Raw genomic sequence first — 55,745 nt, 5'->3', positions numbered from 1 at the left:
TTTACCGCAGGCGCGGGGGGCGCTTGTGCGAGCGCGTTGCACAGCAGGCGAGCAGTGGCGCCCTGCGTCACTCCTGTTCGTCGCCGCATTCGTCCTGGGCGTCTTGCAGGGCTCGCCGCAACGCCCGGACCACGCCCATCAGCGTCCGGTTGTGAGTGGCCGGCAGGTCGCAGGCAACCCCTTTTCCTCCACGGCCCTTGGCCATTACCGCGTGCATGACCTCGGTTGGCATTACCCGCTTGTGCGCCGCAACCGCCGCAACCGCTGCAGCCGGTCAGCGCGGGGCAGGCGCCGCCGGTGCCTGGCGGTCGTCGGCATCGCGCTGCGCACAGGCCTGCGGATCGTTGCCGGGGCTGCAGGCCAGCTGCAGTGCCGCGCGCGCCGCCGGCAGCCGCCCGGCGGTGCGCAGCGCCAGCGCCACGGCGGTGCAGAAGGTGCCGCTGGGCTGCTGGCGGCACAGCGCCTCCACCTCGTCCAGCTGCGCAGCGGGCAGGAGCGGTTCCTTCGGCATCTCCCGGGTGATCGAAAACGCCTTGCCGACCGCCTGCACCCGGTCCTTGTCGTCAGCCGCGCGGCAGGCGTCGGCATCGAAGGCGGCGTTGTCCTGCTGGCATACCGGAGGAACGCTGGACGGTATCGTGGGGTCGGCCATCACCTTGGCGATCACCCAGGCGCTGCGTGCGTCGCTGCGGTAGTCCTCGATCAACCGGTTGCAGGCGACCGGGATGCCCTGTGCGCACCATTGCCGCCAGCTGTCCGCGCCGGCCCAGACCATCTGGCCCATGCAGGTGGTGATATCGGCCCGGCAGCTGCCGGGCGCGAACGTCGGCGGCGGCTGGCAGGCGGCCTCGTCCTCGAGCGCGTAGTGCGCGTCGTCGTCGTTGAGGTAACGGCCGTCGGCGCTGACCGACAGCGTCGAGGTCCTGCCGCTGGCCAGGTTGGCGGCCAGCAGCTGGTCGCCATCGTGCTGCAGGTGGTACGGCTCGGCGGCCTGGCCGGCCAGCTCGAGCCGGGCCTGCGCGCTGCTTTCCACCCGCAGCACGGCGCCGCTGTCGGCGTCCTTGAAGGTGCCGCAGCGCAGCGACTGGGCAGCGGCCGGCAGGCTCAGGGTGGCCAGCACGGCCAAGGCAACGCAGCGCCAGCGGCGCAGGCGGCGGGGGAAAACAGCAGGCGTCACGGGGGTCAGTCCTTGCATACAGCGGAAAACAGGGGTCAGCGGCCGAACCAGGCCTGCACATCGGCGCGCAGCAGGCGCACCACCAGCCAGCCATGCAGGCCGGCAAAGGTCAGCGCGGTCAGGACCGACATGCCGGTGTACAGGATGCGGTGCATCAGCAGTTCGTGCTTGAGCCGGCGCAGCTCGGTGCCATCCATGTACGCCGTCAGGTCGGGGTCGTCGAGATGGGCGGTCAGGTAGGCGATGCCGTGCGCGAAGGCCTCATCGACCAGCCAGGCGCCGGCGAAGTTGAGCAGGGCGGTCACCACCAGCACCACGATGAACAGCCACAGCGCCCAGCGTTGGCGGTACAGCATGCCCCAGCTGGCGGCGACGCCGGCCACGCAGATGGCCAGCATCCACAGGCTGGTGGCCACCACGTGGTGGCCCAGCCAGCGCAGCGAGGGCGACAGCCATTCCAGCGGTGCATCACCCAGCAGGTCCTGCAGCCAGACGGCCTGGCGCAGCGGTACCGCCAGCGCGGCCAGCAATGCCCAGGACAAGGCCGAAACGATGCAGACCACCAGCACCGACAGCAGCATCGGCGAGAGGAATCTGGGCGCCACCTGCGCTGCGGTCGAGGCGGCGGCCGTGGGCAGTTGCGGGGGAAGTGATGACATCCGGTGTCCTGGTTGGGGTGGGCGCCAGGCGTCAGCCTGCCGCCACCGCGAGCGCGGCCGCCGGCAGGATATGGTCTGCGCTCAAGGCTGCCAAGCGCCGCCCGTGCGGCGGCTGCAGCGGTACCCAGGCCAGCTCGGCGATTTCGGCCTGTGGCCGTGGCGTGCCGTGCACCCGCACCAGCCAGGCGTGGGCGTGTACCCGGCGGCCGGGTTCGTGCACCGCCCAGGCCTGGAAACGCCCGAGCGGCAACGCACTGGCGGTATCCAGCCGTACCCCCAGCTCCTCCTGCAGCTCACGGGCCAGGGCCTGCAGGGGCGCCTCGCCCGGTTCGGGCTTGCCGCCGGGCTGGATGAAGTGGTCCGTGCCCTGTTTGCGCACCACCAGCACCCGGCCGGTGCTGTCGCAGATGACCGCGGCGACGATCTCGATCGGCGCCGCGGCCGGACTCACTTCAGGTTCTCTTCGAACAGCTTGAGGATGCGCTTGTACTGGTCCAGCCAGGAATCGGGGCGCACATAGCCATGGCGTTCCAGCGGGTAGGGCGCGATGGTCCAGTTGTCCTTGTGCAGTTCGATCAGCTTCTGGGTCAGGTTGACCGAGTCCTGGAAGAACACGTTGTCGTCCATCATGCCGTGCGCGATCAGCAGGTGGTCCTGCAGGCCGTCGGCGTACTCGATCGGCGAGGATTTGCGGTAGGCCTCCGGGTCGATATCCGGGGTGTTGAGGATGTTGGCGGTGTAGCCGTGGTTGTACTGGTGCCAGTCCACCACCGGGCGCAGCGCGGCACCGGCCTTGAACGTGCCCGGTGAACGGAACAGCGCCATGAAGGTCATGAAGCCGCCGTAGGAACCGCCATAGATGCCGGCGTGGTCGCGGTCGCCCTGCTGGTTCTGGACCAGCCAGTCCAGGCCGTCCTTGTAGTCTTCCAGTTCCGGGTGGCCCATGTTGCGGTAGATCGCCGTGCGCCAGTTGCGGCCATAGCCCTCGCTGCCGCGGTAATCCATGTCCAGCACGATGTAGCCCTTCTGCACCAGCAGGTTGTGGAACATTTGCTCGCGGAAGTAGGCCGGGTAACGCTGGTGCACGTTCTGCAGGTAGCCGGCGCCGTGCACGAACATGGCGATCGGGTACTGCTTGCCCGGTTCGGGGTTTTCCGGGCCGTAGTACTTGGCCCAGACCACGCCGGCCCCGTGCCTGGACGGCACCTGCACCAGCTTGGGCTGGATCCACTGGCGCGCCTTGAACGCGGCGCTGCGGGTGTCGGTGAGGACCTTGGCCTGGCCACCGCCGGTGGGCACCACCGCCAGCTGCGCCGGCAGGTAGGCGCCGGAATAGCGCACCAGCAGCTGCTGGCCGTCCGGCGACAGCGAGAAGTCTTCCACGCCGTTGAGCGCGGTCAGCTCACGCACCTGCTTGCTGGCGTTGTCGACCGCGCAGACTTCGTAGTCGCCCGGGCTCTGCTGGTTGCACAGGAAGTAGAAGCCGCGGCCGTCGGCGCTGGGTACCGGCATCGAGGTTTCCCAGTTGCCGCCGGTCAGTGCCTGCGGCTTGGCCGTGCCCTGCTGGGTGTACAGGTGCGAATAGCCCGATTCTTCGGACAGCAGCCACAGCGTGCGGTTGTCGCTGGACCAGCCGAAATCGTTGAAGCTCCAGTTGATCCACGCGTTGTCGGTGAGGCGGTGGCGGTTTTCCAGCTTGCCGCCGGCCGCGCTGACGCTGGCGATCCAGCGGTCCTTGTTGTCGTTGGCGCGCAGCATGACCGCCGCGTGCTGGCCATCGGCGCTCCAGCGGATGCCCGGCGCGCCGGGGCCGCCGAGGACCTCCAGCGGACGGTTGCCCTTCAGCGCGTCCTTGCCGGCCGCCTTGCGCAGCGCGGCCAGCGGATCGCTGCCGATACCCGGCAGGCCGTCCAGCGACAGCGGCTTGACCGTGCCGGCCTGCGCATCGACCAGCCACAGCGCGTGCGGCTCGGGGTCGTTGCGGCCCACGCGGGTGCGGGTGTCCTCGAATTCCTCGTAACCCGATTCGGTCACGTACTTGGGCATCTTGCCGCCGCGGCCTTCATCGAAGCTCTTCGGCTTGGTGACCACGATCAGGGTGCGGGCATCCGGCGACAGCACGCTGTCGACGATCTCCACCTCGGCGCCCAGGTACACCGGGCCCGGCGCGCGGGTGCCGTCGGCGCGGCGCCAGCTGGCTTCCTGCGCCTTGAGCGCCTCGCGCTGGGCGCGGTCGTTGCGCAGCGTGGCCAGGGTGCGCAGCTGCTGGTCGCGCAGCACGTCCGGCTTGGGCGCATCGTCGGGGTTCTTCTCGGCCTTCAGGCTGGCCACCTGCCGCACGCCGGCGGCCGCGGTCCAATGGAACCAGTTCTGTCCGGTGCGCCAGATCACCCCGCCATCGCGGGCGAAATTGACCGCGCCGGACTTTTCGGTGCTGCGGGTGAGCTGGGTCAGCGCGCCGCTGCGCAGGTCGCGCAGGAATACATCGCCATTGCGCACGAACACGCTGCGCTGGCGCGCGCTGTCATACACCGGGCTGTCCACGTCCAGGCTGCCGCGCTGGTCGTCGGCGACCTGGGCCGCCACGCCACCGTTGACCGGCTGGCGGAAGGTGTCGCGGATCGGGCTGCCGGCGCGCTTGAGCTGGTACTCCACCTGCTGGCTGTTCCACGACCACCAGGCGCTCTCGACCGGCGGGCCGATCCAGTCCGGGTCGGCCATGGCCTGCTCGATGGTGATCGGCGTCGGTGCCGCATGGGCGGCGCCGCCGAGGGTGGCGAGCAACAGCAGGGACAAGGGCAGCGTTCTGGGCATTGCGGGCGGTACCGTAGTGGAAAACCCGGCAAGCGTAGCAGCCGCAAGGGCTGCGGGAAGGGGCCACAGGTCATGGGCGTGGCCCCTTCCTGCGCAAGGCAAGCGGGGGTCGGTGGGTCGGGCGCTGGGGTCCCATACCCTTTCCGGCGACGCCTCCGGCGTCGGCCTGCGGCCGCCCCCTCACCCTTTACTTCGCCTCCAAGGGTATGGGACCCCAGCGCCCGACCCACCGACCAGCGCCAAAAAGCCTTGGCTTCCCCCTGCTTACCGCAAGTCGAGCCCCGTAGCGGCCGGTAGGCTCCTGGGCAAAGTAAAGGAGGAGGCCGCAACGCGGCCGGGGGACATTTGCACCAGGGGCCTACCGGCCGCTGCGGGGCCCTCACGCTCGCGGTAGCCCTGGGCGAAGGCCCACGCCCACTGAATCACCCACCAACTCAGGACCGGCCATACCTGCGACAAAGTGAAGCAGCGCGTCACCGGGTCGCATGTGCCTTTAACCAATACAAGCCCAAACTGGTGCGGATTCCAGAAACCTGCCGGAGGCGTCACGTGGACGCGTTGTTGTTGTCGCGGATCCAGTTCGGGTTCGTCATCAGTTTCCATGTGCTGTTCCCGGCCTTCACCATCGGCACGGCCAGCTGGCTGGCCTTCGTGGAGTCGCGCTGGCTGCGTACCGGCAACCCGATCTGGCGCGAGCTGTATTTCTTCTGGCAGAAGATCTTCGCGGTGTCCTTCGGCATGGGCGTGGTCAGCGGCATCGTCATGGCCTTCCAGTTCGGCACCAACTGGCCGCGCCTGAGCGAGGTGGCCGGCAGCGTGATCGGCCCGCTGCTCACCTACGAGGTGCTGACCGCGTTCTTCCTGGAAGCCAGTTTCCTGGGGGTGATGATGTTCGGCTGGGGCCGGGTGTCGCCGCGCCTGCATTTCTTCTCCACCTGCATGGTGGCGCTGGGCACGCTGTTCTCCACGTTCTGGATCCTGTCCTCCAACAGCTGGCTGCACACCCCGGCCGGCTACGCCATGGTCGACGGCATCGTGCACCCGCAGGACTGGTGGCAGGTGGTGTTCAACCCGTCCTTCCCCTATCGCCTGGCGCATATGGCGCTGGGCTCGTTCATCACTACGTGTTTCGTGATCGGCGGCGTGGGTGCCTGGTACCTGCGCCGGGGCACGCATGTGGAAGCCGGGCGCACCATGCTGCTGGCGGCGGTGGCGTTTGCCGCACTGACGGTACCGGTGCAGATCTTCGTGGGCGACATGCACGGGCTGAACACGCTCAAGCACCAGCCGATGAAGATCGCGGCGATGGAAGCGCACTGGCATTCGGCTGCGGAAGGCGAGGGCGTGCCGCTGGTGGTGTTCGCGCTGCCCAATGAAAAGGCCGAGCGCAACGACTATGAAATCGCCATCCCGCGCCTGGGCAGCCTGATCCTGACCCATTCGCTGGATGGCACGTTCGCGCCGCTGACCTCGGTGGCGGCCAGCGAACGGCCGCCGGTGGTGCCGGTGTTCTTCGCGTTCCGGATCATGGTCGGGCTGGGCACGCTGATGCTGTTGCTGGCCTGGGTGTCGGCCTTCCAGTGGTGGCGCGGCCGGCTGCTGCAGTCGCGCTGGCTGGTCACCGGCTGGAACTGGATGCTGCCCAGCGGCTTCATCGCGCTGCTGTCGGGCTGGTTCGTCACCGAAATGGGGCGCCAGCCGTGGGTGGTCTACGGCGTACTGCGCACCGCCGATGCGGTGGGCCCGCAGAGCGCCTGGATGACGGCGTTGTCGCTGGCGGTCTATGTGGTCGGCTACGCCTTCGTGTTCGGCTGGGGCGTCTGGTACCTGGTCAAGATCATCCGCAGCGGGCCCAGGCCGCATGAACCGGCGCCGGCGCTGGAGGCTGGCAGCCACACCCCGGCGCGGCCGCTGTCGGCGGCCGACGAACCGCTGGAGGAGCGCTGAGATGGAGATGACGACCTGGCTGCCGGTGGCATGGTTTGCGGTGATCGGCTTTGGCGTGCTGATGTACGTGGTGCTCGATGGGTTCGTGCTGGGCATCGGCATCCTGGCGCCGATGGCCGAGGACGAGCAACAGCTGGACATCATGATGAACACCGCCGCGCCGATCTGGGATGGCAACGAAACCTGGCTGGTGCTCGGCGGTGCGGGCCTGATGGCGGCCTTCCCCAAGGCCTATGCGGCCCTGTTGTCGGCGCTGTACCTGCCGGTGCTGCTGCTGGTGGTGGCGCTGGTGTTCCGCGGGGTGGCGTTCGAGTTCCGCTTCAAGGCGCACCGTTCGCGCCGGCTGTGGAGCGTGGCCTTCGGGCTGGGGTCGCTGTTGGCCGCCTTTGCCCAGGGGGTGATCCTGGGCGCGCTGGTGGAGGGGCTGCAGGTGGTCGACGGCCGCTATGTGGGCGGTGCGTTCAGCTGGTTCAGCCCGTTCTCGATGCTGACCGGTGCGGCGGTGGTGTTCGGCTATGCGCTGCTGGGCAGCACCTGGCTGATCCTCAAGACCGAGGGCCGCGAGCAGGTGATGGCGCGCACGCTGACCCGGCCGCTGGTGGTGGCGGTGATCGTGTTCATGGGCCTGGTCAGCACCTGGCTGCCGTTCCTGGATTCGCGGTTGATGGCGCGCTGGTTCAGCGATGGCAACTTCTGGTGGCTGTCGCCGGTGCCGCTGCTGACCCTGGGCGTGGCGGTGGCGCTGTGGCGCAGCGTGATGCACCCGCGCCGCGACCTGCCGCCGTTCCTGTTGACCCTGGCGCTGTTCGTGCTGGGCTTCATCGGGCTGGTGCTGGGCATGTGGCCGTACCTGCTGCCGCCAAGCATGACGCTGTGGCAGGCAGCCGCGCCGGCCTCGTCGCTGGGCTTCAGTCTGGTCGGGCTGGTGGTGCTGCTGCCGGTGATCCTGGGCTATACGGCGTGGTCGTACCGGGTGTTCCGGGGGAAGGTGCGGGCTGATGTGGGATATCACTGAGGGTCGCACTTCAGCCAGCAGACACGCTTGGTTGCGGTTGCTTCAGCCGTGCAGTCCTTCAATTTCCACCAGCAATTCGGCCCGGCACACTTCGGCGTGCAGCACCACGAAGGCCGGGGCGCCGGGCAGGGCGCGCATCTGTGCGGCGATCGCCGGCATGTCCTCGGCGCGGCGCACGTAGACCTTCAGCAGCGAGGTGTCGCCCAGCGTGGGTGCCAGCGACGGGCGCTGGCGGCGCGCGGTGTCCACCAGGCTCTGCAGGTTGGTCAGGGTCTCGGCCAGTTGTTCCTGCAGCGAACCGGTGTGCTGCGAGGCGTGGCCGACGATCGCCGCGGTGCCCGACTGCAATAGGGGCAGGCCGGTGGCCGGCGGCGGCAGCAGCGCGCGGGCGAAACTGGGCGACTGCGGCCCGTACTGGCGCGGGTAGCGGAACGCGCTGACCTGGCGCGGGTTCTCCAGCGGCAGCCCGGGTTCGCGCGCGGCCAGCCAGTACACCTGCAGGCGGCGGTCGCCGTCGAAGCGGCCGATGCAGGTCGCCGCCGGCAGCGCGGCCTCGTCCAGCGCGCGCAACCCTTGCACCCGGCCGACGCAGAAGCGGCGATAGCGCTCCTGGTCGCCGTCGCCTTCGGTCACCGCATCCAGGTAGTTCCAGGTGCGCAGCAGGTGCGGAAAGCCGCAGCGGGTCAGGAAACCACTCATTCTTTCGTAGGCCTCTGCCGCGGCAGTGGCGATATCGCCGTCGACCTCACTGATTTCGATCGCCCCGAACAGCACGCTGTCGGTATGCGACCAGCGCACTCCTTCGCTGTTGCCATGTTGCACCGGGCCGGCGCCGCGCCAGATTTCGATCTGGTCCGGGCCGTGCACGGCCAGCGGGATCTGCAGCCAGCGCGGGTCGTCGCCGCCGGCCCGGCGTGCGCCGAAACCGAACACCGCCAGGGTGCGCGGGTCGGCCAGGGCGGCATCGCGCTGCGCGGCCGGGGCGTAGCAGGCGCTGAACAACGCAGGGCCGGACGAGGGGAAAGCGACCTCCATGGCCGGTACGTTGTCGATGGTGCTGCTCATTTCAGATTGTGAATGCTGCCGGTGCCGAGGGTGTCATGATAGCGTGCGCTCCTTTTCACGGCGTCCCCATGGGCGCCGGACGATGTCCAAGACAGGTGCGGGTCGGCTGGAATGGGGGGGCCGGCCCGTGTCGCCATCCGGCTCGTGTCCTTTCTGGTGCCCATCACTATGTTGGCGTGAATGATCGAGTTCTCTGTTGTGGATTGGTCGGCCTGGGCACCGGGCCTGACCACGAAATCGGATTGGCAGGCCTGGGCGCAGGCCCCCACGCTGCCCAGCGGCGGCGACACCCCGGCGTTGTCGGAGGTGCCGGCGATGCAGCGGCGCCGGATCGAGCGGCTGGGGCGCATGGCCATCCAGGCCGCGTGCTGGTGCGAGCAGCCCGATGACGGCGGCCAGGTCCCGCTGGTGTTCGCTTCCCGCCACGGCGACGTGGCGCGGTCGATGGAGCTGCTGGACACCCTGGGCACCGACAACAGCATGTCGCCGACCGCGTTTGGCCTGTCGGTGCACAACGCGGTGGCCGCGCTGTACTCGATCGCCCGCGGCCACCACGGCAACTACCTGGCCCTGGCCGCCGGCCGGGCCACGGTCGAGGCCGCCTGCGTGGAAGCCTTCGGCCTGCTCGCCGACGGTGCCCCGGAGGTACGCGTGATCGTGTACGAATCGCCACTGCCGCCGGTCTACGCCGACTTTGCCGACGAGCCGGACCCTTACTACGCCTGGTGCTGGCGCCTGGCCGCGGCCGACCGGCCCGGTACCCGGCTGTCGCTGGGCTGGGGCGCGGCCACCGCCGACAGTGCCGCGGGGAGCCTGCCGCATGGCCTGGACGTGCTGCGCTTCCTGCTCGCCGAAGACCCCTCGCTGGCGCTGGCCAGCGACGGCCAGCAGTGGAACTGGCAGCGCCATGGCTGAGCGCTGGACAGCCCGGCTCGACCACGCCTGGCGGCTGCTCGGCACTGCCATCTGCTTTGCCGTGTTCGGCATCGGCGGGCTGCTGCTGGGCGGGCTGCTGTTGCCGCTGCTGTTGCTGGTCGGCGACCCGGCCCGGCGGCGCCGGCTGGCGCGCCGGCTGGTCCAGTTCAGTTTCGCCAGCCATGTCGCGCTGATGCGCCGGCTGGGGGTGATGACCTACGAGATCCGCGGCGGCGAACGCCTGCAGCGCAACGGCCTGCTGATCCTGGCCAACCATCCCACCCTGATCGACGTGGTGCTGCTGATCGCCCAGCTGCCCAATGCCGACTGCGTGGTCAAGCAGGCCGTGGCCTGCAACCCGTTCATGCGCGGCCCGGTCCGGGCCGCCGGCTATGTGTCCAACGACGACGGGGCCGGGCTGATCGACGACTGCATCGCCGCCGTCCACGCCGGCGGCAACCTGGTGATCTTCCCCGAGGGCACCCGCACCGTGCCCGGCCAGCCGCTGCGGCTGCAGCGCGGGGCGGCCAACATCGCCGTGCGCGGCCGGCTGGACATCACCCCGGTACGGATCACCTGTACCCCGCCTACCCTGACCAAGGGCCAGAAATGGTATCGTGTGCCATCACGGCGTTTTCACGTTCAGCTGGAAGTCGGGGAAGATCTCCCGATCGCCCCCTTCCTGGCGGGAGCCGACGATACGCCCAGGGGGGATGCCTTGGCGGCGCGGCGCGTGACCGATCATCTTGCCCATTACTTTGACTTCGCTGGAGAACCGAGCCGTGCAGGCACTTGAGCACGAGATCAAGGAATTGATCATTTCATCGCTTTCACTGGAAGACATCACTCCCGAAGACATCGACCCGGCTGCGCCCTTGTTCGTCGAGGGGCTGGGGCTGGACTCGATTGACGCACTTGAACTTGGTTTGGCCCTGCAGAAAAAGTACGGTGTCAGCCTGTCTGCGGATTCGGAAGAGACCCGTCGCCATTTTTCCAGCGTGCGTGCCCTGAGCGAGTTCGTCGCTGCACGTCAGCCGTCGTAACGGCGTCAGGATTTGCCATGACCAAGACCGAACTTTTCGAGCGTATCGTCAAGATCCTCAACGACAGCTTTGAGATCGAGCCGGCCCGCATCACGCCCGAGGCGCGCCTGTACGACGACCTGGACATCGACAGCATCGATGCGGTCGACCTGATCGTGCAGCTCAAGCCGCTGCTCGGCCGCAACCTGCAGCCGGAGGCGTTCAAGTCGGTGCGCACCGTGCAGGACATCGTCGATGTCGTGCATGGGCTGTTGCCCGGGCAAGCGGCCGCCTGACGGCTGCCGCTGAACACTGACCATGGTCCGGGTGCGCGTCGCGGCGTTTGCGTTGCTGTCGCTGGCGTACCCGCTGGTGGTGTACCTGTCGCTGGGTCGCTTCGAGCCGCGCTGGCTGTCGCTGCTGTTGTTCGGGCTGGCCGCGCTGCGCGCGCTGACCACCCGCCAGCCGGTGTGGTGGGTGGCCGCGCTGGGCGCCGGGGCACTGGCGCTGGTGGCCACCGCCTTCAACCAGGCACTGCCGCTGAAGCTCTACCCGGCCCTGGTCAATGGCGTGATGCTGGTGATCTTCGCCACCAGCCTGCGTTTCCCGCCCAGCGCGGTGGAACGGCTGGCGCGGCTGGGCGAGCCGGACCTGCCGCCGTTCGCGGTGGCCTATACCCGCCGCGTCACCTGGGTGTGGTGCGGTTTTTTCGTCCTCAACGGGGCTCTGGCCCTGGCCACGGCGCTGTGGGCGTCCAACCAGGTCTGGGCGCTATACAACGGATTGTTGGCGTACGTGATGATGGGTGTTCTGTTTGCCGGTGAATGGCTGGTGCGGCGGCGGGTGAAGGCGGCGCACGCGCATGGCTGAGTGGATCGCTCTGGACCGTCTGGCGGTGGCGCCGCGGCCCGGCCGCAGCGTCGGCGTAGCCGCGCACGGGCAGGTCGACCATCCCGCGTTCCGCCTGCAGGTACTGGGCTGGCAGCAGGCCTTCGCGGCCGCGCCGGGCCGTGACTGGGCGCTGTACTTCGACGATACCCTGGCTTTCGCCGCCGCCCTGCTGGGCGCCTGGCATGCCGGCAAGCGGGTGTTCCTGGGCGGCGACAACCTGCCGGCCACGTTGGAAGGATTGAGCCCGCGGGTGGCCGGGTTTGCCGGCGACGTGCCGGCCCGTTATGCGCCGCTGCAGCCGCGCGCTGCAGCGCCGGCCGACGCGGCACTGGCACCGCTGGACCAGGACGCCCTGGAACTGGTGGTGTTCACCTCCGGCAGCACCGGCGCGCCCAGCGCGATCGTCAAGCGCATGCGCCAGCTGACCGCGGAAGTGGACGCGCTGCAGGCGGCCTTCGGCCAACAGCTGGAGGGTGCCCAGGTGCACGGCACGGTCTCGCACCAGCACATCTACGGCCTGTTGTTCCGCGTGTTGTGGCCGCTGGCGGCCGGGCGTGCGATCCAGCCGCGGCGCTTCTTCCACGAAGACCTGGTCAGTGCGCTGGCGCAGGGCCCCTCGGTACTGGTGGCCACCCCGGCCCATCTCAAGCGCCTGCCCGAGCAGCTGGACTGGTCCGCGCTGGGCGGCTGCCTGCGCGCGGTGTTCTCCTCCGGTGGCCCGCTGCCCGAAGAGGCCGCCCTGCAGGCGCGCGCCTTGCTGGGCGTGGCGCCGACCGAGGTGTTCGGCAGCAGTGAGACCGGCGGTATCGCCTGGCGCCGCTGGAGCGCCGGGCAGCCGCAGTGGCACCCGTTGCCCGGGGTGGCCTGGAAGATCCAGGACGGTTGCCTGGCGGTGTCCTCGCCGCACCTGGACAGCGCGGACTGGTGGCAGACCCAGGACCGGGTCGAGGCCGATGCCGGGCGCAGCTTCCGCCTGCTCGGCCGTGCCGACCGCATCGTCAAGATCGAAGAACGCCGGGTCTCGCTGGACGCGCTGGAACAGCAGCTGCGCGCGCACCCGTGGGTCCAGGACGTGCGCGTGCTGGTGCTGCCGGGCGCGCGCGAACAGCTGGCCGCGGTGGTGGTGCCGGCGCAGGCCGGGGCGGGGCAGTGGGACGACGCCCAGCGCCGCCGCCATGCGCAGGCGCTGAGCGCGCACCTGGCCGACAGCCACGATGCGGTGACCCGCCCGCGCCGCTGGCGGTTCATCGACGAGTGGCCGTACAACGCGCAGGGCAAGGTCACCGCCGCCGCGCTGGCGGCGCTGTTCCGGCCCTTGCTGCCGGCGGCGCAATGGCAGCAGCGCGATGCGGCGGCAGCGTCGCTGCTGCTGCCGCTGGACGCGGACCTGGTGGCCTTTGACGGGCATTTCCCGCAGGCCAGGATCCTGCCGGGGGTGGTCCAGTTGGACTGGGCGATCCACTACGCGCGCGAAGCGTTCGCCATGCCGCCGCGGTTCGAACGGATGGATGCGTTGAAATTCCAGCACGTGGCCCGCCCCGGCGACTGCCTGCAGCTCACCCTGGGCTGGGATGCGGACAAATCGGTGCTGAGCTTCCGTTATGTGTCCGACCACGGCGTGCACGCCAGTGGCCGGGTGGTATTCGGCGATGGATGACCCATCCCGCACGGGCCTGCCGGCGATGCCGTTCACGCCACTGGTGGTGATCCCGGTCTACGACCACCAACACGCCATCGGCGCGGTAGTGCGCGGGGTGATCGACAGCGGGCTGCCGTGCCTGCTGGTCGACGACGGCTCGCATGCCGGCTGCGCGCAGGTACTGGATGCACTGGCCGCCGCGCACGCGCCGCAGGTGACGCTGCTGCGGCTGCCGGCCAACCAGGGCAAGGGCGGCGCGATGCTGGCCGGGTTTGCCGCCGCGGCCGGCCGCGGCCACAGCCACGTGCTGCAGATCGATGCCGATGGCCAGCACGACCCGGGCGATATCCCGCGCTTTGTCGCGCTGGCCCGGCAGCATCCCGGGGCGGTGATCTGCGGCATCCCGGTATACGATGCCAGCGTGCCCAAGGCGCGCCTGTATGGCCGCTACGCCACCCATGTCTGGGTCTGGATCAACACCCTGTCGCTGCAGATCCGCGATTCGATGTGCGGCTTCCGGGTCTACCCGCTGGCGCCGGTGACCGGCCTGGTCGGCGAGGAAACCATCGGCCGGCGCATGGATTTCGACAGCGAGATCCTGGTGCGCCTGTTCTGGCGCGAAGTGGCGGTGATCAACCTGCCGACCCGGGTCACCTATCCCAGCGACGGCGTGTCGCACTTCGATGTGTGGCGCGACAACGTACGCATCAGCGGCATGCACACCCGGCTGTTCTTCGGCATGCTGCGCCGCGCGCCGCGCCTGCTGTGGCGCCACCTGCGCGGAGCCACGCCGGCATGACCGCGCCGGCGCCGGCCAATGCCCCGCACTGGGCCGACCTGGGCGAGACCACCTCGGCGGCCGGGGTGCTGTTCCTGTGCTGGGTGCACCGCTGGTTCGGGCGTTGGCCGTTCCGGCTGTGCGTGTACCCGGTGGTGGTGTGCCACTGGTTGGGCAACGGCGTGGCCCGACGGTCTTCGCTGCAGTACCTGCGGCGGCTGCAGGCGCATACCGGCGTGCTCGGCCGCCGGCCCGGGCGCTGGGCCAGCCTGAGGCACTTCGCGCTGTTCGCCGACACCTTGCTGGACAAGCTGCTCGGTCTGGGCGGGCGCTATCCGCCCAGCCGCATCCGCCTGCAGCGCGACCTGATGCTGGACAAGATCGCGCGCCGCGAAGGTGGGCTGATCCTCACCGCGCATATCGGCTGCCTGGAACTGTGCCAGGTGCTGGCCGAACAGGTGCCCGGTTTCCGCATCACCGTGCTGGTGCACACCGCCCATGCGCAACGGTTCAACCGGCTGATGCAGCGCCTGGATCCGCTGGCCTCGGTGGAGCTGATGCAGGTCACCGACATGGGCCCGGCCACTGCGGTGGAACTGCAGCGCCGGGTCGAGGCCGGCGGCTTTGTGGCCATCGTCGGCGACCGCGTGCCGCTGCGCGGTGGCCGTACCGTCCCGGCGCCATTCCTGGGCCATGTGGCGCAGTTCCCGATCGGCGCCTATGTGCTGGCCTCGGCGCTGGCCTGCCCGGTCTATACCATGGCCTGCCTGCATGAAGGCGACGGCTACCGCGTGCGCTTTGAACATTTCAGCGACCGCATCGTGCTGCCGCGCGGCTCGCGCGATGCCGCGCTGACCGCGCAGGCCGAACAATTCGCCCGGTGGCTGGAAGTTCAGGTCGCCCAGGCACCCTTGGACTGGTTCAATTTCTTCCCCTTCTGGGATCAGGCATCTCATGGCAAGTAAGTCACCCCAAATCCGCTTCGGCGATGCGCCGCTGACCATCGAAGACGTGATCGCGCTGTCCCAGCGCCAGGCCCAGGCCGTGGTCAGCGACGACCCGGCGTTCCAGGCGCGCATCCAGAAGGGCGCCGATTTCCTCGACCGCCTGCTGCGCGAGGACGGCGTCATCTATGGGGTGACCACCGGCTACGGCGACTCGTGCACGGTCAACATCCCGCCGGCACTGGTGGCCGAGCTGCCGCACCACCTGTTCACCTACCACGGCTGCGGCCTGGGCCGGTTTCTGGACGAGGCCGAAACCCGTGCGGTGATCGCCGCGCGCCTGGCCTCGCTGGTGCGCGGCATGTCCGGGGTCAGCCACCCGCTGCTGCAGGGCCTGGCCACGCTGCTGCGTCACGACGTGTTGCCGCTGATCCCGGCCGAAGGCTCGGTCGGCGCCAGTGGCGATCTCACCCCGCTGTCCTACGTGGCCGCGGTGCTGTGTGGCGAGCGCGAGGTGATGTACCAGGGCGCGCGCCGCCCGGCCGCCGAGGTGCTGGCCGAGATCGGCATGGCCCCGCTGCGGCTGCGCCCCAAGGAGGGCCTGGCGATCATGAACGGCACCGCGGTGATGACCGCGCTGGCCTGCCTGGCCTTCGATCGCGCCGACTACCTGACCCGGCTGGCCACCCGCCTGACCGCGTTCAACGTGCTGGCCAGCGATGGCAACGCGCATCACTTCGATGAAATGCTGTTCGCCGCCAAACCGCACCCGGGTCAGATGCAGATCGCCGCGCGGCTGCGCCAGGACCTGCACAGCGACCGCCCGCCGCGCAACGAACAGCGCCTGCAGGACCGTTACTCGCTGCGCTGCGCCCCGCACGTGATCGGGGTGGTGCAGGACGCGCTGCCGTTCATGCGCCAGCTGATCGAGACCGAACTCAACAGCGCCAACGACAACCCGCTGATCGATGTCGACGGCGAGCGCATCCTGCATGGCGGGCATTTCTACGGCGGCCATATCGCCTTTGCGATGGACGCGCTGAAGAACACCATCGCCAACCTGGCCGACCTGCTCGACCGGCAGATGGCGCTGGTGGTGGACGCACGCTACAACCATGGCCTGCCGGCCAATCTGTCGGCCGCCACCGGCGAGCGCGCAGCGATCAACCACGGGCTCAAGGCGCTGCAGATCAGCGTGTCGGCGTGGACCGCCGAAGCACTCAAGCAGACCATGCCGGCCTCGGTGTTCTCCCGTTCCACCGAATGCCACAACCAGGACAAGGTCAGCATGGGCACCATCGCCGCGCGCGACTGCCTGCGCGTGATCGAACTGACCGAACAGGTGGTCGCCGCGCTGCTGATCACCGCCCGCCAGGGCGTGGCGCTGCGCCAGCGGGCGGGCATGAAGGCGACCCTGCATGGCGACCTCGATGCGATGTACCAGGACCTGTGCGCGCGCATCGCGCTGATCGAGGAAGACCGCGCGCTGGACCGCGAGCTGCGCGCGCTGCTCGAGGATATCCGTGGCCAGCGCTGGAGCCTGTATGACCAGCCCTGACCTGAGTCTGGAGGTAAGCCTGTCGCCCACCTTCCACGACTGCGACCCGATGCACGTGGTGTGGCACGGCAACTACTTCAAGTATTTCGAGATCGCGCGCTGCGCGCTGCTGCAGCGTTACAACTACGACTACCCGCAGATGGGCGAATCCGGCTACCTCTGGCCGGTGGTCGACGCGCGGGTGAAGTACATCCGCCCGCTGCTGTACGGGCAGGCGCTGCGCGTGCGCGCGACCATCACCGAATGGGAAAACCGGCTGAAGATCGCCTACGAGATCCTCGATGCCGGCAGTGGCCAGGTGCTGACCCGCGCCCACACCATCCAGGTGGCGGTCGACGCGGCCACCAATGAAATGCTGTATCTGTGCCCGCGCGTGCTGTGGGACCGTCTGGGAGTGGAGGTGCAATGAACATCCTGCTGCGCACGCTGGTGGTGCTGGTGTCGTTGATGGGGGCCGCGCCGGTGCTGGCCGCGCCCACTGCCGATGTCGATCTGGTCAAGCAGCGGGTGGCCAAGGCTGGCGTGCTGCGCGGCGCGTTCACCCAGGAAAAGCAGGTGGCCGGCTTCAAGAACCCGTTGCGTTCGCAGGGCAGCTTCGTGCTGGCCCAGGACCACGGCGTGATCTGGACCACGCTCAAGCCGTTCCCGTCGGAGGTGGTGGTCACCCGCGACCGCATCCTCAGCCGCCAGCGCGACGGCAGCAGCCGGGTCGAGCTGGACGGCCGCCAGCAACCGGCGATGCGCTCGGTCAACGCGATCATGTTCGCGCTGATGAGCGGCGATGCGCAGGCGCTGTCGGCGCAGTTCACGGTAAAGGTGGAGGCGCTGCCCAACAATGGCTGGAAGATGCAGCTGAGCCCGCGCTCGGCGATGCTGGCCAAGGTGTTCACCGGGCTGGCACTGAGTGGCGACCGCTACGTGCGCGAGGTCCAGATCACCGAGGCCAACCAGGACGTCACCCGCATCCACTTTGCCGAAATGAGCGAAACCCCGGCCCAGCTGAGTAGTGCAGAGGGCGGCAAGTTTGAATGACCTGGTGAACGCCAACGGCCGCCTGCAGCGCATCTGGCGCTGGTTGGCCATCCTGTGGCTGCTGGTGCTGCTTGGCCTGGGCGTGCAGCAGTGGCAGCTGTGGAAGAGCCAGTCGCGGATCGATACCGACATCCTCGCGCTGTTGCCGCAGGACGCGCACGACCGCCTGCTGTCCGATGTCACCCGGCGCATCGCCGATGCCAATGCGCGCCAGATCGTGGTGCTGCTGGGCAGTACCGATGCGGCGCGGACCAAGGCCGCCGAAGCGGCGTTCCGCACGGCGCTGCATACCCCGCAGGGCAAGGCGCTGTTGCAGGAAAGCGGTTCGATCGAGGGCTGGTTCGAGCAGGCGCGCGCGTTCTACGCGCCGTACCGCGACCGCCTGCTCACCGCTGCCCAGCGCCAGCGGTTGCAGGATGAACCCACCGATGCCCTGGCCCAATCGGCGCTGGCTGCGCTGTACGGCCCGATGGGCGCCCCGCGCCTGACCGAATGGCGCCAGGATCCGCTGTCGCTGTGGCCGCAGTGGTGGCAGGAGCGCGCGTTGGGCTCGGGATTGCAGATGGGCGATGACGGCCTGCTCGAAGCCGATGGCAAGCATTGGTCGATCGTGCAGTACGACACGGTCGGCTCGGCGTTCCAGCTCGATGGCGAGCGCCATATCGACCTGTTGCTGGACCAGGCGGCCGCCGCCGCGGGCAAGCAGGCGCCGGGGCTGGAAGTGCTGCGCGCCGGCGTACCGCTGCATGCCGAGGCCGCCGCCGTGCAGGCCAACCGGGAGATCAATACGATCGGCTGGGGCTCGCTGGCCGCGGTGCTGCTGCTGGTGTGGCTGGCGTTCCGTTCGCTGCGCCCGATCCTGCTGGTGGCCGCCTCGCTGTTGATCGGCTGTGGCGTGGCATTGGCGGTGACGGTGCTGGTGTTCGGCAAGGTGCATGTGCTCACGCTGGTATTTGGCGCCTCGTTGGTCGGCGTGGCCGAGGACTACGGCATCCACTGGTTCGCCTCGCGCCAGGCAGAGCCGGCCGACCGCCGCTGGCGCCTGTTGAAACACCTGCTGCCGGGCCTGTGGCTGGCGCTGTTGACCAGCGCTCTGGCCTACCTGGCGCTGGGCCTGGCGCCGTTCCCGGGGTTGCGCCAGATGGCGCTGTTCTCGGTGGTCGGCCTGGCCGCCGCGTTCCTGACCGTGATCTTCTGGTTCCCGTGGCTGGACGGCGGGGAGATCCGCAACACCCGCTTCTCGCGCTGGCTCGGCGCCACCCTGGAACGCTGGCCGCGCCTGCACGGCCGCCGCACCGCGCTGTTCCTGGGCGTGGTGGCGGTGTTCTCTGCGGTCGGCATCGCCCGCCTCGGCAGCAACGATGACCTGCGCAGCCTGCAGTCCTCGCCCAAGGCATTGATCGACCAGCAGATCCGCATCAGCCAGATGCTGGGCATGCCCAGCCCGGCGCAGTTCTACCTGGTGCAGGGCGACGATGCCGAGCAGGTCCTGCAGCGCGAAGAGGCCTTGATCGCGCGGCTGCGCACGCTCTCGGCCAACAAGCAGATCGGCGGTTACCGCGCGATCAGCGACTGGCTGCCATCGCAGCAGCGCCAGCGCGCTGATGCCGCATTGACTGCCAAGGTCGAGCCGCAGGTGCTGGGCAAGGTGGGCGAGGCGGTCGGCGAACCGCTGCAGCGCCCGGACTATGCCGTGCAGGACCTGCAGGCCGAGGCCTTCCTGGCCTCGCCGGCGGCGCTGCCGTTCCGTCACCTGTGGCTGGGCACGGTGGGCCAGGGCCTGGCCTCGGTGGTGATGGTCGATGACCTGTCGCGCGCCGATGCACTGAGCCTGCTCGAGGCACAGGCCAAGGGCATCGACGGCGTACGCTGGGTCGACCGCACCGCCGATTTCTCCAAGCTGCTCAAGCATTACCGCAAGCTCATGAGCGTGCTGCTGCTGGTCGGCGTCGTGCTGGTGTTCGCGGTGCTGTACTGGCGCTACCGCGCTCAGGCCTGGCGGGTGTTCGCCCCGACCCTGGCGGCCGGCGCGCTGACCCTGGCCCTGCTTGGCCTGTTCGGCCAGCCGCTGCAGCTGTTCAACATACTGGCGCTGATGCTGCTGCTGGGCATGGGCATCGACTACGGCATCTTCCTGGTCGAGCACCGCGGCGATGCCAGTGCCTGGCTGGCGGTGTGCGTGGGCGCGGCCAGCACCTGGCTGTCGTTCGGTCTGCTCGGCCTGTCGGCGACCCCGGCGCTGCGCGCCTTCGGCCTCACCTTGTTGTTCGGGATCGGCCTGGTCTGGCTGATTTCGCCGCTGTTCCGGCCACCGCCGCACGACGCCCCGCACTGAGCGCGGCGCGGGCTTGTTTCCCTCACTTTCAAGATCAAGGATGCATCGATGAGCACGACCGTGGAAACCACAGAGATCCTGATCATCGGCGCCGGCCCGGCCGGATCGGTCGCCGCGGCGATGTTGCGCCAGCAGGGCCGCCAGGTACTGATGCTGGAGCGCCAGCAGTTCCCGCGCTTCTCCATCGGCGAAAGCCTGCTGCCGCAGAGCATGGAATACATCGAGGCGGCCGGGCTGCTGCAGGATGTGGTGCAGGCCGGCTTCCAGTACAAGAACGGCGCGGCCTTCGTGCGTGGCGAGGCGACCACCGAGTTCGACTTCCGCGACAAGTTCTCGCCCGGCTGGGGCACCACCTACCAGGTGCAGCGCGCCGACTTCGACAACGTACTGGCCCGCGGTGCCGAGCGCATGGGCACCACGCTGCGCTTCGGCGATGAGGTGCTGTCGGTGCAGCCGGGTCGTCCGGCGCGGGTGCAGGTGCGCCGCCCCGACGGCAGCGAGTACACCATCGAGGCCGGTTTCATCCTCGACGCCAGCGGCTTCGCGCGCCTGTTGCCGCGCCTGCTGAAGCTGGAATCGCCATCGAACTTCCCGGTGCGCGGGGCGATCTTCTGCCACGTGCGCGACCACATCCCGGCCGACGCCGGCTTTGACCGCAACAAGATCCTGATCACCACCCATCCCGAGCATGTGGACGTGTGGTACTGGACGATTCCGTTCTCCAACGGTTGCTGCTCGCTGGGCGTGGTCGCCGAGCCCAGCTTCTTCGAGAAGTACCCCGGCAGCGACGAGGACAAGCTGCGCGCCATCGTCGGCGAAGACCCCAACCTGACCCGCCTGCTGGCCAACGCCGAGTGGGCGGTGTTGCCGGTGCGCACCATCACCGGCTATTCGGCCAATGTGAGTTCGCTGTGGGGCGAGGGCTATGCGCTGCTCGGCAACGCCGGCGAGTTCCTCGACCCGGTGTTCTCCTCCGGCGTCACCATCGCCTTCAAGTCCGCGCAGCTGGCCAGCGAGTGCATCGCCCGCGAGTACGCCGGTGAGGCGGTGGACTGGGAGCGGGAGTTCTCCATTCCGCTGCGCGCCGGGGTCAAGACCTTCCGCCGCTTCGTCGAGGCCTGGTACGCCGGTGGCTTCCAGAAGATCATCTACCACCCCAACGCGCAGCCGGACGTGCGCCGCATGATCTCTTCGATCCTGGCCGGCTACGCCTGGGACACCCACAACCCGTACGTGGCCGATGACAGCGGCCGCCGCCTGCGGGTACTGGAGGAACTGTGCAGCGCCTGATCGCCGCCTTGCTGCTGTGCGTGCTGCTGGCCGCCTGTGCCGGCGCCCGCCTGCCCGCGCCGCTGGTGCAGCTGCCGACCCTGCAGCTGCCGCCGGCGGCACTGCCGCAGCCGCTGCAGTTGCAGCAGCGCCTGCAGTTCCGTTTCGGCAGCCACGAACGCGAGCTGGATGCATTGCTGGAAGCCGATGGCAGCCAGGTGCGGCTGGCGGTGCAGGCCATGGGCCAGACCGGGGTGCGCATGGTCTGGGACGGCACCACGCTGGAGCAGACCCGTGCGCCGTGGTTGCCGCCGCAGGTGCGTGGCGAACGCGTGCTGGACGACCTGCAGTTCGCGCTGTGGCCGGCCGCGGCGATCCGTGCCGCGCTGCCGCCCGGCTGGAGCCTGGCCGAATCCGGGGACGGGCGCCGGCTGGAGCAGGGCGGCAAGGCCTGGTTGCTGCTGGAGCCGCTGTCCGACGGCCGGGTGCGCCTGCGCAACCTGGCCGAAGGCTATGAACTGGTGATTGAATCGTTGGACATGGGACAGGCACAACCGTGAGCGATCGCGCGATCTATCTGAATGAGCTGGGCGTGGTCTGCGCGCTGGGTGCCGACCGCAGCCAGGTGCGCGAGGGCCTGTTCGCGGCCCAGCCCGGCGGGCTGCGCGACAACGACCAGCTGATCGCCGGGCGTACCCTGGCGCTGGGTGAAGCGAGCGGCGCGTTGCCGGACCTGTCGGCGCTGCCGGTGGCGCTGCGTGGGCGCAACAACGCCTTGCTGGAAGCGGCCCTGCAGCAGATCCGCCCGGCCGTGGACGCGGCGATCGCGCGCTTTGGCGCCGACCGGGTGGCGGTGATCATCGGTACCAGTACCTCGGGCATCGGCGAATCGGAGAACGCGCTGCGCCATCATCACCAGGACGGCCAGTGGCCGGCCGACTTCCACTACACACAACAGGAGATGGGCACCTCGGCGCGCTTCGTGCGCGAGCGCATCGGCAGCAGCGGCCCGGCCTGGACGATCTCCACCGCCTGTTCGTCCAGCGCCAAGGCGTTGATGTCGGCCGCCCGGCTGCTGCGTGCCGGGCTGGTCGATGCGGTCGTTGCCGGCGGCGCCGATTCGCTGTGCCGCTTCACCGTGGCCGGTTTCAGCGCACTGGAGTCGGTGTCGGCCGCGCGCTGCAATCCGTTCTCGGCCAATCGCAACGGCATCAACATCGGCGAGGGCGCGGCGCTGTTCCTGATGACCTGCGACCCCGGCCCGGTGCGCCTGTCCGGCTGGGGCGAGTCCTCCGATGCGCATCACATGTCCGCGCCGGACCCGCAGGCGCGCGGCGCGATCGACGCCATGCGGCAGGCGTTGGCGCGTGCCGGGCTGGATGCCGCGCAGATCGACTACGTCAACCTGCACGGCACCGCCACCGGCCACAACGATGCGATGGAGAGCCATGCGGTGGCCACGGTGCTGGGCACCGCGGTGCCGGCCAGCTCGACCAAGCCGCTGACCGGGCACACCCTGGGCGCGTCCGGCGCGATCGAGGCGGCGCTGTGCTGGATGGTCCTGGCCGACAATCCGCAGCAACAGCTGCCCACCCACTGGTGGGACGGCCAGGCCGATGCCGCGCTGCCGGCACTGGCTCTGGTGGCGCCGGGCACGCAGGCAGCGCGCGCGCCGCAGCACGTGCTCAGCCATTCGTTCGCCTTCGGCGGTAGCAATGCCGTGCTGGCCCTGGCGCGGAGCTGAGCATGCAGCCGCCCTGGAATATCGATGCCGTCCTGCCGCACCGCGACAGCATGCGCCTGATCGACCGGCTGCTGGACTGGCAGGAAGAGTCCATCGTGGTTGAGGTCGACGTGCCCGCGCACGGCCTGTTCACCACGCCCGAGGGGGTACCGGCCTGGGTCGGGGTGGAATACATGGCCCAGGCGATCTCCGCCTGGGCCGGCTGCAAGGCGCGCCAGGCCGGGCAGCCGCCGTCGATCGGCTTCCTGCTTGGCACCCGCCGCTATACCGCCCACCAGCCGTACTTCGCCGCCGGCAGTTGCCTGCGGGTAGAGGCACGATGCGAGCTGATGGGCGAAAATGGGCTGGGCATGTTCGCCTGCCGGATTTCGGCGGACGGCAACGAATTGGCGGTTGCCAACGTATCGGTGTTCGAGCCGCGCGATGCGATGGCCTATCTGGAGAGTGGACAGGTATGACGGAAAATCTGACCGTGCTGGTGACCGGCGCCAGCCGTGGCATCGGCCGTGCCGTGGCGCTGCGGATCGCGCGCGACGGTTTCGACGTGGTGGTGCATTGCCGCAGCCGCGTCGACGAAGCGCAGGCGGTGGCCGCCGACATCCAGGCGCTCGGCCGGCAGGCACGGGTACTGGCCTTCGATGTGGCCGACCGTGACGCCGCGCGCACCGCGCTGGAGGCCGACGTGGAAGCGCATGGCGCCTATTACGGGGTGGTCTGCAATGCCGGCATCGCCCGCGACGGCGCCTTCCCGGCGATGCCGGGCGACGACTGGGACGCGGTGGTGCACACCAACCTGGACAGCTTCTACAACGTGCTGCACCCGCTGGTGATGCCGATGGTGCGCCGGCGCAAGCCCGGCCGCATCGTCACCCTGTCCTCGGTATCGGGGCTGGTCGGCAACCGCGGGCAGACCAACTACAGCGCGGCCAAGGCCGGCATCATCGGCGCCACCAAGGCGCTGGCGCTGGAGCTGGCCAGCCGCGCGATCACCGTCAACTGCGTGGCCCCGGGCCTGATCGAGACCGAGATGGTCAACCAGGAAGTACTCGACCACGCGTTGAAACTCATTCCCGCCGGGCGCATGGGCCAGCCGGAGGAGGTGGCCCATGCGGTCGCCTTCCTGCTGTCCGCGTCGGCCGGCTACATCACCCGCCAGGTGATTTCGGTCAATGGAGGCATGGTCTGATGAGCCGTACCGATCGTCGCGTCGTGGTTACCGGCGCCGCTGCATTGAGCCCGTTGGGGCATGACTGGGCCGGCATCCGCGAACGCCTGCATGCGCGCGTCAACGCGGTGCGCTACATCCCCGAGTGGGAGGTGTTCGACGGCCTCAACACGCGCCTGGCCGCGCCGGTGCAGGACTACGAACTGCCGCCGCACTACAACCGCAAGACCACCCGCAGCATGGGCAAGGTGGCGGTGATGTCGGTGCGCGCCACCGAGCTGGCGCTGGAGGCGGCCGGCCTGCTCGGCCACCCGGTGCTGCGCAGCGGCCTGGCCGGGGTGGCCTACGGCTCGTCCTCGGGCAGCCACGAGGCCACCGCCGAGTTCGGCCGGATGCTGCATGAACACACCACCGAAGGCATCAGCGCCACCACCTACCTGAAGATGATGAGCCACACCTCGCCGGTCAACATCGGGGTGTTCTTTGGCTTGTCCGGCCGCGTCTATACCACCTCCAGCGCCTGTACCTCGGGCAGCCAGGGCGTGGGCGCCGGCTATGAGGCGATCCGCAGCGGCAAGCAGCTGGTGATGGTCACCGGCGGCGCCGAACAGCTCGATGCCACCGCCGCGGCGGTGTTCGACACCCTGTTCGCCACCAGCGTGCGCAACGATGCGCCGCAGACCACGCCCAGTCCGTTCGATGCCCACCGCGACGGCCTGGTGCTGGGCGAGGGCGCCGGCACCCTGATCCTGGAAGAGCTGGAGCACGCGCAGGCGCGCGGGGCCACCATCCTGGCCGAGGTGGTCGGCTACGGCACCAACAGCGACGGCCAGCACGTCACCCAGCCCAGTGCCGGCACCATGGCCCAGGCGATGCGGCTGGCACTGGACGATGCCGGGCTGCGCGCCGACCAGATCGGCTACGTCAACGCCCATGGCACCGCCACCGACCACGGCGACATCGCCGAAACCCAGGCCACCGCCCAGGTGTTCGGTCCGGGCATGCCGATCAGTTCGCTGAAGAGCTATGTCGGCCACATGCTCGGTGCCTGCGGTGCGTTCGAGGCGTGGCTGACCATCGAGATGATGCGCGAAGGCTGGTTCGCCCCGACCCTGAACCTGCAGGAGGTCGACCCGCGCTGCGGCGCGCTGGACTATATCCAGGGCGAAGGCCGCGCCCTGCAGACCGAATACGTCATGAGCAACAACTTCGCCTTCGGCGGCATCAACACCTCGTTGATCTTCCGCCGCTGGCAGCAATGACGTACCCGGCCCGGGCAACGGGCCGGCTTCCCCGCAATACCCTGCGCCCCACCAACAAGGAGAAAGTTGAATGCGTCGTTTTGCCCTGATTGCCGCCACCGCGCTGCTCGCCGTCGCCAGCACCGCCCAGGCCCGTGACACCCGTGTCGAACAGTCGCTGCGCGAACTGGTCAACTCCCAGGCCGCCCGCGATGCCGGTATCGACGGCAGCGTGCGTTTCTACCTGGCCGGCGAAAAGGTCAGCGTCCAGCAGCGCCTGGGCGAGGATGTGACCAACAAGAAGACCAACGCGGCCAACAAGAGCGACGAAGAAGCCTGCCGCTGGGTCGCGCTGTCGGCGCTGCGCGCGCTGCAGGACGGTGCCAAGTCGCGCAATGCCAACGCGGTGGTGGACATCGTCAGCTATTACAAGAAGAACGAGTTCAAGAGCAGCACCAACTATGAGTGCTATGCCGGCACCCTGATGGCCGGCGTGGCCCTGAAGGGCACCTACGCCAAGGTCAAGTAAGCCGCGGCGGCCACCGCTCCGCCGGAGCGGTGGCCGTGCACGGGCGGGTCCAGCCGCGCCCGGCAGCAGCCTGGCCGGCCCGGTCCGGAATGCAGGCGCGATAGCTGAACACCGTCGCGACATTGATGAACCTGAATCTGCCAAGCGTCGTCAAACCGCCGCAGGATCACGATGGCTGCTTTCCCCCTTGCGTGGTTTCCGACACAATCATCGCAATCATCATCCTGGCAAAGCCCCCCGGGCATGCAAGCCTACGTCTATAAAAGCCAACGCAAGCAGGACACGTACGTCTATCTGGCCACCCGCGACGACTTCAACGCCATCCCCGATGCGTTGAAGGCCACGCTGGCGCCGTTTGAATTCGTCCTGGAAGTTGCCCTGACCCCCGACCGTCGTCTTGCCCTGGCCGACCCTGCGGAGGTGCGCGCCAACCTGGCCGGGCGCGGTTTCCATCTGCAGATGCCGCCACCACCGGTTGCGCCGGTCCGGGTCCCGCGTCGCAATGACTGAATCCCTGCGTACCCGCGCCATGGCCATCGCGCTCGCCGCCGGCGTGCTGCTGGCCCTGGCCGCGGCGCTCGGTGGCGTGCCTGCGGCACTGGGCGTGGCCCTGGCCCAGCCGGCGTTCGCGCTGGGCGTGTCGTGGTGGCGCCGCAGCCGCCCGGTGCATCCGTGGCCGCGCCTGCTCCGCCAGGACCTGCCGGCCCTGCTGGCGCCGTGGCTGGCCGGCCCGCTGCTGCTGGCCGCGCTGGTGGCCTGGCCGCTGGGCGCGCTGCACGACAGTGGCAGCCTGGCCGCCGTGCTTGGGCTGAGCGTGGCGGTCAGTGCCGCCCTGCTCGGGGTGTGGCGGACCTGGCCGTTGTGGAATGAAGTCGAGCGCAGCGACGGCAACCTGGTCGGCCATTGGCAGGCGCTGTCCACGCGCGACCTGAGCGCCTGGCGCGGCCTGGCCGTGGCCGCGCTGGTGGTGGCGGTATGCGCGCTGGTGGTGGTGCCGGCGTGGCCGGGGCTGGTGGCCGATGGCCTGCGCTGGCCGCTGACCGCCGCGGTGGTGGTGCTGTCGCCGTTGGCCCACCTGCTGCTGCAGGCGATCGCGCCGGCCGACCCGCTGGCCACCCGGGCCGCCCTGGACCTGGGCAGCGACCCGGCCGATACCCTGGCCGGCCATGAACACCAACCGCAGCCGCTGGAGCCGCTGGGCCAGCACGAACGCCTGCCGGCGCTGTACGAGGCCGCGCGCAGCGGCCGGGTCGACCGCGCCCTGCAGCTGCTGGCCGCCGGCGCCGACCCGCAGGGCGCGCCCGACCCGGCCTGGCGCGACCAGCGCAGCCTGGCGGTGCTGGCCGCGGTGCTGCCCGACCTGCGCCTGCTGCGTGAGCTGATCGCGCGCGGGGTGGATGTCAACGCGCCGCACCGCGGTATGACCCCGCTGCTGGCCGCCACCCGCGACAGCTGGCACGGGCGCCCCGAAGCGGTGATGACCCTGCTGGCCAATGGCGCCGATTCGCGCGCCGTCGACAGCGAGGGCAACACCCCCCTGCACCATGCCGCGCGCAGTTCCGATCCCGGCGTGGCGGCGCTGCTGCGCGATGCTGCCGCCGAGGTCGACGCACTCAACCAGGAAGGCTGGTCGCCGCTGGCGGTGGCCTGCCAGGTCGGCAACTGGCGCCTGGCGCGGTTCCTGCTGGAGCGCGGCGCCAAGACCGAACCGGCCGACGGCACCCCGGTGCTGCTGGCCGCCGCCGGTACCGAAGAAGACGATCCGGCCGGCGTGCAGCTGCTGCTCAAGCACAAGGCGCGCGCCGATGCGCGCGACCGCCAGCGCCGCAGCGCCCTGCACGAAGCCGCGCTGGCCGGGCATGTGGACATCATCGATGTGCTGCTGGCCGCCGGTGCCAACCTGGAAGCGCGCGACGCGCTGGCGCGCACGCCGTGGCTGGAAGCGGCCCGCGGTGGTCGTGCGGCGGTGATCGAACACCTGTTGCCGCACCAGCCCGAACTCAACGCGGTCGATGCCGAAGGGCGCAACGCGGTGCTGCTGGCCTGCATGGCCGACACCGTGTCGCCGCTGCTGGTGCGCCGCCTGCTCGACCTGGGCATCGCCGCCGACCTGCCTGATCCGCAGGGCCGGCGGGCGGTCGATATCGCCGCCAGTGCCGGGCGCTGGGCGATCGTTTCGCTGCTGGACCGCAGCTACCCGCTGCCGGCGGCAGTCAGCGATGGGCTGGCTACCGGCAACGATGCCGACCCGGCCACACCGTCGCTGCCGGACCGGCCGCCGCTGGAACTGCTGCGCGAGGCCCTGGGCTTCGGCAACGTCGACGGCATGGCCGCGCTGGCACGGTTGTGTGCGCCCGAGGAACTGGGCGGGCTGCTGCATGACGCCGAACTGGCGCTGGACCCGCAGGCGGTGGACTGGCTGCTGGCGCAGGGCGCCGCGGCCGAAGTGCTCGATGCCTGTGGCGACACCCCGATGTTTGCACTGCTGGCGCGCGGCACCGATGCGGTGCCGGCGTTGCAGGTGCTGCTGCGCCGGGGCGTGTCCCCGGCCGGCCGCGGTGGCCTGGCCCGCCTGCTCAGTGCCTGCGCACAGCACGACCACGCCTCGCGAGGGCTGGAACTGCTGGCCCTGGAACTGCTGGAACGCGGTGCCGACCCGTTCGCGCCGTCGCCGGCCGGCGACCCGCCGCTGTCGCTGGCGGTGCGGCTGGGCTGGTTGCGCCTGCAGCAGGCCCTGCTGGGCCTGGGCGTGGACCGCGAAGCCCGCGACAGCCACGGCATGACCGCCCTGCACCTGGCCACGGCGCTGGCCCGTGAAGGCTCGCTCAAGCTGCTGGTGCAGCAGGGCGCTTCGCCCGAAGCCCGCGCCGCCGACGGCCAGACCCCGCTGGGCGTGGCGCTGTCGATCGGCCGCCGCGACCTGGCCGACTGGCTGGACTGGCGGGTGTGGCCGCTGCCGCGCCGCGCGCTGCGCGACGGCGACCTGCCCGCGGCGGCGATGGCCGGCGATGCCGACGCGGTCAGGCGCCTGATCGACCTGGGTTTCGGCGTGGACGTGGTCGATGGCCAGGGCTGCACCGCGCTGCTGCGTGCGGCCGGTGGCGGCCATCTGGCCGTGGTCGACCTGCTGCTGGTGCGCGGCGCCAACCCGCAGCATGCCGCGGCCAGTGGCGCCACGCCGTTGTCGGCGGCGGTCAGCATGCGCCAGATCGACATCGTCTCGGCCCTGCTCGATGCCGGTGCCGAACTGGAATACCGCCTGCCCGGCGGCGTCACCGTGCTGATGCTGGCCTCGGCGCTGGGCCTGCCCGACATCGTCGCGCGCCTGCTGACTGCCGGCGCCAACGTGCATGCCGGCGATGCGCAGCAACTGGGGCCGCTGCATTGCGCGGCGCTGTACGGCTTCAGTGCCCGCGACCGTGCGCGCCTGCTGGCCCTGCTCGACACCCTGCTGCTGGCCGGTGCCGAACCGGACCAGGCCGCCGCCGGGGCGGTCACCCCGCTGCTGCTGCTGCTGGGCGCCCGCGCCGAACCGGGTACCGCCTGCGATGAGCAGGTGGTGCTGGCGGCGGTCGAGCGGCTGCTCGACGAAGACGTCTCGCTGGAGGTGCGCGACCCGCGCGGCTTCGGCCCGCTGCACCTGGCCGCCCTGCATGGCCTGCCGCTGCTGGTGCAGCGCCTGCTGCGCGCCGGCGCCGACCCGGACGTGCGCGACGCGCTCAACCGCAGCCCGCGCGAAATCGCGGTGATGCGCGGCTTCATCGATGTCGCCGGCGAATTCGAACCGCGCGTGCCGGGGGTGTCCTCGATGGCCAGGTTCCTGCGCGACAACGGCTAACCCGCACTGCCCGGCAGCCGACCTGCCCATTGGGCAAGAAGCGGTGGAAAACGGTCATGCTGGCGGCACCAACTTGCCGCCTGCGGCGCGATCCACTCCATCAGTTGCATCACTTCTGCATGGTGTTGCTGCAAGGGCTAGTGCAGGATGGGTTCGTGGTGGGCGATGCGGTTGCGAAGCTGCCGGATGCGGACCAGTGGCGCGGAAAATTGCTTGCGTCGAAGCCCTCGCCCGGCAGGGGCCGCGGAAATCCGGTGCAGCGTCTGTTGCCATAGCACTTCGTGTTCCTTGTTGAACATCATCGTCCAGAACCCGAAGGTAAGGTGCGAGAGGATGCCGCCCGGCGTGATCGTCCTTCCCTGGCGCCGTAGATCCGCAGTGGCGGTTCTCACCTGTTCGTACTGTCGCGAAATGCCAAGCACTGCCGCGCCGGCGTCGAACCAGAACGGCCCATGCGTCGCGGCCAGCACCTGGTGGGTACGGTTGCGAAGCAGGATCTCAAGGGTGTGCAAAGGGACGTACAAGCTTTCGGATAGCTGCAGGTTGATCGAGTAGAGAGAGAACGCACGGTCGCCGCATTGCCCGCCCCACGCCAGATAGCGCCCCATGCGCTCGCCGGAACACCATTCAGCCAGTCTCTCGGCCTTGGTCGTGTTCATTCTGACAATCTATGATGGGCGCCTTGATACAGCGCCATTGCAACGATAAGCTGGCACCGCACACCCCGGTACCGTCTCTGCCAATGGCACGCGGCCGGGGTAAGTTTTTTCTGGATCATGAAGATGTCGCGCGGTGGCTGCAGGTCCCATGCAGCCTGATCCATCTGGTCGGGTTCAGACAGCGGCGACCTACCCGCGAGGCGCTAGGCACGCTACCCAACTGAACGTGGGATTTTTCAGCTGTCGCGGTCTGCCGGGGCCGATGGGTCTGATTTGACATCCGCATCGGCCTCGAACAGATGCATCAGGTCGGCGCGCGCATCGCGCGAGGTCTGGATCACCGCCGCCTCGTCGTCGTAGACCAGGTACTGGTCGCGCAGCAGTTTTTCGTCATGCTCGCGGAAACGCTGCACATGGCTGCGCGCGGTCTGCGCGGACATGCCCAGTGCCACCAGCATGCGCTCGCTCAGTTCCAGGCTGGTGCCGAACACCTCGCGGAACGGCTCGGCCGACATGTCCATCAGCCGCCACGCATGCTGGCGGTTGCGCGCGCGCACCAGCACCACCGCATCGGGATACATGCGCCGGATCAGGCGGGTGGCGCGCATGTTGGCGTCCGGGTCGTCCAGGGTCACCACGTAGACGCGGATATGCTCGCCGCCGGCGGCGCGCAGCATCTCCGGGCGGGTCGGGTCGCCGTAGTACAGCTGGTTGCCGAACCGGCGCAGGTCCGAGACCGTGTCCGGGTTGGATTCCAGCGCCACGAACGGAATCTTCTGCGCGGTCAGCAGGCGCGCCACCACCTGGCCGAAGCGGCCCATCCCGGCAATCATCACCTGTGGCTGCGCGCCCCCGGTATCCACCTTGTCGGCGGGGCGGGCCTGGGCCTTGGGCGCGTCCTCGCGGCCGAGCAGGCGCAGCAGCGCGATCATCAGCAGCGGGGTGATCGCCATCGACAGGCCGACGATCGCCACCAGCCGGTCGTGGTTGGCGCTGCCCAGCAACTGCGCGCGCTGGGCTTCGTTGAACACCACGAAGGCGAACTCACCGCCCAGCCACAACACACTGCCCAGCAGCAGCGCATGGCGGGTACCCAGCCGGGCCAGCTTGCCGATGCCGAACAGCAGGCCGAACTTCACCACCAGCAGGATCGCCACGCCCGCGGCGATCATCGCCGGTTCGGCAACCACCCGGTCCAGGTCGATGCCCATGCCCACGGCGATGAAGAACAGGCCCAGCAGCAGGCCCTTGAACGGCTCGATCTGCGATTCCAGCTCGTGGCGGAACTCCGAATCGGACAGCAGCACCCCTGCCAGGAACGCGCCCAGGCTGGGGCTGAGCCCGGCCTCCTGCATGAACCAGGCGGTGCCCAGCACCACCAGCAGCGCCATCGCGGTGAACACCTCCGGGCTGCGCGTGCGCGCGATGATGTTGAACAGCCGGCGCAGCAGCGGCCGCCCGCACAGGATCACCACGGCCAGCGCGCCCAGTGCAATGGCCACATCGTTCCAGTGCAGGGTTTCATTCCTGGCCCCGCCCAGCAGCGGAATCGCCGCCAGCAGCGGAATGGCGATCAGGTCCTGGAACAGCAGGATGGCAAAGCCCAGCCGGCCGTAGTCGCTGTTGATCGCCTTGTGTTCGGACAGCAACTGCAGGCCTACCGCCGTGGATGACAGTGCCAGTGCGATACCGACGATCAGCGCGCTCTTCCAGTGGAAGTGGTCGAGCAGCAGCAGGCTGCCCAGCACGATCGCGCTCAGCGCCACCTGCAACGCCCCGGCGCCGAACACCGAACGCCGCATCACCTTCAGCCGGGCCGGCGACAGCTCCAGCCCGATCACGAACAGCAGCATCACCACCCCGATCTCGGCGGCGCTGAGGATGCGGTCGGCATCCTGCACGAAGCCCAGCCCGTCCGGGCCCAGCACCACGCCGGCGGCCAGGTAGCCCAGCACCGCGCCCAGCCCCAGCTTCTTGAACACCGGCACGGCGATCACCGCCGCCAGCAGCAGCACCAGGGCCAGCTCGAGCGCGCCGCTATGCATGGAAAGACCTGCTCATGGAATCGTCGCCAGGGAACACCAGGGGGAAGGGCGCTGCGACCGCCGGCCGCAGCCCATTATGCGACGCGCGCGCGCGCCCAGGCGCAATCCCGGCCCAACCGCGCGTGCCGGCGTGGGTTGACCGGCCCGTCGCCCGGGTCCAGACTCCCCGCGCTGCCGGCCGGTCCGGCAGTACACCTTTGCGGAGTCCCCAACCCCATGTCCAGCGACAGTAGAAGTCGACCTTGCTCGACGCCAGCGATGGCCACCGCCTGACAAGGGACCGGTTCGCCACTGCTGGCGTCGCGCATGGCGATCCCCACAGGCGAACCCGATGAACCAGAAAGACCTGCTGCGCCCGGTGGCCGATGCCGCCTCCCTGGGCGCACCCCTGGAAAACTTCAACACCGCCGACGCGGTGGAATACCTCAACACCCTGGAGCTGTCGCGCGCGGCCGACACCCTGGCCGCGCTGCCGTTGCCGCGCGCGGTCAAAATGCTCGAGCAGCCCGAGCTCAACCGCAGCGGCGCACTGGTGGCGACCCTGCCGGTGGCCCGCGCCGCGGCCCTGCTCGGGCTGATGGCCGACGACCGCGCCACCGACATCGTCCACCAGCTCGATGACCAGGAGCGTGCGCGGCTGATCCCGCTGCTCACGGTGGAGGCGCGGCAGTCGATCCAGCAGCTGCTGAGCTACCCGGCGCACACCGCCGGTGCGCTGATGACCACCGAGTTCGTCAGCGTACCGGCCGACTGGACGGTCGGACGCACCCTGCAGCACATCCGCGAAGTCGAGCGTACCCGCGAGACCGTCTACGCCATCTACGTGCTCGACCCGGCCAGCGCGGTGCTGCGGCAGGTGGTGACCATGCGCCGGTTGATCACCGGCCTGCCCGAGGAGGCCATCCTCGACGTGGCCCAGGTCAACCCGCCGGTCACCGTCGATGCCATGCTCGACCAGGAAGAAGTGGCCCGGCTGATCCGCCGCCACGACCTGCTGGCGATCCCGGTGGTGGACGCGCAGGGCCGTGTGCTGGGCATCGTCACCGTGGACGACATTCTCGATGCGCTGATCGAGGAATCCACCGAGGACGTGCACAAGTTCGGCGGCATGGAGGCGCTGGAGAAGCCGTACATGCAGATCGGCTTCCTGGAGATGATCCGCAAGCGCGCCGGCTGGCTCAGCGTGCTGTTCCTTGGCGAAATGCTCACGGCCAGCGCCATGCAGCACTATGAGGACGAACTGGCCCGTGCGGTGGTGCTGACCCTGTTCATTCCGCTGATCATGAGCTCGGGCGGCAACTCCGGCTCGCAGGCCACCTCGCTGCTGATCCGCAGCCTGGCCCTGCGCGAGCTGCGCCTGCGCGACTGGTGGAAGGTGGCCCTGCGCGAAGTGCCGACCGGGCTGACCCTGGGCGCCATCCTCGGCGTGCTGGCGATCATCCGCATCGTGTCCTGGCAGTTGCTTGGCCTGCACGATTATGGTCAGCACTGGCAGCTGCTGGCGCTGACCATCGGCGCGGCGCTGGTCGGCATTGTCACCTTCGGCTCGCTGTCCGGGTCGATGCTGCCGTTCATCCTCAAGCGCCTGGGCTTCGACCCGGCCAGCGCCTCGGCGCCGTTCGTGGCCACCCTGGTCGACGTGACCGGCCTGGTCATCTACTTCAGCATCGCCGCGATGATCCTGCGCGGCACGTTGTTGTAGCCGATTGGTGGGATCCTCATCCACGCGTGGCGTGGATCTACGCACCAGATCATCCCGCCGCGCATCTCACCCGTGTACCGTGTGCTTACGTGTCCCGGTGATTGTTCGACCCCATGAGCACCTACCACCTGCAATCCGTGTTCCGCCCGCAGTCGGTTGCCGTGATCGGCGGCAGCCCGCGCGAGCGTTCGGCCGGCCGCGCGGTGATGCGCAATCTGCGCGCCACCGGCTTTCCCGGCAAGGTCGCCTGGATCAATCCGCGCTACGGCGAGATCGACGGCATCCGCACGGTCAAGCGGCTCAAGGACCTGGACTGGGTCCCCGAGCTGGTGGTGATCACCGCGCCGGCCAGCATCGTGCCGCAGGTGGTGGCCACCGCCGCCGAACGCGGCGTGGCGGCGGCCATCATCCTCACCGCCAACCTCGGCCAGGGCCCGGGCTCGCTGGCCGAACAGGTTGCAACCGCTGCCCGCGCCAAGGGCCTGCGCATCCTCGGCCCGCACTGCCTGGGCGTGATCGCCCCGCACGCGCGCTTGAACGCCAGCATTGCCGCGCATTTCCCGCAGGCCGGCGACCTGGCGTTGATTTCCGAATCCAGCGCCATCGCCGCGGCCCTGGTGGAATGGGGCGTGGCGCGCTCGGTCGGCTTCTCGGCGGTGGTCTCGCTGGGCGACACCCTGGATGTGGACTTCGGCGACCTGCTGGACTACTTCGCCACCGACTACCGTACCCGCGCCATCCTGCTCTATGTGGAGCACATCGGCGATGCGCGCAAGTTCATGTCGGCCGCGCGCGCCGCCGCGCGCGCCAAGCCGGTGGTGGTGGTCAAGTCCGGTCGCCACATCCGCATCAATCCCGATGCCGATACCCACGTGCAGGCCCTGGCCAGCGCCGATGCGGTATATGGCGCCGCGTTCAACCGCGCCGGCCTGCTGCGCGTGGGCGCGCTGGACGAGCTGTTCACCGCCGCCGAAACCCTGGGCCGGCTCGGCACCTTCCCCGGCCGCCGGCTGGCCATCCTCAGCAACGGCGGCGGGGTAGGGCGGCTGGCGGTGGACCAGCTGCTGGCCCTGCGCGGCAGCCTGGCCGAGCTGTCGCCGGCGACGGTCGCCCAGCTCGATGCGGTGCTGCCGCAGGGCTGGTCGCGCAGCAATCCGGTCGACATCGTGGTCGACGCCGATGGCGAGCGCTACGCCGCCGCCATCGACGCGCTGATGTCCGACAACGAGAACGATGCGGTGCTGGTGGTCAACGTGCCCACCGCGTTCACCTCCTCGGCCGACGCCGCCCAGGCACTCACCCGCACCCTGGGCCTGCGCCCGCGCCACCACCGCGACAAGCCGGTATTCGCGGTGTGGCTGGGCAACGACGACCGCGCCACCGCCACCCTCAACGCCGCGCGCGTGCCCACCTATCCCACCGAGGCCGACGCGGTGCGCGGCTTCCAGCATCTGGTGCGCTACCGCGACGCGCAGGCCGCGCTGATGGAAACCCCGCCCAGCCTGCCCGAAGATTTCGTGGTCGACACCATCGCCGCCCGCGCGCTGGTGGAGGCCGCGCTGGCCGCCGGGCAGCAATGGCTGGACCCGATCGCCACCCACCAGCTGCTCACCGCCTATGGCATTCCGTCGGCGCCGGTGATGCAGGCACGCGATGCGCATGAAGCGATGGACCTGGCCCAGCCGCTGCTGGAGCAGGGCGCGACCGTGGCGGTAAAGGTGTTCTCGGCCGATATTCCGCACAAGTCCGACGTGGACGGCGTGCGCCTGAACCTGGGCACGCTGCAGTCGGTGCACGCCGCGGCCACCTCCATCCTGGCCCGCGCCCACCAGCTGCGCCCGCAGGCGCGCATCGACGGGGTGCTGGTGCAGCCGACCATCGTGCGGCCCAAGGCGCGCGAGCTGATCGCCGGCATCGCCGACGACCCCACCTTCGGCCCGGTGATCGTGTTCGGCCGCGGCGGTACCGCGGTGGAAGTGATCGACGACAAGGCGCTGGCATTGCCGCCGCTGGACCTGCGCCTTGCGCACGAGCTGATCGGCCGCACCCGCGTCTCGCGCATCCTCAAGGCCTACCGCGATGTACCGGCCGCCGATGAGCGCGCGGTCGCGCTGGTCCTGGTCAAGCTGGCCCAGCTGGCCGCCGACATCCCCGAGATCCGCACGCTGGACATCAACCCGTTGCTGGCCGACCGCGACGGGGTGATGGCGCTGGACGCGCGCGTGGCCATCGCCCCCTCGCGCAAGTTGCACAAGGGCCGCGGCCATCCACGTTTCGCCGTGTTCCCGTATCCCAAGCAGTGGGAGCGCACCATCGCCCTGTCCGACGGCGCGCCGGCGTTCGTACGCCCGGTCCGCCCGGAGGACGACGCGCTGTTCCGCGCCTTCTTCGCCCGGGTCACCGACGACGACCTGCGCCTGCGCTTCTTCCAGTCGGTGAAGCATTTCAGTCACGAATTCATCGCGCGCCTGACCCAGCTCGACTACGCCCGCTCGATCGCGCTGGTGGCCATCGATCCGCGCAGCGGCGACATGCTCGGCGCGGTGCGCCTGCATGCCGACGCCGACTACGACCGCGGCGAGTACGGCATCCTGATCCGTTCGGACCTCAAGGGCCACGGCATCGGCTGGCGGCTGATGGCGATCATGATCGAGTACGCGAAGTGGTTGGGCCTGAACCTCATCGAGGGCCAGGTGCTGCGCGAGAACAGCACCATGCTGGCGATGTGCCAGAGCCTGGGCTTCAAGACCAGGCTGGACCCGGACGATTCCACGGTGATGGTGGTGACCCTGCCGGTCCAGGAGGTGCAGGTGCCGGACGTGCCAGATACCGCAACGCACTGAGCCGTCGGCGGTACGGACCGTGCACGCCGGCGCGGCGACAATAGGGGCATGACCGACCGCCTTCCCCTACTTCTGCTCCCCGGCCTGCTTAACGACGCTGAACTCTGGCGCGCGCAGGTGGCCGACCTGTCCGACGTCGCCGACTGCATCGTGGGCGACCAGACCCGTGGCGAGACGATGCAGGCCGTGGTCGACGACGTGCTGGCGCAGGCGCCGCCGCGTTTCGCCCTGGCTGGTTTCTCGCTCGGCGGCTTTGTCGCCCAGCAGATCCTGCGCACTGCGCCGGAGCGGGTGCTGCGGCTTGCGTTGATCGACACCTCGATCCGTGCCGATTCGCCCGAGCGCGCCGCGCAGCGCCAATCGCAACGGGCCGGCGTGCGTCTGCCCGGCAGATTCCACGGATTCGGCGATACCTTGATGCGCAGCTACATCGACGCCTCGCGGCTGGACGACTACGTGCTGGTGCAACGCGTGCGCGACATGACCGCGCGGCTGGGTGCCGAGGTGTTCCTGCGCCAGAGCGCATTGGATCGGGTGGATGGCCATGACGTGCTGGCCGGGTACCGCGATCGGCTGCTGATTGTCTGCGGTGCCAACGACCGCATCACCCCGCTGGCGATCAGCGAGGAAATGCACGCGCTGGTGCCGGGATCGACGCTGGTGGTGTTGCCCGATTGCGGGCACTTGGCACCGATGGAAAAACCGGACGAGGTCAGTGCCGCGATGCGCGCGTGGTTGCAGGCCTGAACCGCTACCTGCATTGCCGGCATGAGGGGGATCGGCATGCACGCTTCGGCCCAGCCCGCGCGAATGGCTTCCTGGTAGGGTCGCATCCCGATCGACTGCCGATAACGCTGCCACGTTCTTTGTTGGCATGACCACTATCGAAATGCCTGCTTCGGCCAAGGTCATGCGTTCGACGCGCTGATCGGCAGCATCGGCAGTCGATTGGCATCCGACCCTACCAAGGCGGGTGATGCGACCCCGCCCAGCCCGTGCGAATGGCTTCCTGGTTTGGCATCCAATCCCACCCGTAGATGCCGCATCTCTCTGCACCCCCACCGGCGGAACGTCCCTTAATCCCAGGCCGGTGCAATGCCGTCCGGGTTGGCCAGGCGGTGGCCGCGGTCCAGCCTGGCGATCTGCGCCATGTCTTCGTCGGTCAGGCGCAGGTCGGCGGCAAGCAGGTTGCCGGCCAGGTTCTCGCGCCGGGTCGAGGACGGAATCACCGCATACCCCTGCTGTAGTGCCCATGCCAGCGCGACCTGGGCCGGCGTGGCCTGGTGGCGTGCGGCGATGGCCAGCATCACCGGTTCGGTCAGTACTTCGCCGTAGGCCAGGCTCATGTAGGCGGTGACCGGGATGCCCTGTTCGCGCAGGAATGCGATCAGCGCGCGGTTCTGCAGGTAGGGGTGGACTTCGATCTGGTTGGTGGCGATCGCATCGTCACCGAGGATCTCGATGGCCTGGCGGGTCTGGGCAATGGTGAAGTTGGAAATGCCGATCTGCCGGGTCAGGCCCTCGGCCTTGGCCTGCGCCAACGCTCCCAGGTACTCGGCCATCGGCACCGCATCCTTCGGCGACGGCCAGTGGATCAGGGTTAGATCGACGTGATCGGTGCGCAGCTTGCGCAGGCTCTCGCGCAGACTGTCCAGCAGCGCGTCGTGGTGGAAGTTGGCGATCCAGATCTTGGTGGTGATGAACAGATCATCGGGGGCCACGCCGGATTCGGCGATGGCCTGGCCAACCTCGGCTTCGTTCTCATAGATCTGCGCGGTATCGATGGCGCGGTAGCCGACGTCCAGTGCGTTGCGCACCGAGTCGATCACGGTCTGGCCCTTCAGGCGGAAAGTGCCCAGGCCAAAGGCGGGAATGCTCATGGAAACTCCTTGATGGGGGACACCCGACGGTACGCCGTGGGGTGCTAACGAAACGTAGGGAGGAAACAACGCGGTGTTGCAGTCAATGCGCGGCGACGGCGATGCCTTCGGCGCGGTCGGCGATGCCATCGCGGCGGTCCAGCCGGCCGCTCAGCACGGTCAGGCCCAGCGCGCCTAGCACCACCAGCGCGCCCAGCCACGGGGTATGCATCAGGCCCAGGTGGTCTACCACCAGCCCGCCCAGCGAGGCACCGAGGGCGATGCCGACGTTGAACGCGGCGATGTTCAGGCCCGAGGCCACATCGGCCGCCTGCGGGGCGAACCGCTGCGCCTGCTTGACCACGTACACCTGCAGCCCCGGCACGTTGCCGAAGGCCACCGCGCCCAGCGCCAGCACGGTCAGCAGCACCAGCCAGGTGTTGTGGGCGGTGAAGGTCAACGCGAGCAGCACCGCCGCCAGCAAGCCGAAGATCAGCTTCAACGCCGGGATCGGGCCGTGGCGGTCGGCCAGGCGGCCGCCCCACAGGTTGCCGACCGCCACCGACACGCCGTACACCAGCAGCACGCCGCTGACCGCATTGGCCGAGAAGCCGCTGACGTCCTGCAGGATCGAGGCCAGGTAGGTGAACGACAGGAAGGTGCCGCCATAGCCGAGCGCGGTGATCGCATACACCAGCAGCAGGCGCGGCTGGGCCAGCACCGCCAGCTGCTGGCCGAACGTGGCCGGCGCGCTGCGCTGCAGGTTGCGCGGCACGAACAGCAGGCTGCCGAGCAGCGCGACCACCCCCAGCGCGGCCACGGCCAGGAAGGTGGCGCGCCAGCCCAGGTGCTGGCCGATGAAGGTGCCCAGCGGCACCCCGGTAACCAGCGCCACGGTCAGGCCGGTGAACATGATCGCGATCGCGCTGGCGGCCTTTTCCCTGGGCACCACCGAGGTGGCGATGATCGAGCCGATCGAGAAGAACACCCCATGCGCCAGCCCGGTTAGTACCCGGGCCACGATCAGCGAGCCGTAGCCCGGCGCCATCCAGGCAATCACGTTGCCCAGGGTGAACAGCACCATCAGCGCCACCAGCAGGGTCTTGCGCGGCACCCGCCCGGTCAGCGCGGTCAGCACCGGCGCGCCCACGGCCACGCCCAGGGCGTACAGCGAGACCAGCAGGCCGGCCGAGGGCAGGGACACGCCGAGATCGGCGGCGATGGTCGGGATCAGCCCGACGATGACGAATTCGGTGGTGCCGATGGCGTATGCGCCAAGGGTGAGCGCCAGCAGCGCCAAGGGGATGCCACGGGACATGGACGTTACCGGTGGAAGGAAGAGGCTGCGCAGTCTGCGCGCGGTACTCTTGCCGAAAAAGCGGCCTTCACACCAATCACTCTTGCTCCAGGGTCAATAATAGGCATCGTCCACCCCCGACACCGCCATGAAAACCACCCTCGACGAAATGCAGGCCTTCATCGCGGTGATCGACAGCGGGTCGATCACCGCCGCGGCCGAGCTGCTGGGCCAGACCACCTCCGGGGTCAGCCGGGCGCTGGCGCGGCTGGAGGAAAAGCTGGGCACCACCCTGCTGACCCGTACCACCCGGCGCCTGCAGTTGACCGAGGAAGGCGATGCGTTCCTGGCCCAGGCCCGCGCGATCGTGGCGTCGGTGGAGGCGGCCGAGGAGCAGATCGCCGCGCGCCGGCAGCGCCCGGCCGGGCGCCTGCGCGTGGATGCGGCGACGCCGTTCGTGCTGCACGTGATCGCACCGTTGGTGGCCGGCTACCGGGCGCAGTACCCGGACGTGGCGCTGGAACTCAACAGCAGCGAACGCTATATCGACCTGCTGGAACGGCGCACCGACGTGGCGATCCGGATCGGGCCGCTGGCCGATTCCACCCTGCACGCGCGGCCGCTGGCGCACAGCCGGCTGCGGGTGATGGCCAGCCCGGCCTACCTGCAGCAGCACGGCACCCCGGCCAGCGTGGCCGACCTGCGCGGGCACACCCTGCTGGGCTTCAACGAACCGGACTCGCTCAACCATTGGCCGCTGCCCGGCGACACCGATGCGCTGCTGCATGTGCGCCCGGCCGTGGCGGTGTCCAGCGGCGAAACCCTGCGCGCGCTGGCGCTGGAAGGGGTGGGCATGGTCTGTCTGTCCGATTTCATGATCCACCGCGACCGCCAGGCCGGCCGCCTGGTGCAGGTACTGCCCGAGCTCACCGTGGACGTGCGCCAGGCCATCCACGCGGTGTATTACCGCAACACCGCGGTGTCGGCACGGATCAGCTCGTTCCTGGACCATCTGGCTGCCGCGATGGTCGGTGCCCCGTACGTGCGCTGACCAGGGCGGCACTGGACAGTCGGTCTATTTGTAACTATTGTTGTTACATGAAATCCAGCAACCAGTTCTCCGATGCCCTGCACGTGATGGCCCATCTGGTCGGCCAGGACGGCCCGCGCACTTCCGAACAGCTGGCCTCCTGCCTGCCCACCCATCCGGTGGTGATCCGGCGCCTGCTGGCCACGCTGCAGAAGGGCGGGCTGGTCGCCAATGTGCGCGGCCATGGCGGCGGCAGCCAGTTGGCCCGCGATCCGGCCGGCATCACCCTGCACGATGTGTACGTGGCCATCGGCGCGCCGCCGCTGCTGCATACCGGCGCGCGCGACAGTGGCCGCGGCTGCCCGGTGCAGCAGGTGGTCAATGCCGCGCTCGATGACAGCTACCGCCAGGCCCAGGCCCTGCTCGAACAGCGCCTGCGCGGCACCACCCTGGCCACCCTCGGCGCCGACTTCGCCCGCCACCTGGCCCACCACGCTGCAGGAGTTTCCCCGTGACCGTAGATGCCCTGATCGTCGGCGGCAGTTTCGCCGGCCTGTCCGCCGCCCTGATGCTGGCCCGCGCGCGCCGCAGCGTGCTGGTGATCGACAGTGGCCTGCCGCGCAACCGTTTCGCCGCGCACTCCCATGGCGTACTCGGCATGGACGGTATCGCCGGCAGCGACCTGTTGCGGCAGGCCAAGGCACAGCTGCTGGATTACCCGACGGTGCGCTGGCTCAGCGATACCGCCACCGCAGCGCAGGCCACCGTGGACGGCTTCGCGGTGACCACCGCCGGCGGTGAGACCTGGGCCACGCGCAAGCTGTTGCTGGCCACCGGCATCCGCGACGAACTCCCCGCGCTGCCGGGCCTGGCCGAACGCTGGGGCACCAGCGTGATCCATTGCCCGTACTGCCATGGCTACGAAGTGGGTGGCGGCGCGATCGGCCTGCTGGGTGGCCATGCGGTGTCCACGCGGATGGCCGGCCTGCTGGCCGACTGGGGCCAGGTCACGCTGTTCGCGCACGGCATGGTGATCGACGCCGATGAACTGGCGATGCTGCAGCGACGCGGCGTGCGCCTGGAATGGGAGCAGGTCGTCGGCCTGGAGGGCGATGCACCGCAGTTGAGCGGCGCCCGCCTCGCCGATGGGCGCCACGTCGATCTGCGCGCGCTGTTCGTCACCGCCCGCCAGCACATGGGGTCGGCGCTGGTCGAACAGCTGGGCTGTGCGCTGGAGGAAAGCCCGATCGGTGTGCTGGTGCAGGTGGATGCGCAGAAGCAGACCAGCGTGCCGGGCGTCTATGCGGCCGGCGATGCCAGCGTGGTCGGCAACATCACCCTGGCCAATGCCGAAGGCGTGCGCGCCGGGATCAGCCTGCACCACGCATTGGTTGCCGAGGACAGCGCGGTAGCCTGAACCACAACGGCCACCCGCAGGTGGCCGTGGGGAGTGGGCGGCCGCCGCCCGTGCGACCGTTCAGCCCAGCTCGGCGCTGGCCGCATCCAGCTGCGCCACGTCCGCGGCCGACAGTGCCACGCGCGCGGCGGCCAGCACGTCCTGCAACTGTTCGACGCTGGTGGCGCTGACAATCGGCGCGGCAACGCCGGGGCGCGCGATCAACCATGCCAGCGCGATCTGCGACGGCGTGGCGTTGTGTTTGCTGCCGATGTCATCCAGCGCGGTCAGGATGCGCACGCCGCGCGGGTTGAGATACTTGTCCACCACGCTCTGCCCGCGCGCGCTGCTCTTGCCCGCGTCCCCGGCACGGCGGTACTTGCCGCTGAGGAAACCCCTGGCCAGCGAGTAGTAACCGATCACGCCGAGCCCGTGCTCGCGCACCAGCGGTTCCAGCTCGGCTTCGTAGCCGGCGCGGTCGTACAGGTTGTACTCCGGCTGCAGGGTTTCGTAGCGCGGCAGCTTGTAGTCGGCCGACACCGTCAGCGCATCGCGCAGGCGGTTGGCGCTGTAGTTGGACGCACCGATGGCGCGCACCTTGCCCTGTTCGATCAGGCGGCCGAACGCGGCCAGCGTGGTTTCCAGCGGCGTGGACTCATCGTCTGCATGCGCCTGGTACAGGTCGATCACATCGGTCTGCAGGCGACGCAGCGAATCCTCCACTGCCGCGGCGATATTGTCGGCCGACAGGCCCGGGCGCTCGGCCCACTTGCCCACCTTGGTGGCGAGCACCACCCGGCCGCGCTTGCCGCTGCGCTGGAACCAGCGCCCCAGGATGGTTTCCGATTCACCGCCGGCGTTGCCCGGCACCCACGCCGAATACGCGTCGGCGGTATCGACCAGGTTGAAGCCGGCGTCGACGAAGGCATCCAGCAGCGCGAACGAGGTCTTCTCGTCGGCGCTCCAGCCGAACACGTTGCCACCGAATGCGATGGGGTGGACTGTCAGGCCGGAGCGGCCGAGTTCGCGCGATGCAGTCATGGGCGATGTCTTCCAATGGAAATCCAGTGCCACAGGATAAGTCGGTGGACATGACAGCGTTGCGCCGAGTGCCACAAAACAGTGTTCCGCCTTGCTGCATCGCAGTAACGTTTTGTGAACACCTGGGACGGCGCGGCTGCTAGTCTCGCCGCATCCCGCCACTGGAGTACGCCGATGAAGACCCGTTCGTTGACCACTGCCTGCCTGTTCGCCTTGTCCACGCTGCTGCTGTCCGCCCCGGCCCTGGCGACCAAGCCGGCCGGCCCCAATGCACAGATCGCGATCACCCCGGCGGTGCAGACGGCGGTGCAGGGCAACTGGCGCGATCCGGCCAACGTCAAGCGCGATGCGTGGCGGCATCCGGCGCAGACGCTGTCGTTCTTCGGTGTGGCGCCGGGCAAGACCGTTATCGAGATCACCCCGGGCGGCGGCTGGTACGCGGAAATCCTGGGCCCGCTGCTGCACGACAAGGGCACCTATGTCGCGGCGGTGGTCGACCCGATGGCGGTGCCCGAAGGCCGCGGCCGTGACTACCAGCAGCGCAGCCGCGACGGCCTGGACAAGAAGTTCGCCGCCAATGCCGCGCTGTATGGCAAGAGCCAGGTAGTGGCCTACAACCCCACCGCGCCGCAGTTCGGTGCGGACAACTCGGCCGACGTGGTGCTGACCTTCCGCAATGTGCACAACTGGCGCAGCGCCAACCAGGCCGAAGGGATGTTCACGGGCTTCTACAAGGTGCTCAAGCCCGGTGGCGTGCTGGGCGTGGTCGAACACCGTGCCAAGGCCGATGTGCCGGCCGACGACAAGAGCGGGTACGTGGGCCAGAAGCAGGTGATCGCGATGGCCGAAGCGGCCGGCTTCAAACTGGCCGGCAGCAGCGAGATCAACGCCAACCCGCGCGACACCAAGGACCACCCGAACGGGGTGTGGACCCTGCCGCCGACCAACCAGCATGACAAGGCCGACGATGCGAAATACCAGGCCATCGGCGAGAGCGACCGCATGACCCTGCGCTTCGTGAAACCCTGACCCACAGCACCCGCTGCAGGTTGCCCTGCATCACAGACGAGCGGGGGATGGGACAATGGCCCGTCCCCCGCTGTTGTTTCCACCATGCTGATTGCCTTCAACAAACCGTTCAACGTGCTGTGCCAGTTCACCGACCGCAGCCAGCCGCCACGTGCCACCCTGGCCGGCTTCGGCCTGCCGCCGGCGGTATATGCGGCCGGGCGGCTGGACTACGACAGCGAGGGCCTGCTGCTGCTCACCGATGACGGGGGGCTGGCGCATACCCTCACCGACCCGCGGCACAAGGCCGACAAGACCTATTGGGTGCAGGTGGAGGGCGTGGTCGGTGATGAACAGCTGCAAGCGCTGCGCCGCGGGGTGCAGCTCAATGACGGGCCGACCCTGCCGGCGAAGGTGGAACGTCTGGATCCCGCGCCTGCGCTGTGGGTGCGCGAGCCACCGGTACGCTTCCGCAAGACCGTGCCCGACAGCTGGCTGGCGATCACCCTGCGCGAGGGCCGCAACCGCCAGGTACGGCGGATGACCGCCGCAGTGGGCCTGCCCACCCTGCGCCTTGTGCGGGTATCGATGGGCAGCCACGCGCTCGACGGCCTGCAACCGGGCCAGTGGCGCCAGATAGAGTAGAGCCACCCCATGGGTGGCTGCGTGTCAAAAAAAACCGCCGGACATGGCCGGCGGTTTTCGATGCTGCAACGGTAACCGGGCAGGATCAGGCGTCGCTGCCGATGTCGCTGTGTTCGTCCACCACCGTATCGTTGCGGCGGTTGCGCGCGCTGATGCGCTGCGCCTGGCCGTCCACCACGCCACCATTGGCAAGCTTCTTTTTCTGCTGCTTGCGGTACAGCGCGTAGCCGAGCAGGCCCACGCCCACTGCGGCAGCGGCGATGGTCACTGCCGGGTTGCGGCGGGCGACCTTGGCGGCAACCTTGCCGCCGGTCCTGACCGCACCGAGGGCGGCACCGGTCTTGATCCAGTCGGTGGCCTGCGGGCCGAGGTGGCGCAGGTTGCTGCCGGCATGCTTGAGGCCGTCGCCGGCGCTGCTGGCCAACTCCAGGGCGCGCTCGAGGGCGCGGTCGGTAATCACGGTCAATTTGCTCATGGGGGGTCCTTTGCCTAAGTTCTGGTCCAGTGTCGCGCGCGGTCCGTGTAGGGCGTGTGTTACCGCCGACCACGGCCGGATCACGACTGTAGCCGCTTGTGGGCGGTGCTGCAGGCCGGCACGGCTGGCGCGGTCAGGCGGCAGCCATGAACGGGCGTGCAACGCATGCCCCGTGGGAGCGCCCCGGCGATAGTTGCCGCTGCGTCCGCCACACGGTGTTGCCTGTCCAACGCGTCGGCGTGGCAGCCCGTCGCCGCTGGTTCATGTGCCGCGCGGTTTGGTGCGGTGCGTCGCCATTGCCGTCCACGGGTCATCCGGCCACGGGTGCTTGGGATAACGCCCCTTCATTTCCTTCTTTACTTCGGCATAGGTACTGGCCCAGAAGTTGCGCAGGTCCTGGGTGACCTGCAACGGGCGGCCGCCGGGGGACAGCAGGTGCAGCGTCAGCGCGATGCGGCCATCGGCGATGCGCGGGGTGTCGGCCAGCCCGAACAGTTCCTGCAGTTTCACCGCCAGCACCGGCGCCTGTGGGGTGACGCCATCGGCCTCGAGCGCATATTGGATCGGCCGCTCCATGCCCGATGGCACGGCCATGCGCAGCGGCGCGTGGCGGTCGACCAGCTGGCGCTGCGCCCACGGCAGCGGCGATTTCAATGCCTCGCCCAGGCTGGCCTCATCCAGCGCGTCCAGGCGGGTCTTGCCGGCAAAGGCTGGAGTCAGCCAGGTCGACAGCGTCGCCATCAAGGCCGCGTCGGACAGATCCGGCAGCGCCAGTTCCGGCATCCACGCACGCAGGCCGAGCACGCGCGCCTGCCACTGGCGCAGGCCATCGGTCCACGGCAGCGCCGCCAGCCCCAGCTCGGCCACCGCCGCGGTGAGGGCGTCGGCGGCGTGGGCCGGGTCCACCCGGCCGGCCGAACGGCTGTCCAGCACGATGCGGTCGAAACGGGTCTCGCGGCGGGCGACCAGCGCCCGCTTGTCGGCGTCCCAGCGCACCACGTCCTGCTGGCTGAAGCGTGCGGGGAAATCGCGCCGCAGCCGGTTTTCGTCCACCGGTGCGGCGCGCAGCAGCAGCGCATCGCGTGCCTCGTGGCGCAACTCCACCGCCACCAGCCACGGCTCGCCGCGCAGGTCGCTGGGGTCGAACAGGCGCGCGCTGCGGCCGTTGGCCAGCAGGTAGCGCAACGGGTCGGTGGGATGGCGCGCGGCGATGCGGTCAGGGAAGGCATGGGCGAGCAGGTCGCCCAGCACATGCGCTTCCACCGAGCCGGGCGGCGGGGTGTCGCAGCGCAGGCGGCGCCGCCACTGCTTGCTGGCTGCATCGATGGCGGCCAGGGCGCCACGATTGGCGTCGTGCGGGGCGCGGCCCTGGCGGAACGCGGCCAGCGCCCGCCAGCGCGCGGCCAGCGCATCGCCGCCCTGGCGCAGCGGGTCGCGCGCTTCCACCAGCGCGGCCAGGTCGCAGGCCAGGGCCGGTTCGCTGCCGCCCTGGGCGGCCAGCAGCATCGCCGCCAGCCTGGGGTGCGTGCCCAGGGCCAGCATGCGCCGGCCCGGTGCGGTCAGGCCACCGCTGTCGCTGATCGCGCCCAGCCGCTGCAGCAGCTCGCGCGCGGCAGCCAGCGCACCGGCCGGCGGCGGATCGACGAAACGCAGGTCATCGCTGCCCCAGGCGGCCAGTTCCAGTGCCAGCGCGGCCAGCTCGACCTGGGCGATCTCCGGCCGCCGCTGCGCTTCCAGCCGCTGCGATTGCGGCCACAGCCGCCATGCCCAGCCCTCGGCGACGCGCCCGGCACGCCCGGCGCGCTGGTCGGCCGAGGCCTGCGCGATGCTGACTACATCCAACCGCGCAAAGCCGCTGTTGGGGTCGTAGCGCGGCTCGCGCGCCAGCCCGGCGTCGATCACCACGCGCACACCGGGCAGGGTCACCGAGGACTCGGCCACGTTGGTGGCCAGCACCACCCGGCGCTGGCCCTGCGGGTCGGGCTGCAGCACCCGCGACTGCTGTTCCACCGGCAACTCGCCATGCAGCGGCAACACCTGCACGCCGGCCGGCAGCACCTGCTCCAGCGCGGCCTGGGTGCGCGCGATTTCGCGCTGGCCGGGCAGGAACACCAGCACGTCGCCGGGGTGCTCGGCCAGCGCCTGTTCCACCGCGCGCCGCGCCTGCGCTTCCAGGGCTTCCTCGCGCCGCGCCGGGAAATGGCTGATCGTCACCGGGTAGCTGCGTCCTGCGCTGCTCAGCCGCGGCGCGTCCAGGAACTGCGCCAGCCGCTCGCCATCCAGCGTGGCCGACATCACCACGATGCGCAGGTCCTCGCGCAGCTGCGCCTGCACGTCCAGCGCCAGGGCCAGGCCGAGGTCGGCGGCCAGGTGGCGCTCGTGGAATTCATCGAACAGCACCGCACCCACGCCCTCCAGCATCGGGTCGTCCTGCAGCATGCGGGTGAGGATGCCTTCGGTGACCACTTCCACCCGGGTTCGCGCCGACACCTTGTTCTCGAAGCGGATGCGGTAACCGACCGTGCCGCCGACCTCCTCGCCGAGCTGGCGTGCCATGAACTGCGCGGCGCTGCGCGCGGCCACCCGGCGCGGTTCCAGCATCAGGATCCTGCGGCCTTGCAGCCACGGTGCGTCCAGCAACGCCAGCGGCACCTGGGTGGTCTTGCCGGCACCGGGCGGCGCCTCCAGCACCAGCCGTGGCTGTATTGCCAGGTGGTCGAGGATCTGCGGCAGCAGCGTGGCGATCGGGAAAATCGGGGTGTTCATCGCGCTAGGATACGGCCTGCGCAGCGCCGTGCATTGCCAGCGCGCGGCCGGCGTGTTCCCCTGTGCGGCCCCGAAACCGCGGAAACCTGGATGTCTGGCGCCGTACGCAGGCTGTTGTTGCTGGTCGCATGTGCGGCCGCGTCGTTCACCGCGCTCGCCGCTGAAGTTGGTGGTGGCGCCGGGCCGCTGCAGGCGCCCTACGACGGCAACCATTGGGCCGTGCTGGCGCGGGCCACTATCCAGGCGCGCTACCTGCCGACGGGGTTGAGCGATGACGCCGCGATCCGGCGCGCGGTGGCCGACGGTACCCTGCGCGAAGCGGTATACCCCAGCCTGCAGTTGGCCGACGATGTCGCCTACATCACGATCAACGCGTTGGCCGCCAGCACGCTGGACCGGCGCAAGGACGTGCTGTGGCTGTGCCGGCAGGCCGATGGATTCCGCCTGCTGCTCGACGACCGCGCGGACTGCAACGGCGACGATGCGCACAGCCTGCGTTTTGAACAGGCCGCCGCGGGCGGGTTGGTATGCCGGGACTGCGCCGCGCTGGGGCTGCCCACGCGCTGGGAGCGCCATGATCGGCCCGCGCGATGCCCCCTGCCCGCATGGGACCGGGCAGGGGCGCAGCTTGCGTTCGAGGGCTGGCGGGCGCGGTTCGAGCAGGACATGCAACCCTACCTGCGCGATGCCACCGAGGCCCTCTGGCAGGAGCGCGCGCAGGCGGGTCGGGCGGTCGACGCCACGGTGGTGCCGGGATCGCGCGCCAGTGACGCGCTGGTGGCGATGAGCACCTCCCCCGACCGGTTTGTCGACGCGGCGGACATGCCCGGCGCGCTGCGGCGCAGCGCATTGCTGCCGCGCCTGCTGGCCTTGCTGCGCACCGCCACGGTCAGTGGGCGCGGCGGCATCTATCCCGAGCCGGTGCCCGAGTTCGAGGCGACGTGCGCGCAGGTCTGGTACCTGCAGCTGCCGGGCGGTAGCAGCGGCGGATCGGTACCGGCCCAGGACACCTTCGAGCGCGGCGGTGCGCCGTTCATCACCATCCAGCAGGACGGCGGACAGGTGCGGCTGGCCGGCCTCTCGCGTGAACTGGTGGAAGTACTGCTGGCGCCGGCGCCGGCCGATTGAGCCGGCGGGGCATGGGTACAATGGCCGGGTTTTTCCGACCTGCAGCAGCCCCATGCACCTGATCGATATCGGCGCCAACCTCACCCACGATTCCTTCGACCGCGACCGCGACGCCGTGCTGGCGCGCGCCCGCCAGGCCGGGGTGGTGCAGATGGTGATCACCGGCGCCAGCCGCGAACACTCGCCGCTGGCGCTGGAGCTGGCGCGCCAGCACCCCGGTTTCCTGTATGCCACCGCCGGCGTGCACCCGCACCACGCGGTGGAATACACCGACGAATGCGATGCGGACATGCGTGCGCTGCATGCGCACGCCGAAGTGGTGGCGGTAGGCGAATGCGGGCTGGATTACTTCCGCGATTTCGCCCCGCGCCCGGCCCAGCACCGCGCGTTCGAGCGCCAGCTGCAGCTTGCCAGCGACGTACGCGGCGCCGATGGCGCGCGCAAGCCGCTGTTCCTGCACCAGCGCGATGCGCATGCCGATTTCATGGCGCAGATGAAGAACTTCGACGGCCAGCTCGGCGCGGCGGTGGTGCACTGCTTCACCGGCGAACGCCAGGAACTGTTCGACTACCTGGACCAGGACTGGTACATCGGCATCACCGGCTGGCTGTGCGACGAACGCCGCGGCGGCCACCTGCGCGAGCTGGTCAAGCACATCCCGGCCAACCGGTTGATGATCGAGACCGACGCGCCCTACCTGCTGCCGCGCTCGCTCAAGCCGCTGCCCAAGGACCGCCGCAACGAACCGATGTTCCTGTCGCACATCGTCGAAGAGCTGGCCCGCGATCGTGGTGAGGACGTGCAGGCTACCGCCGCCAACGCGACGGCGGCTACGCGCGCGTTCTTCCGGCTGCCGCAGACGCCCTGACCGGTAGGTACCGACCGTTGGTCGGTACGCGGTTCGGTACGCGGCACCCATGACCACCGTCGGAATGCGATCCCACGACCAACGGTCGTGGGCTACCGTCCGTCTCCATGGGCCCACGCATCGGCCAGCCCTTCGCGGTAGGTCGGGAACCGCGGCTGCCACTGCAATGCCTCGCGCGTGCCGCGGCTGTCGATGCGCTTGTTGCTGCTGTAGAAGCGTCGCAGCGATGCAGGCACGGCCGGGTCATCCCAGGCCTGCGCAACGGGCAACGGCAGCCCGCTCAGCGCCGCCGCATGCGCCAGCACGTGCTGCGGCGGGGCCGGCTCATCATCGGCCGGCAGGTACAGTCCATCGCCCGGCGGGCGCTGCATCGCCGCCAGCACCGCCGTCGCCAGGTCCTGCACGTGCAACCGGTTGAACACCAGGCCCGGCCGTACCACGTGGCGCGCCTTGCCCTGGGCCAGCTGCACCAGCGCGTTGCGGCCACGCCCGTACAGGCCGGGCAGGCGGAACACTGCCGAGGCGCAGCCGCGTGACCGCGCGAATGCGCGCCATTGCTGTTCGGCCAGCAGGCGCCTGCGTGCGGTGTCGTCGCCGGCATCGGCCACCGACCGCCCATCGATCCACCCGCCATCGCGGTCGGCGTACACGACCGTTGAGGACAGATAGCCGACCCAACGCAACGACGTTGCCTGCTGCAGCGCGTCGTCGAGCAGGTGCAGCGCCGGGTCGCCGTCGGCATCGGGCGGGACACTGCAGAGGATCGCATCGCAGGCCCGGACCGCCTCGCGCAGCGCCACATCGACGGGTTGGCCTGGGGCCAGGCGATGGCGTTGCAATCCGTTGTCGGCAGCGGCCGACGTATCACGCACCGTCCCGCTGCAGTCGATGCCGCGGGCCTGCAGCAGGGTGGCCAGATGCCGCCCGCTGTAGCCCAGGCCCAGCACCAGCACGCGCGCCGGTGCAGCGCCGGCCATGCTCAGGCGCCGCGCTGGCGCTGGTAGGCCTGCAGGTGGCTGTAGGCCACCATCAGCAGCGGCGCGGCCTGGTCGGCGGCGCGGGCACGCACCAGCATGTCGCCGACGATCTGCTCGGCCTCCACCTGCTGGCCGGCCTCCAGGTCGCGCAACATCGACGCCTTCAACGCCGAGCCGGCCTGGGTGGTCGCGGCCAGTGCGGCCTGGCGTGCCTTGTCCGGAATCGGCTCGCCGGCCGCTTCGGCTACCGCCACGGACTCCTCGTACAGGCCGCGCACGATCGCTGCACCGTCATCGGTGGCCACGATCGTGCCGACATCGGCGCGCATCAGGCAGGTCGCTGCCGCCAGCGTGGTCAGGAAGGTGTACTTGATCCACTGCTCCTGGCCGATCGCATCGGTGGCGACGTGGTCCACACCGGCCTGCACGCAGGCCGCGGCCAACGCCAGCACGCGCGCGCTGCTGCCGATGCCATCGCGCTCGCCGAAGGTCAGCTTGGCGGCCGGTGCCAGGTGCACCACCGCGCCGTCGGCGGCCTTGGTCGCGCTGATGAAGCACAGCCCGCCCAGTACCGCGTCGCGGCCGAAGCGTGCGTCGAGATCGGCGTAATGACGCAGCCCGTTGAGGATGGGCAGCACCGTGGTACGCGGGCCCATCGCCGGGGCGATCGCCTCGATCGAGCTGCCCAGGTCGTAGGCCTTGCAGCTCAGCATCACCAGGTCGAACGGCTGCGTCGCCGCCAGCGCCGGCAGCGCCTCGGCGGTGACGTGCTGCACCGGGAAGGACGCATCGCCCAGCGGGCTGCGGATCACCAGCCCCTCGCTGGCCAGCTGCGCCGCGCGCGCCGGGCGCACCAGGAAGGTCACGTCCACCCCGGCCTGGGCCAGGCGGCCGCCGAAGTAGCCGCCGGTGCCGCCGGCGCCAAGGACCAGGATGCGCATCAGCTGCGCATCCCAACGCCACGCTTGAGCAGCCACAGCGCCAGCGCGGTCAGCGCCAGCACGAAGCCGATCATCAGTGCATAGGCCACCCACAGCGGCACGTCGCTGGTGCCCAGCAGGCCGTAGCGGAACGCGTTGACCATGTAGAAGATCGGGTTGGCGTGGGTGGCGGCTTCGGCCCAGGCCGGCAGCAGCTTGACCGAATAGAACACGCCGCCCAGGTAGGTCAGCGGGGTCAGGATGAAGGTCGGCACGATCGCCACGTCATCGAACTTCTTGGCGTATACCGCGTTGATGAAACCGGCCAGCGAGAAGATCGTGGCGCCCAGCAGCACGGTGGTCAGCGTCACCAGCGGGTGCGGGATGCGCACCGGGGTGAAGAACATGGCGATGATCAGCACGATCACGCCGACCATCAGGCCGCGCAGTACCGCACCGGAGACATAGCCCCACAGGATCACCCAGTTCGGCATCGGGCTGACCAGCAGCTCTTCCACGTGGCGGCCGAACTTGGCGCCGAAGAACGAAGAGCTGATGTTGCCGTAACTGTTCTGGATCACGCTCATCATCACCAGGCCCGGCACGATGAACTGCATGTAGCTGTAGCCGCCCATCTCGCCCACGCGCGAGCCGATCAGGCCGCCGAAGATCAGGAAGTACAGGGTCATGGTGATCGCCGGCGGCACCAGGGTCTGGCCCCAGATGCGCAGGATGCGCGCCACTTCGCGGCGCACGATGGTCATCAGGGCGATGCGGTTGCGCTGGCCGTCGGTCAGGACCGGGGTGGGGGTGGTGCTCATGCCGCGTTCTCCTGGTTGCCGGTGAGGCGCACGAACAGCTCCTCCAGGCGGTTGCTCTTGGTGCGCATCGAACGCACCCGGATGCCGGCGGCGTTGAGGGCTTCAAACACGCGGTTGAGGTCCATCGCGCGCGGCATGTCCACGTCCAGCGTGTGGCCGTCGGTGGCGATCAGCGTGGCGCCTTCGATTTCCGGCAGCTGGGCCGGCAGGGTGCCGTCGATGTCGAACAGGAAGCCCTCCACGTCCAGCTTGGCCAGCAGCTCGCGCATCGGGCCCTGGGTGACGATCTGGCCGTGGTTGATGATGGCCAGGTTGCGGCACAGGTGCTCAGCTTCTTCCAGGTAGTGGGTGGTCAGGATGATGGTGGTGCCGGCCGCGTTGATCTCCTTGAGCACCCGCCACATGTCGCGGCGGATCTCGATGTCCACCCCGGCGGTGGGCTCGTCCAGGATCAGCAGGCGCGGGCGGGTCATCATCGCCCGGGCGATCATCAGCCGGCGCTTCATGCCGCCGGACAGGGTGCGGCTCATTACCTGCGCCTTCTCCCACAGGTGGGCGCGCTTGAGCTCCTCCTCGGCCATCTGCTCGGCCTCGGCGCGGGCCACGCCGTAGAACCCGGCGTAGTTGACCAGGATGTCGAAGGGCTTTTCGAACAGGTTGAAGTTGATTTCCTGCGGCACCAGGCCGATCAGGCGCATGGTGGCGCTGCGGTTGCGCATCAGGTCGCTGCCGAACACCTCCACCTGGCCTTGGCTGAGGTTCACCAGTGAACTGATGATGCCGATCAGGGTGGATTTGCCGGCGCCGTTGGGGCCGAGCAGGGCGAAGAAGTCGCCCGGGGCCACATCCAGCGAGACGCCCTTCAGGGCCTGGGTGCCGTTGTCGTAGGTCTTGCGGAGGTCGTGCACCCGCAGGGCGGGGACCGAAGCGGGCGCGGGAGTGTTCTGGGAAGCCAAGCTCTTGCCTTCGCGCCCATGGGCTGGCGCTGGATAGGGGCGGGGAGGGGCTATTATAGAAGACCCCGAGGGCTTGCCCCGGCTACACACTGTCCCGAAAAGTCGTGCCTGTTCAATTCCCCCTCAAATTGGTCGACCGGCGCATGCTGGCCCCCACCGTCGGCCACTACCAGTTCCTGCGCGATGACGGCCAGCCGCTGAATTTCCAGCCCGGCCAGTTCATCCAGGTCCATTTCGCCTACGCCGACGGCACCGCCACCAAGCGCAGCTACTCGCTGGCCACCATTCATGATCACGCCCTGGCCCCGGGCGAGGCGGTCGATATCGCGGTCAGCTTCGTCCCCGGCGGCGCCGCCACGGCCCTGTTCGAGGGCCTGGACATCGGCGGCCACGTCACCGCCAGCGGCCCGTTCGGCCGCTTCTGCCTGATGCCCGGCGACCACAACGCCCGCTACCTGCTGATCGCCACCGGGACCGGGGTCACCCCGTATCGCTCGATGCTGCCGCTGCTGGCCGCGGCCATCGCCGGGCGCGGGGTCGAGGTGGTGCTGCTGCAGGGCGCGCGCACCCCGGCCGAGCTGCTCTACAGCGACGATTTCCGCGCCTTCGCCGACGCCCACCCGGCCTTCCGCTACGTGCCATGCCTGTCGCGCGCGTTGCCCGACAACCCGCATCCGGACGTGCGCCACGGCTATGTGCAGCAGCACCTGGCCGAATTCGCGCCGAACCCGGCCACCGACATCGCCTATCTGTGCGGCAACCCGGACATGGTCGATGCCACCTTCGAGGCCCTGAAGGCCGCCGGCCTGCCCACCCCGCAGGTGCGCCGCGAGAAGTACGTCAGCAGCAAGTAAGGCCCTGCCTGGCCGGCGTGCGGGAGAAGGGCCAGCCCCCTCCCGCAGCGTTACCTCAGTACGGAATCCACGCATCCCGCCAGGCCGAGCCGGTGCCCGGCCGGTAGGCATCGGCGTTGATGTTGCACCAGCCGCCTTCCGGATAGGGACGGCAGGCATAGCGTTTGCCGTCGCTGGCCTTGACCACGGTCTGGCCGGGCACGTAGCTGCCGATCCCGGCCGGGTACAGGTAGTCGTAGTCGCCGCCCGGGTCGGGCAGGCGGATGTCGATCTGGTGGGTCAGCCCGCGCTGCAGGTACACCCGGTTGGCCGTGGCCGAGGCGACCGGGGTGATCACCCCGTTGGTGAGCACGCCGATCCGCGCCTGGCGGGCGCTGCCATTGACCTTGCGGGCCAGCGCCAGCGGCCATTGCGCAGCGGCGGTCTGCCCGGCGGCCAGGGTGGCGGTGATGCGTTCGGCATCGCTGCCGTTGGCGTTGAACACCCGCAGTTCGACCTGGCTGCCCACCGGCAGGGCGCCGCGTGCGGTCAGGGCGCCGGCGTCCAGCCACTGTGGCGGGGTGCCGCCGCCTTCAAAGCGCACGTCCATGCAGGTGTAGAACGCCTCGGCCGAATCCGACCGCTGCCAGGTGTTGTAGATCACGTGCGGGCCGTTGCGCCTGGGCAGCGGGCAATCCAGCTTGTAGGTGCCGTCGGCCGACAACGGCGTGTTGCCCAGCGTGCAGAACGCCTCCAGGTCGCCCCAGCGCAGCGTGCTGCCCGGCTGCCAGCCGTCGCGGGTGACGTAGAACTTCCACTCGCGGGTGGCATGCGGCGCCGGCGCCTTGAACTCGAACAGGTAGCGGCCGTTGGCGTCGGCCTGGATCGGCGTGGCCTGC

At 69.6% G+C, this 55,745-nt stretch carries 52 protein-coding genes (1 of these 52 cut by a window edge); 34 read left to right on the top strand and 18 right to left on the bottom strand.

Annotation, left to right across the window (positions count from 1 at the left end; translation table 11 throughout):
• Window positions 1-67 precede the first annotated feature (67 nt).
• The 5 genes from AC3ITM_RS18635 to AC3ITM_RS18615 are packed head-to-tail and all read right to left on the bottom strand — an operon-like array spanning window position 68 to window position 4,650.
• Window positions 68-232, bottom strand: coding sequence for a hypothetical protein (locus AC3ITM_RS18635; RefSeq protein WP_489267188.1), 165 nt, complete (start codon window positions 230-232; stop codon window positions 68-70).
• 42 nt (window positions 233-274) lie between these two features.
• Window positions 275-1,177: a hypothetical protein gene (locus AC3ITM_RS18630; protein ID WP_489267186.1), complete on the bottom strand. Its 903-nt coding sequence runs from the start codon at window positions 1,175-1,177 to the stop codon at window positions 275-277.
• A 35-nt stretch (window positions 1,178-1,212) separates the two neighbouring features.
• Entirely contained in the window at window positions 1,213-1,836 is a 624-nt protein-coding gene (locus AC3ITM_RS18625; protein WP_489267184.1) for a hypothetical protein, read from the bottom strand.
• Between the two features lie 31 nt (window positions 1,837-1,867).
• Entirely contained in the window at window positions 1,868-2,287 is a 420-nt protein-coding gene (locus AC3ITM_RS18620) for an NUDIX hydrolase (protein ID WP_489267182.1), read from the bottom strand.
• Window positions 2,284-4,650, bottom strand: coding sequence for a S9 family peptidase (locus tag AC3ITM_RS18615; protein WP_489267180.1), 2,367 nt, complete (start codon window positions 4,648-4,650; stop codon window positions 2,284-2,286). The genes AC3ITM_RS18620 and AC3ITM_RS18615 overlap by 4 nt, the downstream gene beginning before the upstream one ends.
• Window positions 4,651-5,199: 549 nt before the next feature.
• On the opposite strand from AC3ITM_RS18615, the gene AC3ITM_RS18610 reads away from it, so the two are divergent.
• Together AC3ITM_RS18610 and cydB are read left to right on the top strand one after the other, a co-directional pair.
• Window positions 5,200-6,597, top strand: coding sequence for a cytochrome ubiquinol oxidase subunit I (locus AC3ITM_RS18610; RefSeq protein ID WP_489267178.1), 1,398 nt, complete (start codon window positions 5,200-5,202; stop codon window positions 6,595-6,597).
• A gap of 1 nt (window position 6,598) precedes the next feature.
• Entirely contained in the window at window positions 6,599-7,612 is a 1,014-nt protein-coding gene (gene cydB, locus AC3ITM_RS18605) for a cytochrome d ubiquinol oxidase subunit II (protein WP_489267177.1), read from the top strand.
• Between the two features lie 42 nt (window positions 7,613-7,654).
• Here the strand turns inward: cydB and AC3ITM_RS18600 are convergent, their stop codons facing one another.
• Window positions 7,655-8,647: a chorismate transformation FkbO/Hyg5 family protein gene (locus AC3ITM_RS18600; protein WP_489270138.1), complete on the bottom strand. Its 993-nt coding sequence runs from the start codon at window positions 8,645-8,647 to the stop codon at window positions 7,655-7,657.
• Between the two features lie 210 nt (window positions 8,648-8,857).
• Between AC3ITM_RS18600 and AC3ITM_RS18595 the strand changes: the two genes are divergently transcribed.
• From AC3ITM_RS18595 to AC3ITM_RS18495, 21 genes are all read left to right on the top strand, one after another.
• The gene (locus AC3ITM_RS18595; RefSeq protein WP_489267175.1) at window positions 8,858-9,592 is read left to right on the top strand and encodes a beta-ketoacyl synthase chain length factor; all 735 of its coding nucleotides are present in this window, start codon (window positions 8,858-8,860) and stop codon (window positions 9,590-9,592) included.
• Window positions 9,585-10,388: a lysophospholipid acyltransferase family protein gene (locus tag AC3ITM_RS18590; RefSeq protein WP_489267173.1), complete on the top strand. Its 804-nt coding sequence runs from the start codon at window positions 9,585-9,587 to the stop codon at window positions 10,386-10,388. The genes AC3ITM_RS18595 and AC3ITM_RS18590 overlap by 8 nt, the downstream gene beginning before the upstream one ends.
• Entirely contained in the window at window positions 10,375-10,635 is a 261-nt protein-coding gene (locus AC3ITM_RS18585) for a phosphopantetheine-binding protein (protein ID WP_228886160.1), read from the top strand. Before AC3ITM_RS18590 ends, AC3ITM_RS18585 begins: the two co-directional genes overlap by 14 nt.
• Window positions 10,636-10,652: 17 nt before the next feature.
• Window positions 10,653-10,910 (top strand): acyl carrier protein, encoded by a 258-nt coding sequence (locus AC3ITM_RS18580; protein ID WP_489267171.1) that lies wholly within the window; start codon window positions 10,653-10,655, stop codon window positions 10,908-10,910.
• Between the two features lie 22 nt (window positions 10,911-10,932).
• On the top strand, window positions 10,933-11,484 hold the full coding sequence (locus AC3ITM_RS18575; RefSeq protein WP_489267169.1) for a COG4648 family protein: 552 nt from the start codon (window positions 10,933-10,935) through the stop codon (window positions 11,482-11,484).
• Window positions 11,477-13,162 carry an ApeI family dehydratase gene (locus AC3ITM_RS18570; RefSeq protein ID WP_489267167.1) on the top strand — a complete coding sequence of 562 codons (1,686 nt, stop codon included), beginning with the start codon at window positions 11,477-11,479 and terminating at the stop codon, window positions 13,160-13,162. The genes AC3ITM_RS18575 and AC3ITM_RS18570 overlap by 8 nt, the downstream gene beginning before the upstream one ends.
• A complete protein-coding gene (locus tag AC3ITM_RS18565) occupies window positions 13,155-13,943 on the top strand; it encodes a glycosyltransferase family 2 protein (RefSeq protein ID WP_489267165.1) in 789 nt (262 codons plus the stop codon). Before AC3ITM_RS18570 ends, AC3ITM_RS18565 begins: the two co-directional genes overlap by 8 nt.
• Window positions 13,940-14,887, top strand: coding sequence for a lysophospholipid acyltransferase family protein (locus AC3ITM_RS18560; RefSeq protein WP_489267163.1), 948 nt, complete (start codon window positions 13,940-13,942; stop codon window positions 14,885-14,887). The genes AC3ITM_RS18565 and AC3ITM_RS18560 overlap by 4 nt, the downstream gene beginning before the upstream one ends.
• The gene (locus AC3ITM_RS18555; RefSeq protein ID WP_489267161.1) at window positions 14,877-16,424 is read left to right on the top strand and encodes an HAL/PAL/TAL family ammonia-lyase; all 1,548 of its coding nucleotides are present in this window, start codon (window positions 14,877-14,879) and stop codon (window positions 16,422-16,424) included. Before AC3ITM_RS18560 ends, AC3ITM_RS18555 begins: the two co-directional genes overlap by 11 nt.
• Window positions 16,411-16,833, top strand: coding sequence for an acyl-CoA thioesterase (locus tag AC3ITM_RS18550; protein WP_228886153.1), 423 nt, complete (start codon window positions 16,411-16,413; stop codon window positions 16,831-16,833). Before AC3ITM_RS18555 ends, AC3ITM_RS18550 begins: the two co-directional genes overlap by 14 nt.
• Window positions 16,830-17,456, top strand: a complete 627-nt coding sequence (locus tag AC3ITM_RS18545) for an outer membrane lipoprotein carrier protein LolA (RefSeq protein ID WP_489267159.1) — start codon at window positions 16,830-16,832, stop codon at window positions 17,454-17,456. Before AC3ITM_RS18550 ends, AC3ITM_RS18545 begins: the two co-directional genes overlap by 4 nt.
• A complete protein-coding gene (locus AC3ITM_RS18540) occupies window positions 17,449-19,791 on the top strand; it encodes an MMPL family transporter (RefSeq protein ID WP_489267157.1) in 2,343 nt (780 codons plus the stop codon). Before AC3ITM_RS18545 ends, AC3ITM_RS18540 begins: the two co-directional genes overlap by 8 nt.
• A 48-nt stretch (window positions 19,792-19,839) precedes the next feature.
• Entirely contained in the window at window positions 19,840-21,081 is a 1,242-nt protein-coding gene (locus AC3ITM_RS18535; RefSeq protein ID WP_489267155.1) for an NAD(P)/FAD-dependent oxidoreductase, read from the top strand.
• Entirely contained in the window at window positions 21,069-21,620 is a 552-nt protein-coding gene (locus AC3ITM_RS18530; RefSeq protein WP_489267153.1) for a DUF3261 domain-containing protein, read from the top strand. Before AC3ITM_RS18535 ends, AC3ITM_RS18530 begins: the two co-directional genes overlap by 13 nt.
• A complete protein-coding gene (locus tag AC3ITM_RS18525; RefSeq protein ID WP_489267151.1) occupies window positions 21,617-22,804 on the top strand; it encodes a beta-ketoacyl-[acyl-carrier-protein] synthase family protein in 1,188 nt (395 codons plus the stop codon). The genes AC3ITM_RS18530 and AC3ITM_RS18525 overlap by 4 nt, the downstream gene beginning before the upstream one ends.
• A gap of 2 nt (window positions 22,805-22,806) precedes the next feature.
• Window positions 22,807-23,262: a hotdog family protein gene (locus AC3ITM_RS18520; protein ID WP_489267149.1), complete on the top strand. Its 456-nt coding sequence runs from the start codon at window positions 22,807-22,809 to the stop codon at window positions 23,260-23,262.
• A complete protein-coding gene (fabG, locus tag AC3ITM_RS18515) occupies window positions 23,259-23,990 on the top strand; it encodes a 3-oxoacyl-ACP reductase FabG (protein WP_489267147.1) in 732 nt (243 codons plus the stop codon). Before AC3ITM_RS18520 ends, fabG begins: the two co-directional genes overlap by 4 nt.
• Window positions 23,990-25,231: a beta-ketoacyl-ACP synthase gene (locus tag AC3ITM_RS18510; RefSeq protein ID WP_489267145.1), complete on the top strand. Its 1,242-nt coding sequence runs from the start codon at window positions 23,990-23,992 to the stop codon at window positions 25,229-25,231. Before fabG ends, AC3ITM_RS18510 begins: the two co-directional genes overlap by 1 nt.
• A gap of 70 nt (window positions 25,232-25,301) precedes the next feature.
• The gene (locus tag AC3ITM_RS18505; RefSeq protein WP_228886144.1) at window positions 25,302-25,739 is read left to right on the top strand and encodes an excinuclease ATPase subunit; all 438 of its coding nucleotides are present in this window, start codon (window positions 25,302-25,304) and stop codon (window positions 25,737-25,739) included.
• Window positions 25,740-25,982: 243 nt separating this feature from the next.
• The gene (locus tag AC3ITM_RS18500; RefSeq protein WP_228886143.1) at window positions 25,983-26,249 is read left to right on the top strand and encodes a YcgL domain-containing protein; all 267 of its coding nucleotides are present in this window, start codon (window positions 25,983-25,985) and stop codon (window positions 26,247-26,249) included.
• Window positions 26,242-29,577 carry an ankyrin repeat domain-containing protein gene (locus AC3ITM_RS18495; RefSeq protein ID WP_489267144.1) on the top strand — a complete coding sequence of 1,112 codons (3,336 nt, stop codon included), beginning with the start codon at window positions 26,242-26,244 and terminating at the stop codon, window positions 29,575-29,577. Before AC3ITM_RS18500 ends, AC3ITM_RS18495 begins: the two co-directional genes overlap by 8 nt.
• A gap of 137 nt (window positions 29,578-29,714) precedes the next feature.
• On the opposite strand, the gene AC3ITM_RS18490 is transcribed toward AC3ITM_RS18495, so the two are convergent.
• Window positions 29,715-30,236: an Abi family protein gene (locus AC3ITM_RS18490; RefSeq protein WP_489267142.1), complete on the bottom strand. Its 522-nt coding sequence runs from the start codon at window positions 30,234-30,236 to the stop codon at window positions 29,715-29,717.
• Window positions 30,237-30,472: 236 nt separating this feature from the next.
• On the bottom strand, window positions 30,473-32,281 hold the full coding sequence (locus AC3ITM_RS18485; protein ID WP_489267140.1) for a monovalent cation:proton antiporter-2 (CPA2) family protein: 1,809 nt from the start codon (window positions 32,279-32,281) through the stop codon (window positions 30,473-30,475).
• 331 nt (window positions 32,282-32,612) lie between these two features.
• Between AC3ITM_RS18485 and mgtE the strand changes: the two genes are divergently transcribed.
• The 3 genes from mgtE (at window position 32,613) to AC3ITM_RS18470 (ending at window position 37,573) form a co-directional block, all read left to right on the top strand.
• Window positions 32,613-33,983: a magnesium transporter gene (gene mgtE / locus AC3ITM_RS18480; protein WP_489267138.1), complete on the top strand. Its 1,371-nt coding sequence runs from the start codon at window positions 32,613-32,615 to the stop codon at window positions 33,981-33,983.
• Between the two features lie 113 nt (window positions 33,984-34,096).
• The gene (locus AC3ITM_RS18475) at window positions 34,097-36,826 is read left to right on the top strand and encodes a bifunctional acetate--CoA ligase family protein/GNAT family N-acetyltransferase (protein WP_489267136.1); all 2,730 of its coding nucleotides are present in this window, start codon (window positions 34,097-34,099) and stop codon (window positions 36,824-36,826) included.
• Window positions 36,827-36,874: 48 nt separating this feature from the next.
• Window positions 36,875-37,573 (top strand): alpha/beta fold hydrolase, encoded by a 699-nt coding sequence (locus AC3ITM_RS18470; protein WP_489267134.1) that lies wholly within the window; start codon window positions 36,875-36,877, stop codon window positions 37,571-37,573.
• Between the two features lie 329 nt (window positions 37,574-37,902).
• Here AC3ITM_RS18470 and dkgB read toward each other — a convergent pair whose 3' ends face one another.
• Both dkgB and AC3ITM_RS18460 read right to left on the bottom strand, forming a co-directional pair.
• On the bottom strand, window positions 37,903-38,706 hold the full coding sequence (dkgB, locus tag AC3ITM_RS18465; protein ID WP_489267132.1) for a 2,5-didehydrogluconate reductase DkgB: 804 nt from the start codon (window positions 38,704-38,706) through the stop codon (window positions 37,903-37,905).
• An 82-nt stretch (window positions 38,707-38,788) separates the two neighbouring features.
• The gene (locus tag AC3ITM_RS18460; protein WP_489267130.1) at window positions 38,789-40,003 is read right to left on the bottom strand and encodes an MFS transporter; all 1,215 of its coding nucleotides are present in this window, start codon (window positions 40,001-40,003) and stop codon (window positions 38,789-38,791) included.
• 127 nt (window positions 40,004-40,130) lie between these two features.
• On the opposite strand from AC3ITM_RS18460, the gene AC3ITM_RS18455 reads away from it, so the two are divergent.
• Genes AC3ITM_RS18455 through AC3ITM_RS18445 form a run of 3 tightly spaced genes read left to right on the top strand, consistent with a single transcriptional unit; the run spans window position 40,131 to window position 42,429 of the window.
• Window positions 40,131-41,033 carry a LysR substrate-binding domain-containing protein gene (locus AC3ITM_RS18455; RefSeq protein ID WP_489267129.1) on the top strand — a complete coding sequence of 301 codons (903 nt, stop codon included), beginning with the start codon at window positions 40,131-40,133 and terminating at the stop codon, window positions 41,031-41,033.
• 47 nt (window positions 41,034-41,080) lie between these two features.
• Window positions 41,081-41,527, top strand: coding sequence for an Rrf2 family transcriptional regulator (locus tag AC3ITM_RS18450; RefSeq protein ID WP_489267127.1), 447 nt, complete (start codon window positions 41,081-41,083; stop codon window positions 41,525-41,527).
• Window positions 41,524-42,429, top strand: a complete 906-nt coding sequence (locus AC3ITM_RS18445) for an NAD(P)/FAD-dependent oxidoreductase (RefSeq protein ID WP_489267125.1) — start codon at window positions 41,524-41,526, stop codon at window positions 42,427-42,429. Before AC3ITM_RS18450 ends, AC3ITM_RS18445 begins: the two co-directional genes overlap by 4 nt.
• 60 nt (window positions 42,430-42,489) lie before the next feature.
• Here the strand turns inward: AC3ITM_RS18445 and AC3ITM_RS18440 are convergent, their stop codons facing one another.
• Window positions 42,490-43,449: an aldo/keto reductase gene (locus AC3ITM_RS18440; protein WP_489267123.1), complete on the bottom strand. Its 960-nt coding sequence runs from the start codon at window positions 43,447-43,449 to the stop codon at window positions 42,490-42,492.
• Window positions 43,450-43,623: 174 nt separating this feature from the next.
• Here AC3ITM_RS18440 and AC3ITM_RS18435 point away from each other — a divergent pair, with 174 nt between their 5' ends.
• A complete protein-coding gene (locus AC3ITM_RS18435; RefSeq protein WP_489267121.1) occupies window positions 43,624-44,478 on the top strand; it encodes a class I SAM-dependent methyltransferase in 855 nt (284 codons plus the stop codon).
• Window positions 44,479-44,562: 84 nt separating this feature from the next.
• Complete coding sequence (locus AC3ITM_RS18430) at window positions 44,563-45,102, top strand: pseudouridine synthase (protein ID WP_489267119.1); 540 nt, start codon at window positions 44,563-44,565, stop codon at window positions 45,100-45,102.
• Window positions 45,103-45,187: 85 nt separating this feature from the next.
• Here AC3ITM_RS18430 and AC3ITM_RS18425 read toward each other — a convergent pair whose 3' ends face one another.
• Window positions 45,188-45,577, bottom strand: coding sequence for a hypothetical protein (locus tag AC3ITM_RS18425; protein ID WP_489267117.1), 390 nt, complete (start codon window positions 45,575-45,577; stop codon window positions 45,188-45,190).
• A 261-nt stretch (window positions 45,578-45,838) separates the two neighbouring features.
• A complete protein-coding gene (hrpB, locus tag AC3ITM_RS18420) occupies window positions 45,839-48,343 on the bottom strand; it encodes an ATP-dependent helicase HrpB (protein WP_489267115.1) in 2,505 nt (834 codons plus the stop codon).
• 90 nt (window positions 48,344-48,433) lie between these two features.
• Between hrpB and AC3ITM_RS18415 the strand changes: the two genes are divergently transcribed.
• Both AC3ITM_RS18415 and AC3ITM_RS18410 read left to right on the top strand, forming a co-directional pair.
• The gene (locus tag AC3ITM_RS18415; RefSeq protein WP_489267113.1) at window positions 48,434-49,471 is read left to right on the top strand and encodes a hypothetical protein; all 1,038 of its coding nucleotides are present in this window, start codon (window positions 48,434-48,436) and stop codon (window positions 49,469-49,471) included.
• A 52-nt stretch (window positions 49,472-49,523) separates the two neighbouring features.
• The gene (locus AC3ITM_RS18410) at window positions 49,524-50,339 is read left to right on the top strand and encodes a TatD family hydrolase (RefSeq protein ID WP_489267111.1); all 816 of its coding nucleotides are present in this window, start codon (window positions 49,524-49,526) and stop codon (window positions 50,337-50,339) included.
• A 92-nt stretch (window positions 50,340-50,431) separates the two neighbouring features.
• On the opposite strand, the gene AC3ITM_RS18405 is transcribed toward AC3ITM_RS18410, so the two are convergent.
• From AC3ITM_RS18405 to AC3ITM_RS18390, 4 genes are read right to left on the bottom strand one after another with little or no spacing between them, the layout of a single operon-like run.
• Entirely contained in the window at window positions 50,432-51,316 is an 885-nt protein-coding gene (locus AC3ITM_RS18405) for a Rossmann-fold NAD(P)-binding domain-containing protein (RefSeq protein WP_489267109.1), read from the bottom strand.
• Window positions 51,317-51,318: 2 nt separating this feature from the next.
• The gene (gene panE, locus AC3ITM_RS18400; RefSeq protein WP_489267108.1) at window positions 51,319-52,257 is read right to left on the bottom strand and encodes a 2-dehydropantoate 2-reductase; all 939 of its coding nucleotides are present in this window, start codon (window positions 52,255-52,257) and stop codon (window positions 51,319-51,321) included.
• Complete coding sequence (locus AC3ITM_RS18395; protein ID WP_228886119.1) at window positions 52,257-53,057, bottom strand: ABC transporter permease; 801 nt, start codon at window positions 53,055-53,057, stop codon at window positions 52,257-52,259. The genes panE and AC3ITM_RS18395 overlap by 1 nt, the downstream gene beginning before the upstream one ends.
• Window positions 53,054-54,013 carry an ABC transporter ATP-binding protein gene (locus AC3ITM_RS18390; RefSeq protein WP_489267106.1) on the bottom strand — a complete coding sequence of 320 codons (960 nt, stop codon included), beginning with the start codon at window positions 54,011-54,013 and terminating at the stop codon, window positions 53,054-53,056. The genes AC3ITM_RS18395 and AC3ITM_RS18390 overlap by 4 nt, the downstream gene beginning before the upstream one ends.
• 104 nt (window positions 54,014-54,117) lie before the next feature.
• Here AC3ITM_RS18390 and AC3ITM_RS18385 point away from each other — a divergent pair, with 104 nt between their 5' ends.
• Window positions 54,118-54,867 carry a ferredoxin--NADP reductase gene (locus AC3ITM_RS18385; protein WP_489267105.1) on the top strand — a complete coding sequence of 250 codons (750 nt, stop codon included), beginning with the start codon at window positions 54,118-54,120 and terminating at the stop codon, window positions 54,865-54,867.
• Between the two features lie 55 nt (window positions 54,868-54,922).
• Here AC3ITM_RS18385 and AC3ITM_RS18380 read toward each other — a convergent pair whose 3' ends face one another.
• On the bottom strand, window positions 54,923-55,745 hold the 3' portion of the coding sequence (locus AC3ITM_RS18380) for a lytic polysaccharide monooxygenase (protein ID WP_489267104.1). It continues 323 nt past the right edge of the window; 823 of the gene's 1,146 nt are visible here — the last part of the coding sequence; its start codon lies off the right edge, out of view; it ends in the stop codon at window positions 54,923-54,925.

The organism is Stenotrophomonas sp. KH_029 (genome assembly GCF_057839765.1).
This window is presented reverse-complemented; position numbering and strand designations above follow the sequence as displayed.

What these genes read in the sequence shown, in the direction of transcription:
- AC3ITM_RS18635 (WP_489267188.1), bottom strand. Translation starts at nt 232, where the DNA reads ATGCCAACCGAGGTCATGCACGCGGTAATGGCCAAGGGCCGTGGAGGA.
- AC3ITM_RS18625 (WP_489267184.1), bottom strand. Translation starts at nt 1,836, where the DNA reads ATGTCATCACTTCCCCCGCAACTGCCCACGGCCGCCGCCTCGACCGCA.
- AC3ITM_RS18615 (WP_489267180.1), bottom strand. Translation starts at nt 4,650, where the DNA reads ATGCCCAGAACGCTGCCCTTGTCCCTGCTGTTGCTCGCCACCCTCGGC.
- cydB (WP_489267177.1), top strand. Translation starts at nt 6,599, where the DNA reads ATGGAGATGACGACCTGGCTGCCGGTGGCATGGTTTGCGGTGATCGGC.
- AC3ITM_RS18600 (WP_489270138.1), bottom strand. Translation starts at nt 8,647, where the DNA reads ATGGAGGTCGCTTTCCCCTCGTCCGGCCCTGCGTTGTTCAGCGCCTGC.
- AC3ITM_RS18595 (WP_489267175.1), top strand. Translation starts at nt 8,858, where the DNA reads ATGATCGAGTTCTCTGTTGTGGATTGGTCGGCCTGGGCACCGGGCCTG.
- AC3ITM_RS18590 (WP_489267173.1), top strand. Translation starts at nt 9,585, where the DNA reads ATGGCTGAGCGCTGGACAGCCCGGCTCGACCACGCCTGGCGGCTGCTC.
- AC3ITM_RS18580 (WP_489267171.1), top strand. Translation starts at nt 10,653, where the DNA reads ATGACCAAGACCGAACTTTTCGAGCGTATCGTCAAGATCCTCAACGAC.
- AC3ITM_RS18575 (WP_489267169.1), top strand. Translation starts at nt 10,933, where the DNA reads ATGGTCCGGGTGCGCGTCGCGGCGTTTGCGTTGCTGTCGCTGGCGTAC.
- AC3ITM_RS18570 (WP_489267167.1), top strand. Translation starts at nt 11,477, where the DNA reads ATGGCTGAGTGGATCGCTCTGGACCGTCTGGCGGTGGCGCCGCGGCCC.
- AC3ITM_RS18565 (WP_489267165.1), top strand. Translation starts at nt 13,155, where the DNA reads ATGGATGACCCATCCCGCACGGGCCTGCCGGCGATGCCGTTCACGCCA.
- AC3ITM_RS18560 (WP_489267163.1), top strand. Translation starts at nt 13,940, where the DNA reads ATGACCGCGCCGGCGCCGGCCAATGCCCCGCACTGGGCCGACCTGGGC.
- AC3ITM_RS18555 (WP_489267161.1), top strand. Translation starts at nt 14,877, where the DNA reads ATGGCAAGTAAGTCACCCCAAATCCGCTTCGGCGATGCGCCGCTGACC.
- AC3ITM_RS18550 (WP_228886153.1), top strand. Translation starts at nt 16,411, where the DNA reads ATGACCAGCCCTGACCTGAGTCTGGAGGTAAGCCTGTCGCCCACCTTC.
- AC3ITM_RS18545 (WP_489267159.1), top strand. Translation starts at nt 16,830, where the DNA reads ATGAACATCCTGCTGCGCACGCTGGTGGTGCTGGTGTCGTTGATGGGG.
- AC3ITM_RS18535 (WP_489267155.1), top strand. Translation starts at nt 19,840, where the DNA reads ATGAGCACGACCGTGGAAACCACAGAGATCCTGATCATCGGCGCCGGC.
- AC3ITM_RS18520 (WP_489267149.1), top strand. Translation starts at nt 22,807, where the DNA reads ATGCAGCCGCCCTGGAATATCGATGCCGTCCTGCCGCACCGCGACAGC.
- fabG (WP_489267147.1), top strand. Translation starts at nt 23,259, where the DNA reads ATGACGGAAAATCTGACCGTGCTGGTGACCGGCGCCAGCCGTGGCATC.
- AC3ITM_RS18510 (WP_489267145.1), top strand. Translation starts at nt 23,990, where the DNA reads ATGAGCCGTACCGATCGTCGCGTCGTGGTTACCGGCGCCGCTGCATTG.
- AC3ITM_RS18505 (WP_228886144.1), top strand. Translation starts at nt 25,302, where the DNA reads ATGCGTCGTTTTGCCCTGATTGCCGCCACCGCGCTGCTCGCCGTCGCC.
- AC3ITM_RS18500 (WP_228886143.1), top strand. Translation starts at nt 25,983, where the DNA reads ATGCAAGCCTACGTCTATAAAAGCCAACGCAAGCAGGACACGTACGTC.
- AC3ITM_RS18495 (WP_489267144.1), top strand. Translation starts at nt 26,242, where the DNA reads ATGACTGAATCCCTGCGTACCCGCGCCATGGCCATCGCGCTCGCCGCC.
- AC3ITM_RS18490 (WP_489267142.1), bottom strand. Translation starts at nt 30,236, where the DNA reads ATGAACACGACCAAGGCCGAGAGACTGGCTGAATGGTGTTCCGGCGAG.
- AC3ITM_RS18485 (WP_489267140.1), bottom strand. Translation starts at nt 32,281, where the DNA reads ATGCATAGCGGCGCGCTCGAGCTGGCCCTGGTGCTGCTGCTGGCGGCG.
- mgtE (WP_489267138.1), top strand. Translation starts at nt 32,613, where the DNA reads ATGAACCAGAAAGACCTGCTGCGCCCGGTGGCCGATGCCGCCTCCCTG.
- AC3ITM_RS18475 (WP_489267136.1), top strand. Translation starts at nt 34,097, where the DNA reads ATGAGCACCTACCACCTGCAATCCGTGTTCCGCCCGCAGTCGGTTGCC.
- AC3ITM_RS18470 (WP_489267134.1), top strand. Translation starts at nt 36,875, where the DNA reads ATGACCGACCGCCTTCCCCTACTTCTGCTCCCCGGCCTGCTTAACGAC.
- dkgB (WP_489267132.1), bottom strand. Translation starts at nt 38,706, where the DNA reads ATGAGCATTCCCGCCTTTGGCCTGGGCACTTTCCGCCTGAAGGGCCAG.
- AC3ITM_RS18460 (WP_489267130.1), bottom strand. Translation starts at nt 40,003, where the DNA reads ATGTCCCGTGGCATCCCCTTGGCGCTGCTGGCGCTCACCCTTGGCGCA.
- AC3ITM_RS18455 (WP_489267129.1), top strand. Translation starts at nt 40,131, where the DNA reads ATGAAAACCACCCTCGACGAAATGCAGGCCTTCATCGCGGTGATCGAC.
- AC3ITM_RS18450 (WP_489267127.1), top strand. Translation starts at nt 41,081, where the DNA reads ATGAAATCCAGCAACCAGTTCTCCGATGCCCTGCACGTGATGGCCCAT.
- AC3ITM_RS18440 (WP_489267123.1), bottom strand. Translation starts at nt 43,449, where the DNA reads ATGACTGCATCGCGCGAACTCGGCCGCTCCGGCCTGACAGTCCACCCC.
- AC3ITM_RS18435 (WP_489267121.1), top strand. Translation starts at nt 43,624, where the DNA reads ATGAAGACCCGTTCGTTGACCACTGCCTGCCTGTTCGCCTTGTCCACG.
- AC3ITM_RS18430 (WP_489267119.1), top strand. Translation starts at nt 44,563, where the DNA reads ATGCTGATTGCCTTCAACAAACCGTTCAACGTGCTGTGCCAGTTCACC.
- AC3ITM_RS18425 (WP_489267117.1), bottom strand. Translation starts at nt 45,577, where the DNA reads ATGAGCAAATTGACCGTGATTACCGACCGCGCCCTCGAGCGCGCCCTG.
- hrpB (WP_489267115.1), bottom strand. Translation starts at nt 48,343, where the DNA reads ATGAACACCCCGATTTTCCCGATCGCCACGCTGCTGCCGCAGATCCTC.
- AC3ITM_RS18415 (WP_489267113.1), top strand. Translation starts at nt 48,434, where the DNA reads ATGTCTGGCGCCGTACGCAGGCTGTTGTTGCTGGTCGCATGTGCGGCC.
- AC3ITM_RS18410 (WP_489267111.1), top strand. Translation starts at nt 49,524, where the DNA reads ATGCACCTGATCGATATCGGCGCCAACCTCACCCACGATTCCTTCGAC.
- AC3ITM_RS18405 (WP_489267109.1), bottom strand. Translation starts at nt 51,316, where the DNA reads ATGGCCGGCGCTGCACCGGCGCGCGTGCTGGTGCTGGGCCTGGGCTAC.
- panE (WP_489267108.1), bottom strand. Translation starts at nt 52,257, where the DNA reads ATGCGCATCCTGGTCCTTGGCGCCGGCGGCACCGGCGGCTACTTCGGC.
- AC3ITM_RS18395 (WP_228886119.1), bottom strand. Translation starts at nt 53,057, where the DNA reads ATGAGCACCACCCCCACCCCGGTCCTGACCGACGGCCAGCGCAACCGC.